We start from the raw sequence: 57112 nt of genomic DNA on the forward strand, positions 1-57112 counted from the left end.
GTCCATCGGTATTGGCTCCGCCTTTGCCGTGATCTTGCTTGTCATCTCCCTCGTACCGATCACCATCTACCTGTCCCGGACGTTCCGGAAGGAGAAGTTCTGATGTCTACCTCCACCCGCACACGCACCGGAAAGTCCCAACAAGCAGTGGGCCACGGCCTCAGCCGTCCGCACTACGGCACCCACATCTTTTTGATCGTCATGTCCATCATGTGGCTCATACCGCTTGGTTGGGCACTGTTCACGGCGCTGCGGCCCAAAGCCGATACCGACAAGTACGGCTACTTCAGCCTCGGCGGAGCGTTTAACTTTGACAACTTCGTCACCGCCTGGACCCAAGGCGGCTTCCCCCAGTACTTTATGAACTCGCTCATCATCACGGTCCCCACCATTATTTTGGTGCTGTGGATGAGCTCCATGATGGCGTTCGCCGTCAGCCGGGTCAGCTGGAAATTCAACATCAGCATGTTGATTCTTTTCACTGCCGGGAATCTGCTGCCCCCGCAGGTCCTTGCCACGCCGCTGTTTGAAATGTTCAAGCTCACCCAACTGCCCTACTGGTTCAGCGATTCCGGCTCCTTGCTGAACACTTACATTTCAGTCATCATTGCCAACACCGCATTCCAGATCGGCTTCTGCACCTTTGTGCTCTCCAACTACATGAAAGCACTCTCAGCCGATCTGACGGAGGCAGCTCTGGTGGACGGTGCCGGGCTGTGGCGCCAGTACGCTTCGATCATCATGCCGCTGTGCAAGCCGGCTGTCGCCGCGCTGGCAACACTGGAACTGATCTTCATCTACAACGACTATTTCTGGCCTCTGCTGTTTATCCAAAGTGGCGACAGGCTCCCTGTCACCACCGCCATCAACAACCTGCAGGGAACCTTCCTCTCCAACTACAACTTGTTGGCCGCTGGCGCCATGATCACCGTCATTCCCACCCTGATCATCTATTTGGTGCTGCAAAAGCAGTTTGTTGCCGGCCTAACACTGGGCTCCAGCAAGGGATGATCATGTGCCCTGCCCGGAGCATCTGGGCCAGCCACTATTCAACGAGTCATGAACGAACAGGGAGGGACACATGCTGGCAGATGCGAGGCGCACGGAGATTGTGAGCGCAGTGACCCGCGAGCGCGTGGTGCGGGTCTCGGACCTGGCCGATCTGCTGGGAGTGTCCCTGGTGACGGTGCGCCGGGACATAGAGGCCCTGAACGACGCCGGATTGGTTCAGAAAATCCATGGCGGCGCCAAGGTTCCCGGAGCCGCGGGGACGCATGAGCCCGGATTTGAGCTCAAATCCACGCAGGGCACGGCAGAGAAGCAAGCCATTGCCCGCGAGGCGGTGAAATTGGTCAGTGACGGCATGGCGATTGGCCTCAGCGCGGGCACCACCACCTGGGCGTTGGCCAAGGAACTGGTGGGTAAGAAGAACCTCACAGTAGTGACTAACTCCATGCGGATTGCCGATGTCTTTGCGAGCCCCCGCTCCCAGGTGGCCGTGATCCTTACAGGTGGCGAGCGCACACCCTCGGATGCTTTGGTGGGGCCCATCGCCACGGCGTCCATGCGCCAGCTGCACCTGGACGTACTCTTCCTTGGTGTGCACGGCGTGGACGGGGTGGCCGGCTTTACCACCCCCAACCTGCTGGAATCGGAGATGAATAGGGCCCTCATTGGGGCCGCCCGCACCGTAGTTGTGCTGGCCGATCACAGCAAATGGGGCACGGTGGGCATCAGTACCATTGCCGCCCTTGAGGAAGTTGACGAGGTTATCAGCGACGAACTGCTCGGCACCGAGGCCCGGCGCACCCTCCGGGAACGCGTAGGCACGCTGCGTCTTGTGTCCGTCCCCGGCCAGTAAAAACCAAATTCCCTAGGAGATCCCATGCCCGTTATTCACCTGCGCCGGGACGGCGTGTCACTACTTCTCGGAGCAGGCCCGGAAGCTGCGGAACTTCTGCATTTCGGCCCGGACCTCGGCCCCACTGTGCCGGACCCCACCAGCTTTCTCGACGCCGTCCCGCACTCTGCGCTGGATTCCCCCGTTCCGCTGGGTTTGCTCCCGCAAGCATCGGACGGTTGGCGAGGGAGGCCCGGGCTGCGTGGTTACCGCAAAAATACAGGTGAAGAACCCCGCATAGGCACCCCCGTGGCCGGCTTCTCACCTCAAATGCGCGTGAGTGGCTGGTTCCAGTACGAGCACAGCGCCCGCATCGAGCAAATTGACACGGATCTGGGCCTGACCGTAGCCACCACACTTGAATTGCATGGCGGCGGTCTGCTGGAGATCCGGCATGAACTGCGGAACAGCGGAACCGGTGGCTTCGCACTCGAGGCACTGGCCGCCGTGGTACCTGTGGGTGCTGCGGGCACCGAGGTGTTGGATCTGACGGGGCGCTGGTGCCGCGAGCGCCACCCGCAACGCAGCCCCCTGCGGCAGGGCACGTGGGTTCGTAGCGGGCGCCACGGGCGCACTGGGCACGATTCCCCGCTGCTGATGGCTGTTGGCACCGAAGGGTTCGGCAACCGCCATGGGCAGGTATGGGCAGGGCATTTCGCGTGGAGCGGGGATCAGGAGAGCTTTGTGGATACGGTGGCGGACGGGCGCACCGTTTTGGGTGCGCAGGAGTTGCTAGGGGCTGGTGAGCTGGTGCTGGCACCGGGAGAATCGTACGCAACGCCCGCCTATTACGCGGCGTACTCGGATCACGGCCTGGACGGAATATCGGAGGCATTTTACGCCTGGTTCCGGGCCCGCGGAAACCACCCGGCAACCCCGCGCCCCGTGGTGCTGAACGTGTGGGAGGCCGTGTATTTCAACCACGATCTGGGGGTACTGACCGAACTGGCGCAGCAGGCGGCGGAGCTAGGTGTGGAGCGTTTTGTGCTTGATGACGGCTGGTTCCGGCACCGCCGCAGCGATAACGCCGGGCTCGGGGACTGGTACGTTGATCAGGATATCTGGCCGCAGGGCCTGCATCCGCTGATCGAGGCTGTGGCCTCCCGCGGCATGCAGTTTGGGCTCTGGGTGGAGCCGGAGATGCTCAACGTCGATTCCGATGTGGCGCGGGCACACCCCGAGTGGATCTCCGGTCCGGTAGTTAGGACGGAGATCCACGGGACGGGTAGCACCCCACCGGGCGCTGAAACCCGGCTACCGCGTGAGTGGCGCCAGCAGCAGGTCCTGGACCTGGTTAATCCGCAGGCATGGCAGTACGTGTTCGACCGTCTGGATGCGCTCCTGAGCGAGTACCCCATCGGCTATTTGAAATGGGATCAAAACCGGGACTTGGCCGAGATGGGCCACCATGGCGCGCCCAGCGTGCACCAGCAGACACTCGCCGCCTACAGGCTGTTCGATGCGCTCAAACAGGCGCACCCAAGGCTGGAAATTGAAAGCTGCTCCTCTGGCGGCGCGCGTGTGGATCTGGGGATTTTGGCCCACACGGACAGGGTGTGGGCCTCTGACTGCAATGACGCTCTGGAACGCCAAACCATTCAGCGCTGGACATCCATGGTGCTTCCGCCGGAACTCATGGGATCCCACATTGGCCCCGGCACCTCACACACCACGGCCCGTACACATGACCTCTCTTTCCGCGCCATCACAGCACTGTTTGGCCACTTCGGCATGGAGTGGGACATCAGGGAGGTAGTTGGTGCCCAGCGTGAAGAACTGCGCCAGGCCATTGCCCTGTACAAAAAACACCGGGAACTCATCCACACCGGCACCATGGTCCGCGCAGACGTCCCTGACCCAGCCCTCTGGCTGCACGGGGTGGTGTCCCAGGACCGCTCGCACGCGCTGTTCGCGCTCGTAGCCCTGAGAACCTCGTATCAGGAACAGCCGGGGCGGGTAGCGGTCCCCGGGCTGGATCCGGACACCAGCTACCAGGTTCGCGTGGTTTATCCCGGCCCGGAATCCTCCGGCGACACCAACATTCAGCGGGCCGCGCCACCTTGGGTTGCGGACGGGGTGGTGGCCACGGGACGGTTCCTTGCCGCCGCCGGGCTGCCCATGCCCATCCTGAATCCGGAGCACGCCATAGTGTTGGAGTTTGTGGCGCAATGACCTGCGGATGGGAACCTCGGCAGCGCCTGCGCCTCCGTGGGGCATTATTAAGTCATGACTTCTACAACTGCTGATTCGAGCGCTGCCAGCCGTGGCACCCTGCTGATCCTCAACGGACCCAACCTAAACCTGTTGGGTACCCGGGAACCGGAGATTTACGGCTCGGCTACCCTGGCCGACGTCGAACAACTCACCACGGCTGCTGCCGAGGCTGCGGGTTTCACCGCCACGTGCCTGCAGTCCAACCATGAGGGTGCCCTGGTGGACGCCATCCATGATGCCCGCGGCACGGCGGTGGGGATCATCATCAACGCGGGGGCCTACACCCACACCTCGGTGGCGCTGCGGGATGCCATTGCCGGAGTGCAACTTCCCACGGTGGAGGTGCACATTTCAAATGTTCACCAGCGCGAGGAATTCCGGCACCATTCCTACTTGTCATCGGTGTGCTCCACCATCATTATTGGCGCGGGGATTCACGGCTACGAACTCGGTGTGAATTACCTCGATAAAACACTGGCGTAAATGAGGCGTGCCAGCAATCGCGCTGGCGCTGAGGCGCCCCGGCGAGTGGGGAGGCGATCAGCCAACCTTGCAGGCGCCTGCTCCCACAGCGTTGCTAAGTGATGGCGCCGCCGCAATGACAGGGGCAGCTTCAGCCATTGTCAGGGCGAAACCCACCTGCTCGTTGGAGGTGGCCTTGGCGAACACCACACCCACCACGTGCCCGTCCTTGTCCAAGAGCGGTCCGCCGGAGTTCCCTGACTGGACGTTGCCGGCGAGTTGATACACGTCAAGGAGTGATTTTGCTCCGCCCGTGATGTCAGGAACCAGCATGGGCCCGGAGGAAAGAACTGTGGCCGGTCGCACTTGCAAGGGCCCTCCCAGCGGATAGCCGGCAAAGGCTGCCGCAGTATTTCCGGGGACCGTGGCCGCTGTTGGCAGAGGTGTCGCATCAAGTGAGTCCACGGCCAGCACAGCCAGATCCTTAACGGCGTCAAAATAAACCACCTTGGCAGGGAGTGCACCTTGAGTTTGTGTCTGCACTATGGGCATCGAAACGCCCGCTACCACGTGGGCGTTGGTGAGGACGCGGCCGGGGGAAACCACAAACCCGGTACCCGTCTGGTTTTGCCCGCATTGGAAGGCGGTTCCGGAAATTTTCATGACGGACTTAGCCGCTGCATTCCAGGCAGGGGTGTTGGTGTCAGTGGTGGGAGCGGCCACCTCAACATTGGGTCCGGTGGGGTTCAGTAACGCCGGAATACCTTCTTCAAGCACCAAGGAACGTACTTGGGCCACGGCAGCCTTGACCGGGTCCGGGGTCCACGCCTCAATGCGGGAGATCACTTGGGATTTACCCAGCTGCGCAGAGACTAAGGGGATACCTAGGTTTCCTACTCCGAAGGCGAGGATGGAGATGACCAGGGAGCCCACCACCACGTTGAGGGCTCCGCCTAGGAGTCGATTCACGGCACGGATAGAGTCAGATTTCACACCGCGTCCTATGGCTCTACCGAGCTTCATGCCCAAGGCGTGGCCTATGGCCATAAGGAGAATGGTGGAGCCAATAACCATGGCGGTGCGCCAGCCTGGGCTTGGCGCAAATTGGCTGATGAAAGGGGCAGCAAAAAAGGCGCCGAGCGCCCCGGCAACAAATCCGGCAATTCCGCCCAGACCCACCACCAGCCCTGCTTTGAGACCGTAAATGAGCTGCCACAACAACCACAACACCAGCACCGCATCCAGCCAGGAAAAACCAAACACGTTCTTGTGTGCTCCCATCAGTGGCTGCTCCGGCCTGCCCGGTTAACCGTTGAGACGGCGAATCTGGAACCGGTGGTTCCTGAACGCTAGATAGTCCCAGAGGTCATTTTACCGACCGCACCAGAAAATCTGCTGATCATTGACTGTTATCAATCTGTCAATATGCTGACAAAGACGCCTTACAATGCCAAATTGGTCACAAAAGGTGAAAATATCTGAAAGAATCAGTATCAGGTCATAACTTTATCGTTACTTATTCTTAGGAGATTTCATGGACATCGAGGTATTGCGCCGGGCACCACTTTTTGCCACGCTCGACGATGAGGCATTCCGCCTTTTGACTGACGAACTGGCAGAGGTTGACCTTTCCCGCGGCGCTTCGGTATTCCGTGAAGGCGACCAGGGCGACCAGCTGTACTTCATTGTTTCCGGCAAGGTGAAGTTGGGACGCACCTCATCTGATGGCCGTGAGTCACTCGTTGCCATCCTCGGCCCGGGCGAGCTTTTCGGTGAAATGGCACTCTTCGATCCGGCTCCTCGCAGCACCACTGCCACCGCCGTGTCCGAGACCCGCCTGGCCGGTTTGAAGAACGAATCTCTCAACGCCTTGCTGCGCAACCGCCCCGAGGTGTCCATGCAGTTGCTGCAGGCACTGGCCCGCCGCCTGCGCCGCACCAATGACAACCTCTCCGACCTCGTCTTCTCCGACGTTCCCGGCCGTGTTGCCAAGGCCATCCTGGACCTGGCAGACCGCTTCGGCCGTCCCGCCACCGACGGCATTTTGGTTGCCCATGAGCTCACACAGGAAGAGCTGGCCCAGTTAGTGGGCGCTTCACGTGAGACCGTGAACAAGGCCCTGGCTGAGTTCGTCCAGCGCGGCTGGCTGCGCCTAGAAGCCCGCGCCGTTGTCATCTTGGACGTCAACCGTCTGCGCCAGCGTTCACGCTAACCTTTTCTCTGCCGAAGGACCCGCTGCGAGCTTGCGAGTAGTGGAAGGCAGCGCACGGAAGCGGCCCGGTCACCAAAAGGTGACCGGGCCGCTTCCGTTTTTAAAACAACCCCCAAACGCTATCCCACCAATGGTCAATTTTTACCGAACGCTGTCCCACCAATGGGCGTGCGCGGAACCCTAAGTGAGATACCGTCCGTGAAAAACGCACCATTGCTGCGATAGCGTCGGAAGAAGAGGAAAAGGAGGAGGCGGAAGGGGGGCGGGTTAGCGTTCCCGGCAGGGCCCGCCCTCGGATGCCGGGGCCGTGGCCACTTCCAGGTTGAGCGCGCCGTCCGCACCCACCACAAGGGCAGGCTGATATTCGTTGATGGGGCGTTTGTGGTTCAAATACGCGATGCACCCGCGCGCCGCGGCAATCTTCTCCAGAATGATCTCCACCCCGGGAACAACCAGTTCATCGAGGCAATGCCCCGTGGTGGCAGGTGTGCCAATCTCGTTGCCTAACAAGGTGGTGTTGCGAGCTGTCAGAATTTCGCCGGGATTGACCCACCGGCCCCAGATACCCTTGCTCGCAAGCAGCGTGGGCTCTTGTGTAACGGGCAAGGCCGCAGCAAAGTACCTGGTGTCAAAACGCCTATGAGCAAAATCTGGGCTAAGCCAGTGGCTCAGCGGCTTGAGCAGATCGGTGCGCAGGGCTAAACCGTACCGTTCCAGTACAGAGGCAAAGGTGATCTCCTGCGTGGCGATCAACTCGCGGGCCCGCATCCATTCGGGCCCATTGATGTCTTCCACAAGAGATGACGCATCGGCCCCCGCCAGCAGAACACCCGTCTCTTCAAAGGTTTCCCGGATGGCTGCCACCACGTGGCGCTTGGCCAAGCCAATGTCCAAGGTGCCCAGGCTCTTGGCCCAAACAACAGGTGAGGGACCCACCCAGTCGGTGACGTCGTCGTCCGCGGCTTCAATGGTGCCACCGGGAAACGCCACGGCCCCCAAGGGGGAGCCGCCCGGACGGTACGTCAAAAACGTCTTGGGGCCGGCGGGGCTGTCCTTCAACAGCACCACCGACGACGCCGGACGCGGTTTGCCAGGGGTGCGTGCACCAAAATCAAGCCACGCCTGCGCGGCTTCGCGCTGATCCATGTTCAGCGGGAAGCTCCGCTTGCCTGCGGGCCTAAAACCCGCCGGGTCGCTACTGGAATTCGGCAATCAGCTCAACCTCGACGGGTGAATCCAACGGCAAAACCGACACGCCGACGGCGGAGCGGGCGTGGACGCCTGCCTCACCAAATATTTCACCCAAAAGCTCGGAAGCTCCGTTGATGACGCCCGGCTGGCCGGTAAAGGACGGATCGGAGGCCACAAAACCAACAACCTTTACGATCCTTGTCACGCGGTCAAGATCTCCCAGGACGCTTTTCAGAGCCGCAATGGCGTTGATTGCGGAGGTTGCTGCCATGGATTTTGCGTCCTCAGCGGAAACCTCGGCACCAACTTTGCCGGTCCCTGTGAGTTTGCCGTCAATAAAAGGCAGCTGTCCCGAGGTGTAAACATGGTGACCCGAGATGATGGCCGGCACGTAGGCAGCTACGGGCGGGGCCACTGGGGGAAGGCTGTATCCGAGCTCAGCCAGCCGCGCTTCAATGCGCGAATTTCCTTGAGTTGGCGCTGTATTCACGGCTATGCCTTCTCTCGTTTAAGGTAAGCCACCAGGCCGCGTCCGTCAGGTCCGGGGACAACCTGAACCAGCTCCCAACCTTCGTCACCCCAGCTGTCGAGGATCGCCTTGGTGTTGTGGATAATCAGCGGAATCGTAGAGTACTCCCATTTGGTCATACTTCAAAGCGTAGCCCCTGCCGGTAAACTGGAAAAATGGCAGCAAAAAAACACCCTATTTTCGATACCGCCACAACGCTGGGTAAATTAGTTCTCTTCCTGGGCGTCAGCACTATTTGTGGTGTCCTGGTAGCAGGACTCATGGTTCCGGCAGCGGCTCTGGCCAGCACCACAACCACCTCCTCCATCACTCTCTTTGATGAGCTCCCGGATGAGATGAATGTTGGTACTCCGGCCCAGTCCTCAAAGATTTTGGCCTCTGACGGTTCTCTTCTGGCGACGTTCTATGACCAGAACCGTACCGAGGTCCCTCTTGAGGAGATCTCGCCGTTCATGAAGGACGCCATCGTTGCGGTGGAGGATGCGCGCTATTACGAGCACGGTGGCATTGACACCCGTGGCCTGATGCGTGCGGTGAGCTCCATGGTCCAAGGCGGCGGCCGCCAGGGTGCTTCCACCATCACGCAGCAGTTCGTGAACAACGTCATCATCCAGACGTATGCTGCCGATGGCGAATATGACAAAATTAAGCTGGGCGCCGACAAGGGTGTCGGTGAGAAGGTTCGCGAGATCAAGCTGGCCATCGCCATCGAGAAGAAGTACTCCAAGGACGAGATTCTGCAGGGGTACTTGAACTGGGTGCTGTACGCCAACGGCAACTTCGGCATTGAATCGGCTGCCTATAACTACTTCGGCATTCATGCCAAGGACCTGAACCTGCAGCAGTCTGCCCTGCTGGCCGGTGTGGTCAACAGCCCCCAAATCTATGATCCCATTGCCAATCCGGAGAATTCGCTGACACGTCGGAACTTGGTTCTGGACCACATGCTGGATCAGGGCATGATCGATGCCAAACAACACAAGGACGCGGTTGCCGCCAAGATTGATTTGAAGCTCCAGCCCCAGCGCAACGGCTGCACCAGCGCCGTGCGGGCAGAGTACTTCTGCGAGTACGTCAGCAATCTCTTTGTCAATGACGTGGCCTACGGCAAAACTGAGGAGGACCGCCTCAAGCTGCTGCTTCAGGGCGGTTTGACCATCAAGACCACGCTGGATCCGAAATTGCAGGACGCGGCCCAGTCCCAGATGGCGAACTTTACTCCCATGGATAACAACCCGGACAAAGTTGGCCAGGCCATTGTTTCCGTTCAGCCCAAGACTGGCAAGATCCTCGCCATGGCACAAAACACGAAGATGGCACCCCCAGAGGGGCAATGGAAAACTGATTACAACTTTGCTGTTGACCGTCTTGATGCCAAGGGCAACTCCTTGGGCGGCTCCGGCGGCTTCGATGTGGGTTCAACCATCAAGCCCTTCACCTTTGCCGAATGGCTCAATTCTGGTCACAGGACTGATGACACGGTCAACGCCTCGGTGCGCCGCTACCCCCAGTCGCGTCCGTGGACCAACAGCTGCGGCTCTACCGGCGGTTTCTATGACAGCTCCGACCCCCAAGTAGCCGAGGATCTGCAAAATGCCGACGGCCCGGACGGTATTTACTACCGGACGTACACGGCCCGGCAGGGACTCGCCCTATCTCTGAACACTGCAACCATGGCAACTGCCGCGCAGCTGGATATTTGCAACATCCAGAAGATGATGACGGCCACCGGTATCCACATGGGCAGTGACGTCACCAAGCCCTACAACGTCTCCAGCATCAGCGCACTGCTCGGCAGTGGCGAGGTTGCACCTCTGACCATGGCCAATGCCTTCGCAACGTTCGCTTCCGGTGGCATTTACTGTGCACCCATTGCTTTGCTTTCAGTCACCAACGCCAAGGGCGATAAGCTCCCAGTTCCGGGTGCAAACTGCAAGCAGACAGTGAAGCCTGAAGTGGCTGCAGGCGTGAACATGGCTCTCCAACAGGTACTGGCGCCCGGTGGTTCCGGCTACGGGATCCCGCTGCAGTACCCGGCTGGAGCCAAGACCGGTACCACCAACGATTCTCAACACACCTGGACCACCGGCTTCACCCGCGGTGTGGCTACGTCCTCGTGGGTAGGCTCGCCCGAACTAAAGGATCAGTCAATCAACGGCAAGCTCATCGCCGGCCAGCGTATCCCCTACGTTGACGGCTCCACCTATGCAGGCAAGGCCTGGCAGGGGTACATGAACCAGATTGCAGGTAACTACGATGTAGGCGCCTTCGATCCCCCGCCGGCCAGCATTGTCTACCCGCCCGCACCCCCGCCGGTGGTTGAAAAGCCCAAGCCCGGTCAGAGCCAGAATGATTCAGACCAAAAATCTGATGACAAGGGCCAGCAGAACAACGGCAACAATAAAGACAATAACAAAGACAAGAAAGACTAGAGCGCAGCTCACATGCCTAGTAAGCAAAAAGCCCCGTCCCGCTTCTCCTCTGTGAAAGCGGCGGCGGGGCTTGCCGTTGCCGCTGGTGTGGGCGCCGTGGCATACGGTTCACTAATTGAGCGAAACTGGTTTGCCCTCCGTGAGGAACAGCTGGCCATCCTGCCGCCGGGCTCCGCCCCGTTCACGGTCCTGCATATCTCCGACATCCACTTCTCCCCCGGCCAGCAGAAGAAGACCCGCTGGTTGCGGGAGCTGGCCCAGCTACAGCCCGATCTGGTGGTCAACACCGGCGATAACCTCAGTCACCCCAACGCCATTGCCCCACTTTTGGACGCACTGGGCCCGCTCATGAATTTTCCGGGCGTCTTTGTCCCGGGGTCTAATGACTATTTTGCGCCCCGCTTCAGGAATCCGTTCTCCTACTTCGCCGGCCCGTCCAAGGCCCCCCCAGTGGGTAAACACCAGCCCATTGCCCTGGACACGGAGGCTTTGCACACTGGTTTTGGCATGGGCGGCTGGGTCAACCTGACCAACCGCGCCCAGTCCCTGGCGCTGAACGGCATACGCTTTGATTTCAGTGGCGTTGACGATCCCCACCTCTCCCGGGAGCGCTATGCCGGCTGGCCGCGTGGTGCGGCCGGGCAGGAGCGCGCACCCCATGTAAAGGTGGCTGTGGCGCACGCCCCGTACCAGCGGGTATTGGACCACTTTACGGCCGACGGCGCTGACCTCATCTTGGCAGGGCACACCCACGGAGGGCAGGTTTGCATACCCGGTTATGGCGCGCTTGTCAGTAATTGTGATCTGCCCACCTGGCGTGCCAGGGGCCTCAATGATTGGGAATCCCAGGGACGTACTGCGCCGGTGAACGTCTCTGCGGGCATCGGCACCTCCCGCACGGCCCCCTTCCGTTTCGCCTGCCGCCCTGAAGCGGTTATCCTCACCCTGAGCGCCAAATCCTGAATACCAAATCCTGAGCGCCAAGTACGGAGCGCCGTTCGGCAGCCAAACATGTAAGGAACTATTGTGAAAAAATTCTTGCTTCTCATGGGAGCAGCGGTGGCCTTGGTGCTGACAAGCGCCTGTGGTTCACCGGCGTCAGGCCCGGCAGGGGAACCCGCCGCACCCGCCTCATCCTCCGGACCGGCCTCAGGAGACACCATTTCTTCCGAGGAAGATCCGTCAGCCGATGCCATGGCACCAGCATGCACCCCTGTGGCCGGCGGCATCCCAGCCACAGCCAAGGATTTTGCTTGCCTGAACCTGATCTCAGTCAGCGGCAGTGACGCCACCGGCGCACTCCCCTGGTTGGGCACCGATCCATTCACCCTGGTCACCTCGGAGCAGGACGGCGGTATCCATTTCTCGTCCAAGACCCCCTGCAACACGGTTATGAGTTCAGCCACGGTCACTGACACCACGTTCACTGTGGCCCCCAATATGGCCATGACCATGATGGGTTGCCAGAGCCCACAGAACGATTACGAAGGCTGGGTGGTGAAGTTCTTCTCGGCGCCTCTGGACTACACCGTGGCCAAGGATTCGCTGGAGCTGAGCAACAGCCACGGCACCGTCACCTTCAAACCAGCAACGCCCTGATTGCTCTGCGCAACGCAACCCTTATGTGAGAACGCTTTACCTACGAGCCCCCTCGATTTCGTGTTCAGGGCCGTTGTCCGCTATTCTTGAGAGGTTGCTTTTCCAGACCGTCACTGGTTGCGGAAAACAGCGGATCGGGGTGTGGCGCAGCTTGGTAGCGCGCGTCGTTCGGGACGACGAGGCCGCAGGTTCAAATCCTGTCACCCCGACCACATAAAAACAGCGGCATCCAACGGATGTCGCTGTTTTTTATTTGGTGGCCCCACTCGGCACCCACTTTTCACCCACCGTCTAAGATGGGAACCATGAGCGACACACTTTCACCGTGCCCCGTATGCAATTGCGAGTACACCTATGAGCTGGGTGAACTTTTGGTGTGCCCGGAATGTGCGCACGAATGGTCCCCCACCGAAGATGAGGGATCTGCCGCCGAGGCCCAGAGCGTCATTAAGGACGCCGTAGGCAATATCCTCTCCGATGGAGACACTGTCAGCATTGTCAAAACCATGAAGGTCAAGGGCAGCCCGCAGGACTTAAAGATCGGCACCAAGGTCCGCAACATCCGTTTGATCTCCCCCGTCAACGGCCATGACATCGATGCCAAAGTTGACGGGTTCGGGCCCATGAAGCTCAAGTCCAGCATTGTTAAAAAAGTTTGATCTCCGCTCTATCAGCTGAGCTGGTACTACGTGCTAAGGATCTTGGGTGAGCTCTTGGCTTGAGGCGGTGCCAGCCTTTGCCCTCGCATTGCTGATTCTGGCCCTGCCCGGAGCCGCCGTCCTGATGGCCCTGCGCATCCGCGGACTCATGGCACTGTTCCTGGCCCCAGCCGTTTCCGTCTCTGTGCTGGCCGTAAGCGCCGTGGTGGCTCCCCTGATCCATCTGCCGTGGGGCCTCCCGGTGGTGCTTTTGGGAACAGCCGTTGCTACCGTGGCAGCGTGGGCGGCACGGCGCCTCATTCCGGCGCTGAACAATATCTTGCTCATAGCGGGCCCGCGCTCACGGGTAGGGCTAGGAGCAGCACTCGCCGGCGCTGGCGTGTCCCTGGCCATCACCACGTTGTTACTGCTGTTGGTGGCCCCCACACCTGAACAGTTCACGCAGGGCTACGATTCCGTCTTCCACCTCAACGCGGTCACCCATGCGGTGGATACCAAAAACGCGTCATCCTTTGCGATTTCCAGCTTTATCCTGCCCACCATCAAGTCTTCGTTTTACCCCGGGGCGTGGCACGGGCTGGTGAGCCTGTTGATCCTAGTGAGCGGCATCAGCGTACCGGCGGCCACCAATTTGATCTGGCTGGCCGTGGCAGGGTTGGTGTGGCCGCTCAGCGCAATGTTTTTGACCCGCACACTCTTTGGCCCCCGCCCGCTTCTGCTAATCAGCGCAGGGGTGCTAGCCGCAGCGTTCCCCGCCTTTCCCTGGCTGTTGCTGCAATACGGCTCCGCCTACCCCAATTTCCTCTCCAACGCACTGGTTCCCGTAGGCATTGCACTAGTACTGCTCATTCTCCGCCCCTCCGTTCACCGCGGGCTAGAACCGGCTCAGGCCCTGACCCTGGTGGCCTTGTTCCTGCCCGGTGCCATCACGGCCCAACCCAACGGAGTTTTTAGTATTCTCCTGGTGCTGACCCCGCTGTTGGCCTATCTGATCTTTTCCTGGCTACGCACCGGGTACCGCCGTGGCCACCGCCATGGCTGGATGCGTGTGGCGCTAGTGCTGCTTGTCATAGCGGTTGCCGCCGCGGGGCTGTCAGTGCTGCCACAAATCCGCAGCCTCTTTACCTACACGAGCCCGGCATTCCTGTTCTTCCCGCTGGCACTGCTGCGCAACTTCACCCACGCACCCGCCCCCATCTGGTTCCCGGCGTTGGCGTTGACCGTCCTAATGCTCGTGGGTGTCCGGGCCGGATTCCGCCGGCCAGGTCTGCGCTGGCTGCCGGCCGCTCTGGTGCTGCTTGCCTTCACTTATCCTTTGACTGCTGGCACCAACCTCCCCTTGGCCAACATTGTGATGGCTCCCTGGTGGGACAACCCCGAGCGCATTGCCGCGCTCATGCCGCTGCTGGCAGTGCCCCTGGCCGCTCTGGGGCTGGTCCAGCTGGTCGATTTCCTGAGCACCAAGCTGCGCACCCGGAATCTTTCTCCTGCCGTGTGGCGGCGCAAGGGGAAACTTTCGACGGCGGCCGGGCTCGCCGTCGTGCTTGCCTTCAGCAACCCAGGATTGTGGCAGATGCAGGGCCAGGTGGGAATCATGTTTGAGGTGCCGGCGGAGCCTAATGGGCTGGCCCAAATTGATGCGCAGGAATTGGCGCTCATCCACAGGCTGCCCAATTACACCACCACCGAGGATGTCATCGCCAATAACCCGTACAACGGATCGGCGCTGGCCATGGCACTGGCTGATAGGCACATGCTGTTCCCGTACAGCTCACAGGGCGATCTGAGTCCGGATCTTTACACACTGCGGTTCTGGCTCAACCGGGTGGGTAGTGATCAAGAGGTGTGTGCAGCCGCCAAACGCCAGGGGGTCACTTTCCTACTGGATTTCGGCACGGACTATATCCCTGCCTTCAATGATCCGCGCTCGCTCTATCCTGGCATCACCCTGGCGGCGGATTCAGATGCCTTCACGCTCGTGGCTAGCGAAGGCCACGCCAAGCTTTATAAGCTCACTACCTGTGCTGGAGTACAGCTCTGATGAGAGCATTAGTTGGCCAATCCGCTCATTTACGCCGCATTTGACAGCTTTTGTCATGTTTTCCACAATTAGTACTGGTCGAGGCAATAGAGTTGAGCCAATAGTCGGCAACAGGTGAGTTAAAGGAATCCCCCATGGGCAGTAGTTTTGGTGATCGGCTGAAACAAGAACGGTTGGCGAGGCACCTGACCCAGGGCGAATTGGGTGGGGAATTATACTCTGCCAGCTACATTTCTCTTTTGGAAAACGCACACCGCGAACCTACGGTTGACATCATCTTGCAGCTTGCCCGGCAGCTCGATCTTGCCCCGTCGTCGATCACCGTCTGGGCCGAGGGAGCAGCCACATCGAAGGAGAGCGGCTCGCTGCGGCTTTCCCTCTACGCCCAGCAATGCTGGGATACGCGTGATTATCTAGGTGCCGCCACCAATGCGCAGGCCGCCGCCGAGCTGGCCCAGTCCAACAAGGACCTGGTCACCTGGTGGAACATGACCTTTCTGGCCGCCAATTCACTCTTGCGCCACGGCGAGGAATGCCAGGCTGTGCAGCTCTTGCAAACCTTGCTCGAACACCCCATCACCGCCGATAGTGATGCCTTGTCACTGCGCGCCCACCAGGTCATGTCTGCGGCGTCGCTGGCCCAAGGCCGCCTGCAGGAATCGATCGAGCATGGCACCTTGGCCGTCAGTATTGGCTCCGGCGACAGTGAGGAAGAGTTCGGCGCTTATTTGATGGCGTTGCAAACCCTCATTGGCGGCCTGACGGAATCTGGCAGGCTGGATGAGGCCTGGATGCATACCCAGACCCTGGCCGATGCCGTCACCGACTCCACACCTGCCCAGATGGCCGGCGAAATTCACTGGGTGATTGGCAATGTAGCGTTCATCCGGGCGGACATCCGCACGGGACTCGAACACCACGCAAAGGCCAGCAGGTTGCTCTCGCCAGCCTCAGATCTCTCACGCTGGGCCCAGTTCAACAAGGCCACTGCGTGGGTTCGGCTCATGGCAGGCGTGGTGGAGCCTGCCACCTTGCAAGCCATTGAACGCAGCGAACTAGCCCACTCTGTTGTAGGCGCCACCCTTGCGGAAACTCTTGAAGTTTCCATGCTTCGAGCCCGCTGGCACTACCTCAACAATGAACTGCCCGCGGCGTTGGAGCTGTTGGAGCGCATTGAGAAGCAGAAGGGTGAGCTGGCACCTCACATTGCAGGAGATTCAGCGTTGCTTTTGGGTAACGCTCTGCAGGCAGCCCACCGCTGCCCAGAAGCTATGGCCGCCTACACCGATGCCAGGGAGCGTTACACGCTGGCCGGTGCGCTGGACAGGGCCGCTGTAGCGCAGGATTTTATGACGGAGCTGGAGCCGGCTCACAGCTAACACTTTAAAATCAGCTGGCCTGGCGAAAGTAGTGAAATCACTCTTTTCGCCAGGACCGTTGCTGGGTTGGGTCTAGATGCTGTGTTGAGTCTAGATGAAGGTGGCGCCCGTCAGGCGTTCAAAGGCCTCCACGTAGCGGGCACGGGTGCGCTCAATGACATCGGCTGGTAGCTCCGGTGGCGGAGTATCAGAGGCGCGGTCCCAACCCGACTCCGGGCTGATCAGCCAATCCCGCACAAACTGCTTATCAAAGCTGGGCTGGGCCTGACCCGGAGCCCACAGCTCGGCATCCCAGAAACGGGAGGAATCCGGGGTCAGCACCTCGTCCCCTAATGTGATGACGCCGGTAGCCGGATCCGTGCCGAACTCCACCTTGGTGTCTGCCAAGATGATGCCGCGTTCACGGGCAATTTCCTCGGCGCGGGAGTAAATTTCCAAGGTCATGGCACGCAACGCCTCGGAGGAGTGTTCGCCCACCGTCTGAACCATTTGCGCGAAGCTGATGTTTTCATCGTGTTCGCCAACTTCCGCCTTGGCTGAGGGTGTAAAGATGGGCTCCACTAGGCGTGAACCGTCCTCCAAACCGGCCGGCAGCGGCAGGCTGCACACCGTCTGTGAGGCACGGTATTCAATCAGCCCGGAACCGGTCAGGTAACCGCGAGCGATGCATTCAATGGGGAACATCTGAAGCTTTTTGCACACCATGGCCCGGCCGGCAACAGCCGCGGGAACACCATCTTCAACAGTGGTGGCAACCAGATGGTTGGGCACGTTGAGCTGTTCAAACCACCACAGGCTCAACCCCGTTAAGATGGCGCCCTTGTCCGGAATTTCGCTGACCAGGATGTGATCGAAAGCGCTGATCCTGTCACTGGCTACCACAAGAACCACATCATCGCGGCCGGCAAACGGGGTCCGGACCGCGCCGGGGGAACCGGCAGGGTCCCCCGGCAAGGCGGAGGGGTTGGGGATATAGAGGTCACGGACCTTGCCTGAATAGACGTGGGTCCAGCCGGGCAGGGCGGGGGCAGCGGGAATAGAATAACTCATGAGGTGGCTCCTAGGCCTGTTCAAGGATGGTGGCCACGGTGATTTCCCCGCGGGCAGCCTTGGCCGCAATGTCCGTGCGGTACTGGCCACCTTCCAAGGAGATCAGCTCAATGCCGGCGTACGCCTTTTCGCGGGCGTCTTCGAGGTCCTCACCCAAACCAACCACGGCGAGCACCCGGCCTCCGGCACTGACAGTATTTCCGAAGGCGTCCGTGCCGGTGCCCGCATGGAGCACGTGCACGCCGCCGAGCCGGTTCGCCTTTTTCAAACCGCGAATCCGGTCCCCGGTGCGTGGCGCCTCAGGGTAGTTGCCGCTGGCCAGCACCACGGCGACAGCCGTCTCAGGTGCCCAGCGCAACTCGTCAATCTCATCAAGCTGGCCCTTAGCTGCGGCAAGGAGCACGCCGCCAAGGGGGGTCTTCAACCGGGCCAAGACAGCCTGTGTTTCGGGGTCCCCGAAGCGGGCGTTGAACTCAATGACACGGGTGCCGCGGCTGGTCAGAGCCAATCCGCAGTACAGCACACCGGTGAAGGGGGTGCCGCGGCGGGCCATGGCGTCAATGGTGGGTTGGGCAACGCGGTCAATGACTTCTTGCACCAGCCCTGCCGGGGCCCATTCCAGCGGGGAGTAGGCTCCCATGCCGCCAGTGTTGGGACCTTCGTCGCCGTCAAAAATGCGCTTGAAATCTTGCGCGGGGGCCAGTGGTACACAAGTCCGCCCGTCGGCTAGAACAAAGAGGGAGACCTCGGGGCCGTCAAGGAACTCCTCAATGACCACCGTGCCGCCCACGTCAAAGCAGGACTGGGCGTGTGCCAGGGCTTCGTCGCGGTCATTTGTAACCACTACACCCTTACCCGCTGCAAGGCCGTCATCCTTGACCACATAGGGGGCGCCGAACGTGTCTAGGGCGTCTGCAGCTTCGCCACTATTGACGGCAACCTTGGCCATGGCCGTGGGAACCTGGGCTTCTGCCATGACGGTCTTGGCGAACGCCTTGGACGCCTCAAGCTGCGCGGCTTCCTTGCTGGGTCCAAATACCGCAATACCTGCGGCACGGACAGCGTCGGATACGCCAGCTGCCAGCGGGGCTTCGGGGCCCACCACAACGAGGTCGCTGTCAAGCTTCACTGCCAGGGCTGCCACGGCTGCTGGATCACTGGCGTTCACGGCGTGTGTGGGTACTATGGCGCCGATCCCGGCATTACCGGGTGCGGCGTGCACTTCACTGACGTTAGGGTCGCTGAGCAACGAGCGGATAATGGCGTGTTCGCGGCCTCCGGGGCCAATGACTAAAACCTTCACCCCTCTAGGGTACTTGGCCAGGTAGATCATCCGCTCCTCGGGGCAGATGATGACTTCAAAGTTCTCCCATCACAACGCTTCACTCGGGGCCGCCACGCAATGACGTTCCACTGGAGGTTCTTTGCAAAGTCACCGCGCAGTGTTCACCGCCGATTTACCTGAAAACTAGCTGGGCGCATGCTGGAGGCAACCATGGCTCAATAGGTTCAAGATTCATGCGCGTCACCCGCATTCTCCAACCTCCACAGGTTGTGAAGGCGCAAGCAAGGCACCAGGCCCCTGCTGACCGCACATGCTTTTTGAATCCCTAGTGAAGGAATACATGACATTGACCAAGTCCCCGGACCGAAGGCATCACCGAGGGTTAGCTTCGGCCGTGCTGCTCGCTGTGCTCGGCGGCGCCCTTGCCTTCCCTGCAGCGGCCCTTGCCGTTGCTCCGATTACCGATGCTCCTGCTCCTGCTCCTGCTCGCAATGCTGCGGTCATCACCACGGCAATGACCACCTGGCAGTATCTAGACGACGGATCCGACCCCGCAGGTGGCTCAGCCGATGTGCGCTCATGGACCGCTTCCGGCTTTGACGATTCAACGTGGAAGAGCGCCAAGGGATCATTCGGAGCCAAGAAGGGCCAACTCGCTGCAGTTGGTCAGCACACTCCCACCACGCTGCTGAACCATTACCTGGACGGCAAAAGTTCGCCGGCCGTCCCCACATACTTCTTCCGCAGCACCTTCGAACTTGGCCAAGGCGCCAAGGCCGGAATTGATTCCATTGTTGGCGATCTGGTCCACGACGATGCCGCAGCCGTGTGGATCAACGGCATCAAGGTTGCTGGTTTCTTGGACGAAAGGGCTACTGGAAGCGAGAATCAGCAATACGCTGGCACCGGCAACGGCGACCCCGTCTCCAACACCTTCTCTGCGAGCTCCTCTGTGCTGACCGAGGGCACCAACACGGTTGCTATTGCCCTCTACCAAGACCGAGAAACCAGCTCCGATATCTACCTGGATGTCCCCTCCGTCCGCTTGACGAAGGCTGGCGAAACCTTGAGCGCACCGCCGTCGCGAGTAATTTTGACCCCCACTACTACCCCGGAAACCTCCCAGTCATTTTCTTGGCTGGCCGGCGATGCCACTCATACCAGTGGCCAAGTCCAGATCAAGCGCACATCAGGCGGCAGTGAGCGCACCATTGACGCCTATATGGCCGGCAAGGTGAACGGCAACCCGAAGCCGCACTATTCAGCAACCATTTCCGGTTTGGTCCCCGCCAGTAAGTACACGTACCGGGTGGGCTTGGAAGGGAGCTGGAGTGAGTGGAACACGTTCACCACAGCTGACCCCAATACCAAGGACTTCCAGTTCATTTACTACGGTGACGCACAGATCGGCCTCGATTCCACCTGGCCCGAGGTGGTGCGCCAAGCAGAAGCCAAGGCCCCTGACTCCATAGGATCCGTTCACGCAGGAGATTTGATTGACTCCGGCAATAACGAAACCCAGTGGCTCAACTGGTTCGCTGGCATGGAAAAGTCTGCGGCAACAACCAATGTCATGGCGGCCCCCGGCAACCATGAATACTCCGGTGACAAGAAGCTCCAGGCATGGAAGGCCAACTTCGAATACCCGCACAACAACCCCAGCGCCGAAACCATCGGTGACATGTCCAAGCTCGCCGTTGGAGATACGGATGTTTCCCGCCAGTACGCCGCGTACTTCACGCACTGGGCTGATTTCGCCGCGGAAACCGTTTACTTCACCGATTATCAGGACACCAGGTTCATCACCATCAACGCCACTCGAGACACCGCGTTCCTGACCCCGGAGAACTTGCCGGCATGTACTGAAGCGGCATGCCCCTCCACCAAAGTTGCCCGGCTCTGGACCGAGTTCCAGGGCGCCTGGCTTGATCAGGTGCTTGAAACCAGCCCGTCCAAGTGGAATGTGGTGACGTTCCACCAGCCGGTTTTCTCCACCTCAAGTGGCCGAGATGAGCCAGTCCTGCGCGAGATCTGGGTTCCGATCTTCCAGAAGCACAACATCGATTTGGTGCTCATGGGACACGACCATACCTATGGCCGCGGGATCCTGAACACGGACAAGACTGACACTCCGGGGCTGACGACCGGCCCGGTCTACGCAGTCTCCAACTCCGGAGCTAAGCACTACAACCTCGAAACTGATGCCAAGAACGTGTGGACCAACAATGGCGCCACTCAGGTGCTCCGAGGTGCAGGCGTGACTACGTACCAGGTAGTGGACGTTTCCAGCGACAAGCTGCGATACCGTTCCTACCTCGCCGAAAAGACCGCCAACGCAACCACCGATCTGCCGGTAGGGGCCCTCTACGACGAGTTCACCATCAACAAGTCTGATGCCGGGAAAAAGTGGGTGACTGAGGCAGGTGTCACTGCTCCGGCGGAGCCGATGGCGACCCCGGAACCCACGGTGACAGCCGAACCGAGTGTCACTTCTGAACCCAGCGCGACCCCGGCGGCCCTTGATCCGCAGACTCTTAACGAAGCGAATCGCGGGGGTGTTCTGGCCCCTGCATCTGCCACCGCCGGGCAAAATATTGAAGTTTCACTCGGGAGTGAAGCTGCTGGCTCCAAGGTTTGGGCTTGGCTCTACTCAACTCCAACACTCATGGGAAATTTCACGGCTAATGAGGCGGGCACCTTCACCGCAAGGGTGCCCGTTGATGCCTCGCTCGGCCAACACCGCATTGTTGTCCAAGACTCAGACGGCTCCCTTCTTGGCTGGGCCTCATTGCAGGTAGTGGCTGCTGAGAATAATATTCCCAGCGCCAGCCCCAACAACAGCAACAGCAACAGCAACAGCAACAGCTCCAGTACAAGCGGCAGCAGCGCTACGCCAGGCCCGCAATCTAGCCAGGGTGAACTGGCCAACACCGGCGCAAACACGGCCCTCGTGAGCAGCGTGGCCTTGGCCTTGTTGCTACTCGGTGCCACCTTCGCAGCAGTTGGTATTCGTCGCCGTCGTGCATCCCAGCATGCGGCCTCGCATCGCTAGCGATCGCTGAATTATTCAAGGTTGGGTGCCCACCCCCGGGTTAAGCGCCCAACCCTGGGTGAACGGTTACAGAGCCTCTTCCTGGCACGGTTTGGTGTGATGCAGACACCGGTTCGAAACCCAGGCGGAGGCTCTCTGCTTTAAGCCTTGCCGCATGTGGGCGTGAGTGCCGGGCTTGGACATTCCTGCGAAACTAGCGAGTACCGTAACAATTTGAATTTCATATTCAGAAGATGTGCCGCGAAGGTGCCCGGAATCATCAGTCATGATCATTCAAAGGTAACAATGGGCGGAGCTATTTCCCTGCCATTGCAGTGATGTAGGCCCTCTTGTGAAGCAGATCGGCAATCTATAGTGCAAGCAATTACTCCACTTAATATCTTTATGCCCGGATTGCTCCGTTGCCCCGCAGGAGATAATGGTGCTTTCGCGTACCTTTCAATCCATCAGGACTTTTCACTCTCATCAGGGGGAACCACCTACATGCAAGCATCCACGCGCGCATTCGTTAAACGCGGAGGTGCGGCCTGCGCCGCAGCTGCCGTCTTGTTGGGTGGCAGCTTCAGTGTCGCCACAGCAGCGCCCACGGCTGAACCGACCTCTGCCTCAACCATCGCTGCCGAGGCCAGCTACTCTGCTACGCCTTCAGCAACAGGCTCTGACACAGCGGCCCTGCCCAGCGGCCTGGCCGAGGCGCTCGACCGCGACTTGAACATGAGTGTTGATGAGTTCAACGCCCAGGGGGAACTGGCCGCCAAGGCCAGCGACGTGCAGGCCGCGGTTGCCAAAACTGACCCGGCGGCAGTTATCTCCATCACTGGGGACACAATCAACGTCCACGCCACTCCCGCTGGCGCCGCTGCAGCCAAAGCTGCCGTCGACCCCTCCAAGATCACCCTCAGCTCGGTTCCGGCGGCTCCACTGTCCTCAAGAACTGATGCCACCAACATCGATGCTCTTTTGGCCGCCTACATCAGCGAATTTGGTGTAGCAAACCTGCAATCCATCATGACCAACGAAAAGGGCGGGTTCGTCATCCGCACCGGCGAACCAGCAAGCAGCGGAACCGCTGCCAAGGCTCGTTCGTTCTCTGCAGCGGCTAAGCCCTCGGTGACTGACTTCGCCGCCACGTTTAGTAATGTCACAGTGGAGACCGCAGCAGGTCCCGCCACTGCCTTGGCAACCGAGGTTACCAACGGACAAGGCTATGCCGCCTTCTCGGAAAAGGGTGGCGCTGCCTGCTCCATTGGCTGGAACGGCTTCAACGCCACAGGCAAAGCAGCCATCATCACAGCCGGTCACTGCGCCAGGGATGGCGCAGCTAAGCTAACGCTCCTGACAAACCCTGAGACCGAGCCCGCAGTAGGTGGGCCCGGCGGCAATCTAATTGCATCCCTCGGACTTTTCGGAGCGTCACAGTTCGGCGGCCCCGGCAACAGCCGTGCCACGGCCCCAACCGACTGGGACGAAGACCCCAACAAAGTCAACAACATTGGTACCGACGTGGCAGTCATTGACGTTGGCCCGCTAGATATAGAAGGGTTACCTGACGTAGCGCTGAACCAGCTACCGAAGGTCACCAAGTGGACCACGCCGGCCAACCCCAAGGACGCCGGCCCTGCGGTGACCAGTACTTCCGACGCCATTGTGGGTGCTGCCATCTGTAAATCGGGGCGTACTACAGGTTGGCGCTGCGGGACTGTTTCCGGCGTTGGCGCTTTCCTTGTGCAGGGCATCAATTTTGCTGCCGATAAGACCGATGTCCGTGCCGTGCGCGGCTTCGGTTCTACCAACCTGACGTCCGATCAAGGTGACTCCGGAGGATCAATCATTTCCGGCGGCACCGCAGTGGGTATGATCAGCGCAGGGGACCCAGGCAAGGTCACCTACGGCGTCAGCCTGACGGACGCCTTGAAGCACACTGACGGTTACACCGTGAAGATCTTCTTGGAGACCCCCAAGGTCACCACCACCGCTCCGGTATACCGCGAAGGCGCCGTCACCGGCACCGTAACTGGCGCCCCCGCAGGCACCAAGGTCACCGTCACCATTGACGGCGTCGAGACCAAAGCAACAGTCGGCACCGAAGGCAAATGGAGTGTCAAGGCCCCGAACAAGTTCGGCACCTTCTCCGTCACCGCGCAGACCACGAACGGCTACAGCACCTCGGAAACTACCGAGGCTTCCATTGAGGTCATCAAGGAGACACTGGCCGCACCGGCCATCACCTCCCCCGCCGCTGACAGCAAGGTTCTCACCCCGGCCACCACCCTTGCCGGCACCGGCAAGGCTGGTGCCACGGTTGAACTGAGCGGCGATGCTAAAGGTACCGCAGTGGTTGGCGCTGATGGCAAGTGGTCCTTCACCCTCACCCCCGGCTTGGACGTCGGCAACTACACTGTTACCGCCAAACAGACGCTAGAGGATTGGAATGACTCCACATCTACCAGCAGCAGCTTCTCCGTTGTACTAGCCGCCCCGGCCATCACCTCCCCGAGCAATGGCCAGAAGTTCGCCTTCAACGAGGGTCCCAACGAAATCACGGGCACCAACATTGAAGGTGCCACCGTCAAGGTCACCGTAAACGGCAAGGCCTACGACGCCACCGTTGTCAACGGCGCAGGGAGCGTTGCCTTAGGCGCCAGACTGGCCATGGGCACGTACGCGGTCACAGCAGCACAGGAAGTTGGCGGCACATGGAGCGTTGACTTGGGGTCCCAGCTGGCCAGCGGCACGTACACCGTCACAGTGGTACAGCGCGTGGATGACCTCGATTCCCTGACGGCCACCTCCACCTTTACGGTGCTCGCTGAGCCGAAGCCGGAACCGACCACTCCCCCGGCAACACAGGCGCCCACGGCGCCCACCACAGCTCCGACAGCAGCACCGACCACCGCGCCGAACAATAACGACCTGGCCAACACGGGCGCATCCAGCTCCCTGCTGGTACTGGGTGGAGCCGGCGGACTGCTGCTGCTGGCAGGTTCAGTATTCCTGCTGATTCGCCGCCGCAACAACGCAGGCTAATAACCACCTAGGCAATAGGCTGTCCATGCACTACAAATACTGCCGGACCCACACGGGTACGAATGTAGGCTGTGGGTCCCGTTCACTGTGTACGGGACCCACAGCCGTTAACCGGAGGAACAATGAACAGCAAGAAGATCTCCTCAATAGTCCTCGCAGCCACCATGGCAGGAGCCCTCGGCATGAGTGCATGCAAACCCACCCAAGGACAAGAATCCCCCGCGGCAAGCCAGCAGGCCAGCCCCGAAGAAAGCAGCACTTTATTGGCGCTCAATGAATCACTGCGCAGCGAACTCGGCGACGCCTACTCGGATTCCTGGATTGAAGGGAACCAACTCCATGTTGCCGTGACCACGGAAGCCGCCGCAGCGATCGTGAAGGCCGCTGGCGCCATCCCCAAACTCGTCACCATTGATGCGGCACAACTTGAAACGGCACTGCAAGCGGTCCTGGCCTGGCGAAACACGCTGCCCACGGAACAAGGCGCCGCCATCCACAAGGTCATCCCCGACGGGCGCACGGGAACCGTCACCGTCTTTGTTGCCCCCGACCAGCTCAGCTCCGTCGAGGCTGCTGCCGCCGCCGCGAAACCTGCCGGGGATGTACCACTGGTCTTTAAAGAATCCGCCGGACTGGCGTCACCGCTTTAGGCCGTGCAATGGGAGCCGTCACGGATTCGCTCGCTAAGATGACACCATGATCCATACATTCCGGGCGGATGACGCCGTTGAACTTGCCGTCCTTGAACGCAGCGGCTTTGTAGAATCCAGGCACATCGGCTCGGCCGTGGTGTTGGCCGGTGACGGATCAATAGTGACCTCTTTGGGAGACGTCAGCGCCCCCATCTACCCGCGTTCGGCCGCGAAACCACTCCAAGCCCTCGCCGCCATGCAGGCCGGGGTTCCGCTACGCGGGGCACAAGTGGCTGTGGCTGCCGGCAGCCACAGCGGTTCCCTCCAGCACATGGACCTTGTCGAAGGAATGCTCAAGACGGCTGGACTGACAGAAGCTCATCTTGGCTGCCCCGCTGATTGGCCCGGCGATCCGGATGCCCGCGCTTGGCTTGTCCGCACCGAACGGGGCAAATCAAAGCTTGCCATGAACTGCTCAGGGAAACATGCGGCGTTTCTCTGGGCGTGTGTGGAAAACGGCTGGGACCTGGACGGTTATCTGGAGCCTAACCACCCCATGCAGCGGGGCGTGCGCACCGTGATGGAAGAGTACACCGGCGAAACGGTCCGCCACACAGGAACCGACGGCTGCGGCGCTCCCGTCATGGCAGTCTCCCTGACAGGTCTCGCCCGGGCCTTCACCACCTTGGCCAAGGCTCCCTCAGATAAAAATGCGAACGCCCGGGCCGCCACCATTGCAACTTCCATGCTGGATTATCCGTGGGCTGTTCAAGGCCATGGCCGGCCCAACACCGTGGTCATGGAGGAACTCGGTGTCCTTGCCAAGCTGGGTGCCGAAGGAGTTCTGGCTTTGGCTGCCCCCAACGGGGCCAGTGTTGCCGTGAAGATGCTCGACGGCAACGGCAGGGCTGCAACTCTTGTGGGCCTGACACTATTGGCGGCAAGCGGCGCCCTGGACATTCCCGCCGTAGCGCAGGTGCTCGGCAAAGTGGTTCCTCCGGTTTTGGGTGGAAGCCACCACGCCGGCAGCCTCCGCTTGGGCCAGGCCGTCAGCGCCCTCCTGGACTAACGCCCCGGGCCCGCTCGGGCACAACCCAGCCACCCAATCTGGCCCGCCCAACCCAGCCCACCCGGCGTCGAACATCACCATCAAAAACCGTAGGAGAGACCATGGCAGCCCGGCGCCGCATCGATATTGCCGAGGGAAGCGCCGCCCTGAGCGCGTGGCGCGGCGGCGAGCACAGCCGCCCCGTCACAGCCATGGCCGTGCGGTACGCCTTGGAAGAATTGGCCGCGCGCGCCCCAGGGAACTCCGTGGAGGTGCGCGTGCCGCCCTTCGGGGTGACCCAGTGCATCGCCGGACCGCGCCACACCCGAGGCACCCCGCCCAACGTGGTGGAGTGCGACGCCGCAACCTGGCTCGGGCTGGTGAGCGGCACCCTCAGCTGGGCGGATGCCGTGGAACGAGGCCAGGTGGCGGCCTCCGGATTGCGGGCCGATCTCTCCGGCGAACTGCCCCTGTAGCGAACTTTCCGCCCTCGCAGGGCATTCCAAGCTGCGCCGGGTACCCTTAAGGCATGACTTCCCAGCCTGAAACCACCTCCGGAGAGCCCCGCAAACTGACAGTGCGCCGCGCCCCGAAGTATGTCCCGTTCATGATTGCCGGCGCCTTGGCAGGCGTTGTTACAGCGGCCATTTTTACATTCATGGCACCGCCCAGTGAAGAATTTGAAACCTCCAGCATCTTCGGCTTCTTCACCGTCCTGCTGCTGATCCCCGGCGCCACCCTTGGCGCCGTCATGGCCCTGATCTTGGACCGTCAGGGCCGGCGCCGCAGCAAAACTCTCCTAGCAGCTCCGCTACCCGATGACCACAGCAACGCGGAGGCCGAGACCGCCTAGGCCCGTTTGGCGCCCGCATGCCCGTGCGCGCGTACGCCCCGCGTGCCCGTAAGCGCCGGGACCTAGCACGCATTGCGCGCACTTGAGACCCGGTTAGAGCGAGCCGAATTTACATGAGATAATTTTCTCGTGGCACGCGGAGACGGAAAACTATCCCATGATCTTTTACCCGGCGAAAAGGGACCTCAGGACGCTTGTGGCGTTCTGGGCATCTGGGCACCCGGTGAAGAGGTTGCAAAACTAACCTATTACGGGCTGTATTCATTACAGCACCGTGGGCAGGAATCGGCTGGCATCGCAACGAGCGACGGCAAGCGGATCAGTGTGTACAAGGACATGGGGCTCGTATCCCAGGTCTTTGACGAACCCACACTGAACACCCTGACCGGACACATGGCTGTGGGCCATTGTCGATACTCCACTACGGGTGCGGCCAATTGGGCCAACGCTCAGCCCACCTTGGGGGCAACCGGTAGCGGCACCGTAGCACTGGCGCACAACGGCAACCTGACCAACTCTGCTGAACTGCATGAGATGGTCATTGCCCAGTACGGTGTTCCCACTGCGGGTGAAATGGCTCAGGGAAACACCACCGATACTGCGCTGGTCACCACCTTGCTGCGTGGCAAAGAGGGCTCCTCTCTTGAAGAGACTGCCATGGAATTGCTGCCCAAGATCCACGGCGCGTTTAGCTTTGTCTTCATGGACGAGCACACCCTGTACGCCGCACGTGACCCGCACGGCGTTCGCCCGCTGGTTCTGGGCCGCCTGGAAAGTGGTTGGGTAGTGGCCTCCGAGGACGCCGCCCTGAACACCATTGGTGCCTCGCTGATCCGTGAAATCGAACCCGGTGAATTCATCGCGATCGATGAAGACGGCGTCCGCACCCAGCGCTTCGCCCCGGCAACCCCTGCCGGCTGCGTTTTCGAGTACGTATACCTGGCCCGCCCGGATGCCACCATTGCCGGCCGCTCCGTTTACGAGTCTCGTGTGGAAATGGGCCGCCAGCTGGCCCGCGAAAGCCACTACAACGCCGATCTGGTCATTCCCGTCCCGGAATCCGGGACACCGGCGGCCATCGGCTATGCCGAACAATCAGGCATCCCCTTCGCCCACGGCTTCGTGAAGAACGCCTACGTTGGCCGTACCTTCATCCAGCCCAGCGATACCTTGCGCAAGCTCGGCATCAAGCTCAAGCTCAGCGCCCTTGAATCCGTCATTCGCGGCAAACGCATTGTGGTTGTGGATGATTCAATCGTCCGCGGCAACACTCAGCGCGCCGTGGTGCGCATGCTCAAGGAAGCCGGCGCCGCCGAGGTCCACGTGAAGATCTCTTCACCGCCCGTACGCTGGCCATGCTTCTACGGCATCGACTTCGCCTCCCGTGCGGAGCTGATTGCCAACGGTGCAGCCGTGGATGAGATTGCCAAGTCCATTGGCGCCGATTCCTTGGAGTACATCTCCGAAGACGGCATGATCAATGCAACCAATCAGCCACGCGAACGCCTGTGCACGGCCTGCTTCACGGGCACGTACCCCATTGAACTTCCCTCCAGCGACCGTTTGGGCAAGAACTTGCTCGAGCGCACCAAGGCTGGCAACGCCACACCCTCCACCGGTTGCGATCCGGGCCCTGACTCGGAGCTGGAAAACATCCTCACCGAGCAAGACCGCACCGCATCCAACGGTTCTTAGAGCATTCCCTAGAAAAGAGACGCCATGAACAACGCCTCCCATGATTCGGCTGCCCCGGCAATCACCTATGCCAGCGCCGGTGTTGATACCGAAGCAGGCGACCTCGCCGTAGAACTAATGAAAGAAGCCGTCAAGGCCACCCACGGTCCATCCGTTGTAGGTGGTTTCGGCGGGTTCGCCGGCCTCTACGACGTCTCCAAGCTACTGACGTACAAGAGGCCACTGCTGGCCACCTCCACCGATGGTGTGGGGACCAAGGTTGCCATTGCGCAAGCCATGGACATCCACGACACCATCGGTTATGACCTTGTGGGCATGGTTGTCGATGACATTGTGGTGGTTGGTGCCGAACCGCTGTTCATGACCGACTACATTGCCACCGGCAAGGTTGTTCCGCAGCGCGTGGCTGACATTGTGCGCGGCATTGCCGGGGCCTGCAAGGTTGCCGGAACTGCGTTGGTTGGTGGCGAGACTGCCGAGCATCCCGGCCTGCTGGCCCCGGATGAGTACGACGTCGCAGGTGCTTGCACGGGTGTCGTCGAGGCTGATTTGCTGCTTGGTCCGGAACGGGTGCGTGCCGGCGATGTCATCATCGGCATGGCGTCCTCAGGTTTGCACTCCAACGGTTACTCACTGGTTCGCCGCGTCATCAACCACGCAGGCTGGGCCCTGGAACGTCAAGTTTCGGAGCTGGGCCGCACCCTGGGTGAGGAACTACTGGAGCCCACCCGCGTCTACGCAGCCGACTGCCTGGATCTGACCCGCTACCTGCCGGTCACGCAGGAAAAGGCTGTTCACGGTTTCAGCCACATTACCGGTGGCGGCCTGGCTGCCAACCTGGCGCGCGTGCTGCCGCAGGGCCTCATCGGCACGGTTGACCGTTCCACCTGGAGCCTTCCTGCCATCTTCAACCTGGTTTCGCAGCTGGGCAACGTGCCGTTGGCCGATCTTGAGCGCACGTTGAACCTGGGTGTGGGCATGGTTGCTGTTGTTTCCGCCGATGCAGCGGACGCCGCTGTGGAGCGCCTGAACTCACGTGGCCTGCCCGCGTGGGTTATGGGCACCGTGACGGCTGAGTCCTCCGACTCGGATAAGTCAGGTCCGGATTACACGCAGGGCGCCAAGGGTGTTGATGGCGGCGCCGTTCGCCTGGTTGGCAACTACGCCCTGTAAGTTTTTTCGGGAAATGATCCCGATCCCGCTTTCTGACACCGGAATTCCGGTGTCAGAAAGCGGGATCGGGATCATTTTTTTACTGGAGCGATTGGGAACAACAAAATCCCCGCACGTCACACCAGCAAATTTGCGGTGTGTCATGCAGGGCTTGTTGCGGATGGTACTTTAGACGGTCCTAGCCAATGCGGCGGGTGTCTACCTCATCGTCATCAAACGGATCCGCATACTTGTCTTCATATGCCGAATAGTCCGGCTCTGCAGGAATCTCAGTGTGATGGCTCGGGGCTCGCCGAGTAGTCGCACCAAGCTCTTTTTGCAGAGCAGAATAATCAGTGTTCGGGGAGTAATACTTAATGTCCCGAGCCTGCTTGGTTGCCTTCGCCTTTTGACGGCCGCGCCCCATGGCGTGACCCCCTTTTACACTTGGACCGGAGGTAGTCGCTCGGGCTAAGAGCGAGGCTCCGGAATATTCGGTCAATTTGTCGTACTTCTAGATTACATTAGTTCTGCGCCCTCCGTGTCCGCACATGGGCTGTTCTGCCCATAGCCAAACAGTGCATTAGCCTTAAAGCGCAGTCATTATTCGGTAGAGTCACGTATAGACCGTACTTTTTGCCAGGTCAGGGTGCCTGAATGCTCGCGAAAGCGATTGCTCTACGTGGCACACTCCCACTTCAATCCATAGTTTTTGTGCCACTTTTGGACGCAGCACGGAAGGTTAGCCCCATGAACGAGAGCAGTAACGCCAACGAAGAAGGCGCTCCACAAGGCCCTCCCCCTGAGCATGGTCAGCCATCCGCCGCGTCCGCTTCTGAAGAAGTCTCCGGTTCCGACTACGAGTTCGCGGAACCGCAGCTAGATGCCGCCATCATCAGCGAAGACGTTGTTGAGAGCGCGGATCTCGAAGCTGCGGAAAAAGAAGCCGCCCGCGTTGAGCATGAGGCACAGCTGGCAGCCCAAGGTGTTGCTACCGGTCTCGGGGAGAACGCCCCGCCCATCCCGGACTTCCGTAACGCACCCACTCACAACCCCTTCACTGAGCCCACTGCCGCTCATAGGCCCGAGATGGCCGAGTCACCCGCTTCCACCCTGAGCCCAGAGGTGGCCGCTACCTCTGGGAGCAACGAGGTGGCTGAGCCGATTGAAGGAGCTGAGCCGGCCGAGGTGGCTGAGCCGATTGACTGGGACAGCGCCACCACTGTGCTGCGCACAGACTTCAGCCAACCTCCGGTCTCGAACAATCCTTGGTCGCAAGCAGCAGAATCCAAGAACGAGCCTCTGCTTTCCCTGGATAAGCCGGACGTACCCGCCAGCTTCGAGCCACCTGCTCCAACCCAGCCTCCGGCTTCAGCGGAGCAGGGTCATGCCCCTGCATCCCCCGGCGAACCGCTCGGCGAACAGCTACCAGCCACGCCGGAACATGTGCAGGGCGAGGCCCAGCCGGCTGCCGAGTCCGCAACAGTTGCGGCCCCGCCAACCCCACCACACGTTGGTCCAGGCATTGCCGATGGCCACGGCTGGCGCCGCCCGGAAACCCCGTGGCAGCAGTCGGCGACGCCATGGCAGCCCAAGGCTGGCGCCTGGCAGTCTCCTGCCCAGATGGCGCGCGGCGAAGCCGATGCAGCAGCGGCAGCTGCTGCTGCTGGTGCTGGTGCTGGTGCTGGTGCGACTTCAGTCCCGTCCATCCCCGATGTACCCTTAGCCGCTCCCCCGGCCTTTGGCCAGCAAAACTCGTATGGGCAGCCCGGCGCTCCGGCGCAGGATCAGCCCAACGGCGCTGCGGCCAACCCTTACGGCCAAGCTGGCACTCCGGGGCAGCAGCCTTATGGGGCACCATCCCAGCACGGTGTACCCGCTTTCGGTGGTGCCCCGCAGGCTGGACAGCAAGCCGGGCCAGGCTTACCACCCGCACCAGGTCAGTTTGGCGGTCCCCAGGGCCCCCAGGGACCAGGCCAGTTCGGCGGCCCTAACGGACCCGGTGACGGAGGCAACAAGAAGCTCTTCATCATTTTGGGCATTGTCCTGCTTGGCCTAGCCTTACTGGGCTTGCTGGGTTGGCTGCTAGTTAGTTTTCTGGGCACTATCTCCAAATCGGACCCCGGCAGCGCTCCAACCACAGCCCAGTCGCAGGAACAAAAAGTTAATCCCGGGGCTTCTGGTGACCCCGCACCCGGAGCTGACCCCGGAACGGATGCGGACGTGATCTTGTCTCAGGTTTCACCGCTGAAGTGGCTTGAAGGCGACTGCCTCCGTGGCTTCACGAATGCTTCCTCTCCCGCTGATGTGGTTTACTGCGACAGCCCTCACGGCGCCCAGCTGGTAGGGGCCTACTACTACGGCGACGGTGACGAGTTCCCTGGTGTAGATGCGCTCAAGGCCAAGGCTGGGGAAGTCTGCTCCGACGTCCAGCTGACCACGGAGGCAGCCACCATCAAGACGCTCAAGCAGATGTCGGCCTACCCAACGGAAACCACCTGGAAAGACTCGGGCGATCGCCGAGTGGACTGCCTGGTTCTCGACACACGTGGCGGCAACCCACTGAAAATCTCACTCACCGAGTAAAACAGCGAAACCCCGCTGGTCGAGATTGACGAAACCTGGTTTCGTCAATCTCAACCAGCGGGTCACAGACTCAACCAGCGGGACGGCTCTGGCTATTTCCGGCGCAGCGTCAGGCCAGCTCCCGCAGACGAGCCCATGCCCAGTTCGTCGAAGTCAGCAGCAGTATCCACCAGGACGGTGTCGCCGTCGACGATGGTGCCAGCCAGGATCTCCTTCGCCAACCGGTCCCCGATCTGGCGCTGCACAAGACGGCGCAGCGGCCTGGCACCATAGGCGGGGTCGTAGCCTGTCAGCGCCAGCCATGCCTTCGCGGCATCCGTAACCTCCAGGCTCAGACGCCGTTCGGACAGGCGAGCGGACAACGCCTGCACCTGCAACTCAACAATTCGCGAGAGCTCCTCCACAGTGAGCGCATCAAACATCACAATCTCATCGAGGCGGTTTAGGAACTCGGGCTTGAATGAGGCCTCCACAATGCTCATCACCGCCCTGTGCTTCTCGTCATCGCTCAGAGTCTGATCCACCAGGAACTGCGAGCCAAGGTTGGACGTCAGCACAATGATGACATTGCGGAAGTCCACCGTGCGGCCCTGACCGTCGGTGAGCCGGCCGTCGTCGAACACCTGTAGCAGGATGTCAAAGACTTCCGGGTGAGCCTTCTCCACCTCATCCAACAACACCACTGAGTACGGGCGACGGCGCACGGCCTCCGTCAGCTGCCCGCCCTCGTCGTATCCCACGTATCCGGGAGGGGCACCCACCAGACGTGAGACGGAGTGCTTCTCCGAGTACTCAGACATGTCGATGCGGATCATGGCGCGCTCGTCGTCAAAGAGGAAGTCGGCCAGCGACTTCGCCAGCTCCGTCTTACCCACGCCCGTGGGGCCCAGGAACAAGAAGGAACCAGTGGGCCGGTCGGGGTCGTTGATGCCGGCACGGGCGCGGCGGACGGCGTCGGACACGGCGGTCACGGCAGCGCTCTGGCCGATCAGGCGTGAGCCCAGGACCTGTTCCATCTGCAGCAGCTTCTGGCTTTCGCCCTGCAACATGCGCCCGGCGGGGATACCTGTCCAGGCGGAAATGACCTCGGCAATATCGTCTGCCGTAACCTCCTCGGCCACCATCAACTCTGCCTTGTCAGCGGACTCCTCTTCAGCGGCGGCCGCCTCCAACTCACGCTGCAGCGCCGGAATTTCACCGTACAGAATGCGTGATGCCTGCTCGAGGTCGCCATCGCGCTGGGCCTTGTCCGCCACGGAACGCAGCTCATCAAGCTTCGCCTTCAAATCACCCACGCGGTTCAGACCAGCTTTTTCAGCCTCCCACCGCGCGTTCAAACCGCTGAGCTCCTCCTTCTTATCCGCCATGTCAGCCCGCAGGGCTTCCAGGCGCTCAATGGAAGCCGGGTCAGTCTCCCCGGACAACGCGAGCTCTTCCATGGTCAGCCGGTCCACGGCGCGGCGCAGCTGGTCAATCTCTTCCGGCGCCGAATCAATCTCCATGCGCAGCCGGGACGCAGCCTCATCCATGAGATCAATGGCTTTATCAGGCAGTTGGCGGCCACTGATGTAGCGGTTGGACAGGTTTGCCGCTGCCACGAGGGCGGAGTCGGCGATGGCCACCTTATGGTGTGCCTCATAGCGTTCCTTGAGTCCGCGCAGGATGCCGATGGTGTCCTCAACGCTGGGCTCGCCAACGTACACCTGTGCAAAGCGGCGTTCCAGAGCCGGATCCTTCTCAATGTTTTGGCGGTATTCATCCAGTGTGGTGGCGCCGATCAGACGCAATTCCCCGCGGGCCAGCATGGGCTTGAGCATATTGCCAGCATCCATGGCGCCTTCAGAGGCACCTGCACCGACCACGGTATGAATCTCATCGATGAACGTCACAATCTGACCGTCGGAGGCCTTAATTTCCTCCAGAACTGCTTTCAGACGCTCCTCGAACTCGCCGCGATATTTGGCTCCGGCCACCATGGCGGACAAATCAAGGCTAATCAGTGTCTTCCCGCGCAGCGATTCCGGCACATCTCCTGCCACCATGCGCTGGGCCAGGCCCTCCACTACCGCGGTCTTGCCCACGCCGGGTTCGCCAATGAGCACGGGGTTGTTCTTGGTGCGCCGGCTCAGCACCTGAATGACTCGGCGGATCTCAGCATCACGGCCAATCACCGGGTCAAGCTTGCCGGTCCGGGCAATGGCTGTCATGTCAACGCCGAACTTCGCCAGCGCCTCGAAGGTGTTCTCCGGATCAGGCGTGGTGACCTTACCGTCGCCGCGCACGGAAGGCAGTGCGGCGTCGAGCGCGGCCCGGGTGGCACCGGCTTGGCGCAGGGCACTTCCCGTCGCTCCGGCGTCGTCCGCCAAACCCAACAGCAGGTGCTCGGTGGAGACGTAGCTGTCCCCCATGCGTTCGGCGGCCTGCTGTGCGCCCTGGACTGCGATCAAGGTGTTTCGGCTGAGCTGAGCCTGCGCCACGGAGGTCCCGGACGACGACGGGAGGGTGCGAATGGCGGCGCTGGCACCGACACTGACCTCATCCGGGTCTACCCCGGCGGCTTTCAGGAGCGCAACGGCAACGCCTTGGCGCTGGTCCATGAGGGCCTTCAGTAGGTGAGCGGGCTCTACCGCCGGGTTCCCGGCAGTAGAGGCGTTCATGGCGGCGGAGGAAAGAGCCTCCTGGCTCTTTGTGGTGAATTTGGCGTCCAAGAGGGGTCCTTTCATCGGTTGGTAACTCACTGCTCGTAAAGTTGAGTCTACTACGCTCAACTTGGTTCTTGTGGAAGTTATTCCACTGGTTTTCCCGTGGGCGAAATTGCTCTTGACCTTGACGCTGCGTCAACCTCTACGGTGGATTCTATGGAACTTTCAATTCAGGAACTGGCCGTCCTAACAGGTGTCACGAGCCGCACGCTGCGCCACTACGATGCCATTGGACTGCTGCCGCCGAGCCGGATTGCTGCCAACGGGTACCGGCACTACGACCAGGGCGCCCTGGGGCGGCTCCAGCGCATCTTGCTGCTGCGCGAACTGGGACTGGGTCTGCCGGCAATTGCCGCGGTGCTCGAGCAGGAAACCTCGCCCGCTGCAGCGTTGCGCTCCCATGTGGCGTGGCTGCGCACCGAGCAGAAACGGATGGCACGGTTGATAGTTTCCGTCGAAAAAACCATTACAGCAGAGGAACAAGGAGAGGCGATCATGGCACAGGACATGTTTGACGGCTTTGACCACACCCAGTACAGGGAAGAGGTGGAGCAGCGCTGGGGCAAGGAGGCGTACGCCAGCTCCGACGCGTGGTGGCGGGCGCAGTATGCCGCAGGTCAGGTGGGATGGAAGGAGCAGGTGGCGGCGTTGAACCACGACTGGATTACTGCTTTCTCCAGCGGCGTTTCGCCGGAATCTGACGCGGCGCAGGAGCTGGCACGGCGCCACGTTGAGTGGTTGAGTTCAGTTCCCGGCACGCCGGCGGCGGCCACCACCTCTGCCAGCCCGGGAGGCACGGGTGGCTCGGCTGCCGATGTTCGCGGATATGTGCTGGGGTTGGCGGAGATGTACGTTGCCGATGAACGGTTCGTAGCAAACTACGGCGGGGCAGAAGGGGCGGCATTTGTGCGGGATGCCCTGACGGCGTATGTGGAGCGGGAGTTTCAGGGCTGAACGCCAGGCGCTAGGCTCGGACCATGCCCATCGAGTTCACCGCAATGACACCCTCCGACACCGACGTGGTGGTCCGTTTCCTGGCGGGCAATCACTTCCCTTTCCATGTTCAAGCCACACCGGAAGCTGCTTCCATTCGCGCCAGCATTGAAAAGGGCCGATTTTGGAACCCCGACATCCAAGGGTATTAGGTTACGAATAACGGCGAGCAAGTCGGCATGGTTGCACTGGAAGATCTTAAAGAGGGAGCTGCACCCCTCTTTGATCTCCGCCTTGACGAATCGCAACGAGGCAAGGGCCTTGGGCTGGCAGTCCTTCGCGCACTGTGCAAACTTGTTTTCACGTCCATGCCGGAGACAGTGCGATTCGAGGGACAAACCCGCGAAGACAACATCGCAATGCGGAAAACCTTCATCAGGGCAGGCTTCCTCAAGGAAGCGCACTACAGACTGGCGTGGCCCACCAACAGCGGCGGCCACGTTGCCGCCATCGCCTACGCGATCCTGCGACAAGACTGGGAGAGCGGCACCGTGACCGAATTTGACTGGGAAGACATCCACATTTAGCCGGTTGCCACGCCACCCAACAGGGCCCCGCTTACCAGGGGTCCAACTGCGCCTGCGGATCCATAGGGCCGCGCCCGGCCAGCCACGCCATGAATGCACGACGGTTGCGGGCTGCGCTGAGCCGTTCGGGGACGGTGTCAAGTAAAACCTGCAGGTCCCAGTCCACGTATTCATCAGGCCAGTCCGCCGGCGTATACCCCCGCCCAAGATCGACGTGGTGAACCTCCACTTCACGGAGACGGTGCGCGGGACAGGCCGCGGCCCCGTAGGCGCCCCCACCGCGCAGGTGTCCGTTGGGCCAGCCCGCAGCGGAACACCGGGAAAAGACGTCCTCCAAGTTCGCCATGCTGGTTTTGAGGTCCGCAAGCATCTCCACCGCCGGGCGCTCGGCGCCGGCTGCAATCTCGCTGCTGCGCTGCTCGGGTCCGTTTTCATACTTCGGCACGTCCAGTCCAGCCAGTGAACCGGTCAGGCGCCGCGCGTGGGCGTCTGCGTTGCGGGCCAGATGGGTCAGTACGTGGCCCACGGTCCAGCCGGGTAGCTGGCTCGGGGCCCGTACGTCCCCGTCACCTAGCCCTGACACTCGAAGCATCAGGCGCTGTTGCGCCTCACGGCACAACTGGGCGGCGCGTTCCGGATTTTCCTCAAGATTCATACTGGCGCAACCTTTCGCGGGTTCTCAGTTCCGGACCCAGGGCAGCTCCATGCCGCGGGAGGGATTGATTTCGGTGAAGCCTACCTGCTCATACAGGCGCCTGCCCGGCGGGTCCGCAATCAACGTGATGTACGGGTCTTCCGGAGCGTGCTCCCGAATATGTGCCACCAGCGCATCGATGACTTGGCGCCCCAAGCCCTGCCCCTGAAATTTAGGCAGCGTTGCCATGTCAGCGATATGGAAGTACCAGCCGCCGTCGCCAATGACGCGGCCCATGGCCACGGCCCGGCTGGTGGCCCTTTCCCGAATATGGCAGAAGAACCAGCTGCCGGTCAGTGCAGCGGCACCTTGCTCGGGCGTCTTTTGTGAGAGTCCGGCATCCTTGCGCAGGGCCAGGTATTCTCCAAGGGCAGGCGGCCCTGCCACCAATTCAAAGGTGCTCATCGGGTCCATGGTCTTGGCTCCCATTCTTTAAGACGTTTTCGCCATAAGCGCTCACGCGCTATGGCGGGACCGGGCGGCGCTCAGCCGGGCTTGCGCGCCGTCCAAATCATGTTGGTGCCCATAAATTTCGGTTTCACGCCAACATCGGTGAAGCCGGCCTGCTCGAAGCGCAGTTTCAGCGCCTCGGGAGTCAAAAAACCCAAGGTTGAGTCAACAAGATATTGGTAGGCGTCACGGTCGCGCCCAATGACCGTCCCGAGCGTGGGGATGACAACGCGCATGCCGGTGCGAATGAACGGGGCAAGAATGCCGGCAGGAGGCGAGGACTCCAGCGCGACGACGACGCCGCCAGGCTTCAGAACACGGAACTGCTCGTTCAGGACCCGGTCCAGATCGCTCACGTTCCGGAGCAGGTAACCGTGGGTGACGCCGTCGAACTCGGCATCCTCAAAGGGGAGCTCATGGGCGTCAGCAAACTGCCATTCGATGCCTTCATTGCCCTCCCCTGCACGGGCAACATTGAGCATGGATTCGGAAAAATCAGCACCCACAACGGTGCTATCAGGACTCTGCGCGAGCACGGCCCGGGCAATGACGCCTGTTCCCGTGGCCAGGTCCAGGAATCTTTGCCCGCCGCGCCCGGTGGCGTAGATTGCAACTTCCCGGCACCAGCGCCGGTGCGAACCCAGTGTCATGAGCTTGTTCATGAGGTCATAACGCCGCGCGATGTTATTGAATGTCGCCTGGACGCTGGAGTCTTCGTTTCGCATAGCCGCCGGTCTTCACTTGAATTATTGGACTAAAGGAAAGTCTATGTGGGGCGGCTGCAGTTCACGTCACCGGCATAAGCTGAGTCCATGATCTTCATCGATCCGCCCTACTGGCCGGCACACGGAACAGTGTTCTCTCACCTGATCTCAGACACGTCCGTGGCGGAGCTCCACACCTTTGCCGCCGCCAACGGCGTGAGCGAGCGAGCCTTTGACCTGGACCATTACGATGTCCCGGAGCGGCTTTACAACGCTCTCGTGGAGGCTGGGGCCACACCGCTCTCCGGAAAAGAACTGGCACGGACCCTGGCCGCGTCCGGTCTGCGCATCAAGGCGAAATACCGGGTCAAGTCCGTCGCTTCTGTGCTCGAACGCCGCTGGCAAGCGCTCATGCCGGGGCAGGCGAACTTGGGTGTTGAGCTGCTGGGCCGCTGGAATGAACCCCACCGCAGCTACCATTCCGCCACCCACCTGCTGGCGGTTTTGGAGGCCTTGGAGCTGCTGACCGAACGCCGCGTCCTCCAAACGGTGGCCCTTGCGGCCTGGTTCCACGACGCCGTCTACAACGGCAGCGCCACCGATGAGGAAGACTCTGCTATTTTGGCACAGGCGTGCCTTGAAGGCGTTTTGCCGGACACCGACGTGGCTGAGGTAGCTCGACTCGTGCGACTGACCGCCACGCACTCCCCCGCACCCGGAGACGACGCCGGCGCACTCCTGTGCGATGCCGACCTGTCCATTTTGGGCGCAGCCTCCGAGCACTACAACCGCTACGTTGCGGGCGTTCGCAGGGATTATACCCACGTCCCGGACGAAGAATTCACAAAGGGGAGGGCCGCCGTCGTGCTCCAACTGCTAACCCTTGACCCGCTGTTCAGAACGGCAAAGGGCAGGGAATTATGGGCAGAACAGGCCCAGGGGAATCTCTCCATGGAATTAGCGCACCTGAATCAAATAATATCCGAGAAGAAGGAATCCAGTACCCCATGACAGATTTCAGTTCCCTGCCCATCTGCGAATTCGCATTCCCGGGCCCGCTGCGGGACCAGCTTGTGGCAGCCGTTCTTGACGGATCCAAGACATCCACCACGGCCACACTCATTGAGTATGAAATTGAGCAGGAGGAACTGCCGTCCGTGGGGCTGCAGGAGGTGGTGGTTGATTCGGCAGGGAAGGGTGTTGCCATCATTGAAATGACGGAAGTCCGCCAGGCCCGGCTGGCCGAAGTGGACCTGGCGCACGCCGTAGATGAGGGCGAAGGTTTCACCACGGTGGCCCAGTGATGCCGGCCATGAGGAGTTTTGGCATTCCGCGGACATGCGTCAGGCCATGCAGGACCCAGAATTCACGGTGAATGATGACACCATGCTGGTACTCCAACGCTTCACGGTCATTTCGCGGCTACCCTGACGCCATGGTAACCACAGGCACAGTCCGCAGCTGGAATGACGAGGAGGGGTGGGGAGTCATTGACTCGCCCGTTACCCCCGGCGGTTGCTGGGTCAGCTTCGCCGACGTCAGGCTTCAGGCGCCGGGCTTTCTCTCGCTGAGTCCCGGACAGGAGGTCCTCTTTGAGTGGGAGGCCGCGGACCAGGACGGCTTCTGCTTCAGAGCAAGGGCGGCCACCCCTGCCGGGGACGGTATCCGTGCCGTGATCCCGCCACCGGCGAACCCCATGAACAACCCTGGCGGCACCTACCGGTCCAGGCTGTCCATCCGCTTCGACGAGTGAGGCAGTAGCGGAATTCGAAGACCGCCGCAGCCGGATAGCCTAAGAGCATGGCATCGAAGAACACACCTCAGGCACCCCGGCTCACTTCCCTTGACCTGCACGATCTCGTGGAGAATGAGGATGCCTTCTTTGGCCCTGGAGAGAGCTATGACGGAGAACGTTTTGACCATCCCGGCTTTGACGAGGCAAACCTGACGTCCACAGATTTCATTGACTGTGAGCTCAACGGCCCCACCATGAACAACACCGAGATGCGCGGTGTACGCTTCCGTGGCACAGCACTCAATGACAGCTTTGCCCCGGTCATGAAGGGCCCGCGCACCAGCTGGCGGGACACCAATGTCACCTCGCCGCGGTGGGGTTCGGCCGAGCTCTATGACAGCAGCTGGCAGTCAGTGCGGATCGACGGAGGAAAGATCGACTTCCTGAACCTGCGCGCATCGAAGATCGTTGACCTGCAGATCAGCGATGCCATCATCGGTGAACTGGATTTAGGTGGCGCCACGGTGACCCGCATGTCCCTGAAGAACTGCCGGATCGGTACCTTGGATCTCCAACAGGCCACGCTGAAGGATCTTGATCTACGCAGCACGGAGTTCCGTACCCTCCACGGCATTGGTTCCATGGCCGGCGTGGTGATAGACGACTACCAGCTGGGGCTGCTGGCTCCCCTCTTCGCAGCGCATCTGGGCATCACACTCGCCTAAGTGGTCATCATCTTCAGGTCATTGCGCTGAAGTCCGAGCTGGCCTAACGCCTCCTCGCCCCGGTACCGCGAAACGTCCCTGGCAACGAGCTGAAAAATGCCAGGAAGATCCTCTTGGCGGCACAGTGATGCACGCCGCAATACCATCAAGCACTCCCAAACCGGCGGTGGGGTCACGCTGACTATCGTCAACAACGGAACTGTTGGGTACGCCGTCGGATCTTCACACACCCGGCAACGGGATCACCGGATCCGGCCGCTCGTTGGCGCCGCTGAGAAGGCATGGCAGCAGGGCTGGATCTAGGCCATTGAACCCCTGAGCGCAACTTCCGGTGATGGCTCACAAAACTGCCGGTTCACGGCGGAAAACGCTAGACTGACTTCATGATGCCACGTCCTACCTCAGCAGCGGAGCTGACGGAACATGACCTACGAGAAACCGTCACAGCCGAGGTTGTCTTGGCCCGCCGGGGCGTTTGTGGCCACCGCCAGTACCGCATTCCGGCCCTGGCTCTCTCCCCCCGCGGCACCCTCCTCGCCGCCTATGACGGCCGGCCCAATCTGGATGATCTACCCAACCCAATAGACCTGTTGATCCGGCGCAGCACAGACGACGGCGCCACATGGGGACCACAGCAAACCATTCGCACCGGAACCGGACTTGATGGCTACGGCGATCCGAGCCTGCTCGTGGACGTGGAAACCGGCCGCATTTTCTGCTTCCATGCAGCCGGCACGCACGCTGGCTTTTTCGAGGCCGCGCCGGGGCTGGATAACCCGGACGCCATTCAACACGCAGATCTCAGTTTTTCCGACGACGACGGCGCCACCTGGCAACACCGCCGCCTCACCGCCATGCTCAAGGGCAGCGGCGTCACTGGACTCTTTGCCGCAGCAGGTGCCGGGATTCAAATCCACACAGGCCCCTTCGCCGGCCGCCTGATTCAGCAGTTCGTACTCCTACACGAGGGCAGCATCAAGGCCGCCAGCGCCTACAGTGACGATCATGGCGAGAGCTGGTCGCTGGGCGAATACATTACTGGCGGCAATGAGAACAAGGCCGTGTGCCTGGCCGACGGCACCTTGTTGATGCATTCGCGCGCCACCCCGCACCGGCTCACCGCATCCTCCTCCGATGGCGGCCAAAGCTGGACGCCGGCACGTCCCCACCCGGAACTACCTGACCCCAGCGACAACGGTTCCGTGGCCCGTTTTGACGGCCTGCCCAACGTCTCACAGTTGGCCTGCGCTGAGACCAGTAACTGGCTAATTGCCACCCACAACCATGACCCGCTCCTGCGCCGCAATACCCTCCTGAAACTTTCGCAAGACAACGGCGCAAGCTGGCCATTCGCTCTCGAACTCTGCGGTGGAAGCTCGCAATACTCCACGGCTGCGCGGCTGCCCGATGGCCGGATTGGGGTCCTGTATGAACGGCAGGGCTACCAGGAAATTGTGTTCACCAGCATCGATCCCCAGGACTTGCTCGCCTCCCCCGCCGCTACCCTGACGCACACCACTGGCACCGCCGTCTCGCGCGGCATTGCCCTTGATGTGGTGTTGCGCTCCATCACGCCCGCCCGCCCAGCCCGGTGGGAAAGTGTTGGTGAGAGCTTTGTACTGACCCAGACCGACGGGGACTGGGATCCGGCCGCCTGGAAGGAAGTGGGCCAGGGTTATTCCGAGGACGCCCCTCAGGTCCTCTCCAATCGGGAATCCCAGGACCTCAATTATGGTGCAGTGGTGCCCGGATACAAGGCTGGAGATGTGCTGGCCTTTGCCGGCCGAATTCATAATACGGGCACCGTGGCTGCCCCCGCAGTGGCCGTATTCCTTGACGGCGGGCCTTCTGGCAACGCCCCGATTATGGGGTGGCAGCCTCTGGAACCCGGAGTCACGCTCGGGTTCAGCAGTAACTACACGGTAAGCGATGCGGACATTGCCACCGGTTCGTTGACGCTGGTGTTCAGCATGGGTGTCGATGCGGGTGTGGCCACGTCCGGGGCACTGCACAGCTTCACCTTTGACATGGTGTCAGGAGATGTCACCGAGCACTAAGACGCAGCTTCTGCACACCGTTTGGGCCCAAATGACGCGCAGCACTTGAAGTGGCACGCCATTCGCAGCAAACCGTGTGCATGAGCAACATGCAGTCTGGTTGCAGGTTAGTTCTCGTCAAAGTCCCGCAACGCTTTGGCGATGGACTGGTGGGCGTCTGCGGAGGTGTGGGCTGCTTTGAGTGTTTCCGCCGTGACGTTGAAGCCGGAAACCCGGGCCTGCAACTGGGTGAGTGCCGCTATCAGCATGGTCTCTTGTTCCGCGAGAGCATCCCGTTGAGAGATGAGATCAGCCATCTGCTCACCCATGATGTGGTGCCTGCCCAGTGCGGTTTGCACCGCTCCTTCATCTCCGGCGAGCCTGGATCTCTCTGCCTGGGCGGTGAGTGCGTCCAGAGCCTTTTGAAGATCCGCCCGCTGGAGATCCAGCCGCTGTCTGCTGACGGAAACATCTGCGACGCCGCGACGCATCTTTTGCACGGCGGCCTGCTGTTTGAGTTGGGCCTCCGTCACGCTGAGCTGTGCACCGGATGAGTCACGAGCGCGGTCACTGGCAGAGGCACCGGGCCAGAGCTTCTGGGGGGAACTCTTGTGGCCAAAGAGTGCCCTGATCCGGGAAACAATATTCATGAATTGTTACTGCTCCGGGCCAAGATCGGTGTACGTTTTGGACCAGTTTGCCAGCATGGTGGCTTCAATTTCCAGGGTTCGGGTGAGGTCGCCCAAGTCCGCGCTTCCGGCTGGGGCGGCGGCACTGGCCAGAGCGTTCCGGACACCCTTGGCCGTCAGCGTAATCTGTTCAACCTGGCCCGCCAGCGTTTTCGCATACAACGCTTGAACTGCGGGATCGGGCTCGCGCTGGGCTACAAGAAGCTGATGCTCCATGACGGTGCCGGTCTGCTGGAGTGTGTTGAAAATGGACTCAAGATTGCCCGTGTACTGCCCTGTCGACTGCGCCACGGCGAGGGAACGCTGGGTGGCATCAAGTGATTCCGCGAGGGCCACCCGCTGTTTCAGGATGGCTGCAACGGGTCCAGTGCTGGATTCGGCCCGGGCCTTTAATGCGCCGCGTTTTGCCGACTCATATTTTGGCTTGCCAATTTTGACCAAGCCCACCACGCCGCGAGAGATCAACACCCCTATAGTGATGGCCACACCTAGGACAATGGCGATGATCACCAGCATGAGGATCAAAAAAACTGTGCCGAGGTCCATGAACTGTCCGTTTTCCTGACGCTTGAAGGGTGAGTGCTCCTAGAAATCAGCGTAGCACCGGCCGCGGTGTCTATCCCGGCTTCCATCCGGGTGCTTTCCATCTTTCCAACCGTCTGCTCCAGCAGCGAAAATTTTGCCCCAACTACCCCACAACCAGGCTGCGAACCCGGACACCAGCAGCCAGATTCAGGTGGAAGCACAGGGACATCCCTGATGTGTTTGTCAGTGGCTCAGTGCACAATGGTGTGATGAAGACAATCTTGAATGTCATTTGGCTAGTATGTGGCGGTTTCTTCCTAGCACTGAGCTATTTTTTGGCAGGCATTGTGTGCTGCATCCTCATTATCACCATCCCCTGGGGCATTGCCTCGTTCCGCATTGCCGGGTACGCACTGTGGCCCTTTGGCCGCATGGTGGTGGACAAACCAGGCGGGCCCGGCGTGGCAAGCACTCTGGGCAATGTCATCTGGATTGTTGTTGCCGGCATCTGGATTGTGATCGGCCACGTCACCACGGCGTTCACCATGGCCATCACCATCATCGGCATCCCTCTGGCCATCGCGAACCTGAAAATGATCCCGGTGTCCCTCATGCCGTTGGGGAAGGAGATTGTTCCCACCAATCGCCCCTTTGTTAGCACCTACCGGTAGCGGGTTACGAGCCTTGCACACTGGGATAACGTACAGCCGCGTAAGCTGGTGCCATGAGCACTAAGAAAAGCGACTGGCTAGATATTCTGGTCAATTTCGCCAGTTTTGCGGCCATGATCCTGGTCCTCACCTTTGCCCGTTTTGGGCTGCCCCTGAAGATCGTGCTGGCGTTCGCCGTGTCCTTGGCCATTACGGGCGGCTGGTCGTACTACAAACGCAAGCTCCGCCGCCGCCCGTCAAACCTCAAACGCTTGCACGTGTACAGCGAGAAAAGCGTGGACGAAAAATAGTGGAGATCATTCGCTACGCCTCCCTCAAGGCTGCCCCGTGGGCCAATGGCGGCGGAATCACCCGGCAAATCGCGGCAGGCGCCGGCACCGGCACCGGCGCAGAGTGGGATTGGCGCCTGAGTTTGGCCGAGGTATCCAAGGCTGGCCCGTTTTCGCCGCTGCCCGGCATTGACCGGATCATCACCGTTGTGGAAGGTGAGCTCATCGCGCTAAGCGTGGACGGCGTTGAGCAGGCTCTGGAAAAATTCCGCCCCTTCCGCTTTTCCGGCGACGCTGACACGTCCGCCACACTGCCCACGGGCGCGCTGAAGGATCTGAACCTCATGACCCGCCGCGGCGCGTTCAAGGGCTATGCGGCCATCATCGAGTTGTCCAAGAAGCGCCCGCATCCCGTCTTCGCAGACCAGTTTGCGGTGCTGTTGCAGGGTTCGGCCACGGTTTCCCCCGGTTCCACAAATTCCCAGCCTGCCTCGGACGACACCGAAGCCTCCACCCCTGCGCCCGTCACCGAGGCGCTGGGCAAGTTCGACACCGTGGTTGGCTCCGAGGATGCCCCGGAGATTTCCGGCCGCGGCTTCCTGGCCGTGCTGAGCATCGACCCGGCAAGCTAGCACCAGCCGCTAAAACTGTTCGGGTTCATTGCCCCACTCAACCCTGACACCTCCGGTCTCGGTATGATCAATGCTTGTCCTGATCTCGGCCGGGGCGGCCCATGGGCAAAAACCCGCCTGCCGTGCACAATAAGCACATGAACCCGCGATTTTTGCGCGCCACCTGCCAGGCCCTGCCATGACATTGCCCCTTCTGGCCATGATCTGTGCGGTGGCCTTGCTGGGACCACTGTTGGCCTTGCCGCGAAAATGGCACATCCCTGTGGTCATTGGTGAGCTGCTTGCCGGCATTCTTATAGGCCGAACGGGCCTGAACCTTGTGGTTCCGAGCGATTCCACCTTCACCTTCCTTGCCGACATAGGATTTGCGTTGATCATGTTTGTGGCCGGTTCCCACGTGCCCATCCGAGACAAACAAATTCGGTCGGCGCTTGGCAGCGGCGCCGTGGCTCTCGTGGTGGTGGCGGTGGCCGCGGCCGCCGTGGGCATCGGGCTTGCAGCCGTCTTCGGCAACGGCCATGCCCCGCTTTATGCCGTGCTGCTGACCTCGTCCTCCGCAGCCCTAGTGCTGCCAATCATCGGTTCGCTGGGGTTGTCCGGTCCCTCCGTGCTGGCCATGACGGCGCAGGTGGCCTTAGCCGACACCCTTGCGATTGTGGCCCTGCCTCTCGCACTGAACCCGTCCACCGCGGGGCGGGCCGCGCTCGGTTCGCTGGCGGTGTTGGCGGGTGCCGCCGTCGTATTTCTCATTCTCCGCCAAGCTGACCAAAAGGGTCTCCGCCTGCGCTTCCACAAGGTGTCCGAGCGCCGCAAGTTCGCGTTGGAGCTGCGCATCCAGCTCATCATTCTGTTCGCGCTGGCGGGGCTGGCAGTGTGGGGACACGTCTCCATCATGCTCGCGGGGTTCGCGTTTGGCCTTGCCGTTGCGGGGGTGGGAGAGCCCCGGAGGCTGGCGCGGCAGCTTTTTGCCCTCACCGAGGGGTTCCTGGGGCCGGTGTTTTTCCTGTGGCTGGGCGCATCGTTGAACCTTAACGAGCTCGCCGCCCATCCACCCATGGTGCTGCTTGGGCTGGCACTGGGGCTTGGCGCCATCGCTGTCCACGCACTGACCCGCCTCCTGGGTCAGCCGCTGCCGTTGGCGGTTTTGTCGGCATCGCAGTTGGGCGTGCCCGTTGCGGCCGCCACGATTGGCATCCAGCAGAACCTGTTGTCCCCTGGTGAACCCGCGGCGCTTGTCCTAGGCGCCCTCGTCACCATGGCCGCGGCGACAGTGGCGGGGAGCCGCTTTGTTTCCCGAAAACCGACGGCTTGAATTCCAGCGGCCCAAAGCTCGCCGCCGTTAAATAAAACCGACCCGCAGTAGTGGTCGAAAAACCCCCAGAATTTCCGGGATTCTTCGACCACTACTGCGGGTCGGTTTCGTGTAAAGGCTAGTGGCCGCGACGCTGGTTTGAGGCAGGTGCCGAGGCACGGCGGGCTCCGCCAGCGGAGCGTGCCGGGCGGGACTTGTCGCCGCCGTTGGCGTTGTAGCTGCCACCGGAGGTGCCACCCGTGTTGGAGGACCAGGCAACGCTGGATCCGCTGCGTGCACCGGCGCCTTCGCGTGAGCCAGCGCCTTCACGTGAGCCGCCCTGAGGTGCGCGGCGTCCGCGTGCCACGTCGCCGTCGCGGGCCGGGCGGCCCTCGCCGGAACGTACGGGGCGGCCCTCGCCGGAGCGTGCCGGGCGGCCTGAACCGGCCGGGCGTGCGCCCTGCTGAACACCTTCGCGGCGTTCACCGCGGTTGCCCGCAGCAGCGCCGCGCTCGTTGGAGTCGGCGGAAACGCGTCCACGGCCGCCTCGGCCGCCACGTCCACCAGCGGTGGGGGCAGCTCCGGTACGGGCGCGCTTACGCTGAGCGTTTGCACCGGTTGAGGTGCCGCCGCCCTGGGCAGGCTGCTTCGAGGCTAGGAGAGTCGCACGGGTGCGGGGATCGATCTTGTCCGCAACGTCGCCTACCAAAGTGGCAATGACGGGAGATGAAGTGGTGACGCGCTCAAAGTTCACGTCAACGCCTGCTGCACGCATGAGCTTCTTGACGTCGCCCTGCTGCTCGGGAAGCGTCAAGGTGACAACAACGCCGTCGGACCCGGCACGGGCGGTACGGCCTGAACGGTGCAGGTATGCCTTGTGCTCTGTGGGCGGGTCAACGTGGATGACCAATTCAATGTCATCAACGTGCACGCCGCGGGCGGCAACGTCGGTGGCAACCAGGACGCGAACGTCTCCAGTGGAGAATTCGGCAAGGTTCCTATCGCGAGCATTCTGCGAAAGGTTTCCGTGCAGGTCAACGGCGGGGATACCGGCGTCGGTCAGCGTCTTGGCAAGCTTGCGGGCGTGGTGCTTGGTGCGCATGAAGAGAATACGGCGGCCGGCGCCGGATGCCAATTCAACAATGACCTGCTTCTTGACGGTCTGATCGTTGACCACCAGGACGTGGTGTTCCATGGTGGAGACGGCGGCCTTGGCCTCGTCCACCGAGTGGGTGAGCTGGTTGGAGAGGTAGCGCTGAACAATCTTGTCCACACCGTTATCCAAGGTGGCGGAGAACAGCATGCGCTGGCCCTGCGTGGGAGTGGTGTCCAGAAGGCGCTTGACAACAGGCAAGAAGCCGAGGTCAGCCATGTGATCGGCCTCGTCCAGGACGGTGATCTCAACGCTTTCCAGCGAAACGATGCGCTGCTTCATGAGGTCTTCAAGGCGGCCCGGGCAGGCGATGACAATGTCAACACCGGCGCGCAGCGCCTTTTCCTGGCGAGCCTGTGAGACGCCGCCGTAAATGACAGTGGTGTTCAGGCCCATGGCCTTGGCGAGGGGCTCGATGGTGTTGTTCAGCTGGGTGGCCAACTCGCGTGTGGGTGCCAAAACCAGGCCCATGGGACGGCCCGGCTTGCGGAAGTAAGGGGCTTCACGCTCGGCCAAACGGGCAACGAGCGGGATAGCGAAGGCAATGGTCTTGCCGGAGCCGGTGCGGCCGCGGCCCAGCACGTCACGTCCTGCCAGAGTATCTGGGAGAGTCTTGACCTGAATGGGGAATGCTTCTTCAATGCCCTGAGCGGCGAGTGAAGCAACGATTTCCTTGGGCGCACCAAGGGCAGCAAAAGTTGTCATGTAAAGAGAGAATCTTTCGTAAGGCGGTTCAACGTCCCACAATCAGTTTTGACCGCGGGTTCGCCGATTCAATGCCAGAGCGAGTCAACCGCGGCTGCCTCAAGGCAACCCCATTGCGGGACTAGATGCATGCGTTCATCGACGCAGAATGCGCTTGAAGCACATTAAGTATGTTCATACTATCAGCGGCACGACGCCGGGCACCCCCAAAGTGCCGCATCTCACCCTCGGCGAGCCTGCCCCATGCACAGAACACCGCCCCGTCAACCCCTGGATACGGCCCATTTCACGAAGTCGCCACAAAAAATCCCGGTACCCTTAATGGTGATGAGTGAAATCCCAGCTTCCAGCCCCGAACTGCCCGCATCCGCCCCCGATGCCTCTCTCACCGGCCACTGCGCCAGTGACCAGCAGCGGGCCCCGCGTACCGAAGACGGTTCGGCACGGCCAATTACCCCGGGCAGCCAAGCCGCAGAAGGCACCTACCGCTCCCAGCCCGTCTCTTTTGTGCGCCGCGGTACGCGTTTGCAGGGACGCCGCCAGCAGGCCTGGGATGACCACTCCGATACCTTGGCCGTGGACGTTCCCCGCCACATCTCTGACACATCGGTGCATCCCGATTACGTTTTTGACGCCCAGGCGGAGTTTGGCCGCATAGCCCCTCTTGTTGTTGAAATTGGCTCCGGCCTAGGCGATGCCGTGATCCACGCCGCCAAGGAAAACCCTGACAAGGATTTTTTGGCGGTGGAGGTCTACACGCCCGGGCTGGCTCAGACCATCCAAAAGATTGTTGCCAACGGGCTGGAAAACGTCCGTGTGGTCCAGGCGAATGCGCCGGAAGTTCTCAGCTCCATGCTCCCGGCGGGTTCCGTCAGCGAAGTATGGGTGTTCTTCCCAGACCCCTGGCACAAGACCAAGCACAACAAGCGCCGCATGGTCAAGGACACCTTCGCCCCGCTCGTGGCTCGAGTCCTGACGGAAGGTGGCTTCTGGCGCCTGGCCACAGACTGGTCGGCCTATGCAGAGCAGATGCTTCAGGTGGGCATTGCCTCCCCTGACTTCAGCAACCTGCACGACGGCGAGCGCACCGGTGCGCACAGCCCCCTCACCGAGGCGCGGCGCAGCGGAGTTGATTGCGAGCAAAGCCAGGACCTGGACCTAGTGGGCGGTTGGGCCCCCCGCTTTGACGGGCGCATCCTGACCAGCTTTGAGAGCAAGGCGCATAAGGCTGGGCGAGTCATCTTCGATCTCACCTTCCGCCGGAACTAACACCACCGGCACCGTCCTGGCCACTGCGCCATGCGGGCTAAGGGGTGGTCCACTGCTTCATGCAGCGGACCACCCCGCTTTTTTTGTTTAACGTATGCGCCCGCCGGGCTTCTATAACGGCGCAGCTGGCACAGTGGCGCCCCTTAGCACCCCACCCGGGCACATACAGAACGGGCGTCATAATTACACAAGTGGGCGTCATTTTTAATGACCCAAAGGGGCCAGATTCCTCTTCCGCAAGTTAAAGTCGCATGAATTAGGCAAGAATTAGATCAGAATTAGCACACCCTAACGTTGACTATTCCAAGGGCTGTAGAAAACCTCTTCTAAGCCACATATGGTGAGCTCATGACTGCTGAACCAATTGTCGCTGGGGTCGATGGACCGGCGTCGGACGCGATGTTAAAACTGGGCCGCTTTTTCACCAAGTGGGACGAGAGCGCTGATTCCCGCGCCGTGTTCCGGGAGGGCGGCCGGGCCGGTGACATCTTCTACCGGGACCGGTGGAGCCATGACAAGGTGGTGCGCTCCACGCACGGCGTGAACTGCACGGGCTCCTGCTCATGGAAGGTTTACGTCAAGGACGGCATCATCACATGGGAGTCCCAGCAGACCGATTACCCCAGCGTGGGCCCGGACAGCCCCGAGTATGAGCCCCGCGGTTGCCCCCGCGGCGCAGCGTTCTCCTGGTACACCTATTCCCCCACCCGGGTCCGCTTCCCGTATGCCCGCGGCGTGCTGGTAGATATGTACCGTGAGGCCAAGTCCCGTTTGAAGGACCCCGTCCTGGCCTTCGCGGAGGTTGCCGGGGACCCGGAAAAACGCAAAAAGTACCAAAACGCCCGTGGCAAGGGCGGTCTGGTTCGCACCTCGTGGGCTGAGGCCCTGGAAATTGCCGCCGCCGCACACGTGAACACCATCAAGAACTACGGTCCGGACCGTTGCTCCGGCTTCTCCCCAATCCCGGCCATGTCCATGGTCAGCCACACCATCGGCACCCGTTTTGTCCAGCTCGTGGGCGGGGTCATGACGTCCTTCTACGACTGGTACGCCGATCTTCCCGTCGCCAGCCCGCAGGTCTTTGGCGATCAGACGGACGTCCCGGAGTCCGGGGACTGGTGGGATGCCACGTACTTGATGATGTGGGGCTCCAACGTCCCCGTCACCCGCACCCCTGATGCGCACTGGATGACTGAGGTCCGCTACCGCGGCACGAAGGTCATCGCCATCAGCCCCGATTACGCGGACAACACCAAGTTCGCCGACGAATGGCTCCCGGCCCAGGCGGGCACCGACGCCGCCCTCGCCATGGGCATGGGCCACGTGACGCTCAAGGAGTTCTTCGTGGACCGTCAGGTCCCGTTCTTCCAGGACTACGTGCGCCAGTTCACCGACCTTCCCTTCCTGGTGCGCTTGGAGAAGAACCACGACGGGACGTACAACGCCGGGAAGTTCCTCACCGCCGCCTTCGTCCCCGGCAATGAGCTCGAAGAGGACGCCGCGTTCAAGACGATGCTCTTTGACAAGGTCTCCGGCACGGCCATCATCCCCAACGGAACCCTGGGCCACCGCTATTCCAAGACCGGTGAGGGCAAGTGGAACCTTGACTTGACCGGCATCGAACCGGCCTTGAGCCTGGAGGAAGTCTCCACGGAGTCCGCAGAAGTCCTTCTGCCGTGCTTTGAGGATCCGGGCGGGGCAGGTTCCGTGTTGCGGCGCGGCGTCCCCACCACTGTGGTGGGCGGGCACCTTGTCACCACCGTCTATGACCTCATGCTGGCGCAGTACGGTGTGGGCCGCCCAGGCCTTCCCGGCGACTGGGCCAAGGACTACAACGACACATCCACCCCCTACACCCCGGCGTGGCAGGAGGAGATCACCTCGGTCCCCGCCCAGGCCTGTATCCGCATAGCCCGCGAATTTGCCCGCAACGCCGAGCAATCCAAGGGCCGCTCCATGATCATAATGGGCGCCGGCATCTGCCAGTGGTTCCACGGCGACACCACGTACCGTGCCATTTTGGCCCTTGTCATGTTGACCGGCTGCATGGGCCGCAATGGCGGCGGCTGGGCCCATTATGTGGGCCAGGAAAAGACGCGTCCGCTCACCGGGTGGGTGTCTCTTGCCAACGCTCTTGACTGGTCGCGCCCGCCGCGGACAATGATCGGCACCGGCTATTGGTACATGCACACCGACCAGTGGCGCCAGGACGGGTACTCGGCCGATGCGCTGAAATCGCCCCTGTCCACGGGCAGCCTGGACGGCATGCACACGGCTGACGCCCTGGCACAGTCCGCCCGGCTTGGCTGGATGCCGTTCTACCCGTTCTTTGACAAAAACCCGCTGGATATCGCCGATCAAGCCATCGCGGCGGTCGCCGCCGGTGAGGCACCCGATGAAAAGACGTGGGTGGCGCAGTCGCTCAAGAGCCGGGCACTGGATCTGGCCATCGAGGACATCGACGCCCCCGAAAACTGGCCCCGCACGCTGATCCTGTGGCGCTCAAACCTGTTTGGCTCCTCCGCCAAGGGCAACGAGTACTTCCTGCGCAATTTGCTCGGCACGCACAATAACGTGATGGGTCAGGACAGTGAGGCCTCGCTGAAGCCAAAAACTGTCAAGTGGCATGAGAAGGGTCCTGAAGGAAAGCTGGACTTCTTGATGTCCGCGGACTTCCGCATGACAAGCACCACGCTGCTTTCCGACGTCGTTTTCCCGGCGGCCACCTGGTACGAGAAGCACGATCTCTCCTCCACTGACATGCACCCGTTTGTGCACGCATTCACCCCGGCCATCGATCCGCCGTGGGAAACCAAAACCGACTTTGAGATGTTCCACCTCCTCGCCGAGGAATTCTCCCGGCAGGCGGCAAAGCACTTGGGCACCCGCAAGGACCTGGTGACCGTGCCCATGATCCACGACACCGTGGGCCAGATCGCCCAGCCAGGCGGGGTGGTCAGCGACTGGCGCGAAGACGGTATCGACGGCGTACCGGGGGCGAACATGCCCAACTTCACTATTGTGGAGCGCGACTACACGGCCATCGCCCACAAGCTGGCCGCCGTTGGACCTCTGGCAGACAAGCTCGGCTTCACGGTCAAGGACGTCAACTACAAGCTGGACAAAGCCCTGGATCACCTGGCCAAAGCCAACGGGGTCATGATGGGCGGCTACGCACACGGGCGCCCGGCCATTGATACGGACGCGAAAATGGCTGAGGCCATCCTGACGTTCTCCGGCACCTGCAACGGCCAACTCGCCGTTGCGGGCTTCAAGGAGTTGGAGAAGCGCACGGGTGTGAAGCTGGCGGATCTGGCCGAGGGCAGCGAAGAAAAACACATTTCCTTCGCCATGACCCAGGCCGGGCCGGTTCCTGTCATCACGTCCCCGGAATGGTCGGGTTCGGAGACGGGCGGGCGGCGCTACTCACCGTTCACCCAAAACATCGAACGGCTCAAGCCCTTCCATACGCTCACCGGGCGCATGCACTTCTTCCTGGATCACGACTGGATGATCGATATTGGCGAGGCCTTGCCGATCTACCGCCCACCGCTGGATATGCAGCGTTTGTTTGGGGAGCCGAAGTTCGGCCCCAACGGGGAGAAGGAGGTGGTGGTGCGCTACCTCACCCCGCACTCCAAGTGGTCCATTCACTCCGAGTACCAGGACAACCTGCTCATGCTCTCGCTTTCCCGTGGCGGTCCCACGGTGTGGATGAGTCCGCAGGATGCCAAGTCCATCAAGGTCATGGACAACGACTGGGTGGAGGCGGTGAACATGAACGGTGTGTTCGTGGCCCGCGCCGTGGTTAGCCACCGCATGCCAGAGGGTGTGGTGTACGTCTACCATGCCCAGGAACGCACTATCGATGTGCCCAAGTCCGAGGCCACCGGCCGGCGCGGCGGCATCCACAACTCTCTGACCCGGCTGTTGGTCAAGCCGTCTCACCTGATTGGCGCCTACGGGCAACAGACCTACGCGTTCAACTATCTTGGCCCAACAGGTAACCAGCGAGACAACGTTTCCACTATTCGTCGCCGTTCCCAGGAGGTGCAGTACTAATGCGTGTAATGGCTCAAATGGGCATGGTCATGAACTTGGACAAGTGCATTGGCTGCCACACGTGCTCCGTCACGTGCAAGCAGGCATGGACCAACCGGGCAGGGGTGGAATACGTCTGGTTCAACAACGTAGAAACCCGCCCCGGACAAGGCTACCCACGCCGCTACGAGGATCAGGAAAAGTGGAAGGGCGGCTGGGAGCTGAACAAGCGCGGCCGCCTCAAGCTCAAGGCCGGTGGGCGTGTAAAGAAGCTGTTTGGCCTCTTCGCCAACCCCATCCAGCCCGAGCTCAAGGACTACTACGAGCCCTGGACGTACGACTACAAAACCCTCGTTGACGCCCCCTTGGGCGATGACTTCCCCGTGGCACGGCCCAAGTCCCTGATCACCGGCAAGGACACCAAGATCACATGGAGCGCCAACTGGGATGACGATCTGGGCGGCACCGAGGAAATGGGTCACCTGGACCCGATCGTGGAGAAGGTGCGCCGCGAGTCCGAGGACAAGATCAAGTTCGAGTTCGAGCAGACGTTCATGTTCTACCTGCCCCGCATTTGCGAGCACTGCCTGAACCCCTCCTGCATGGCTTCATGCCCGTCCGGCGCCATTTACAAGCGCGTGGAGGACGGCATTGTTCTGGTTGATCAGGACCAGTGCCGCGGCTGGCGCCAGTGCATGACAGGCTGCCCGTACAAGAAGATCTACTTCAACCACAAGACCGGCAAGGCCGAGAAGTGTACGTTTTGCTACCCGCGCATCGAGGTGGGCCTGCCCACCGTCTGCTCTGAAACCTGCGTTGGCCGGCTGCGGTACTTGGGACTGTTCCTGTACGACGCCGATGCCGTCACCGCTGCTGCCTCGGTCACCGACCCGCAGGATTTGTACCAGGCGCAGATGGATGTGCTGCTGGATCCCAACGATCCCGCCGTCATCAAGGCCGCCCGGGAGCAGGGCATCGCCGAGGACTGGATCGATGCTGCCCAGAAGTCTCCCGTGTATGCGCTGACCAAGGTATACAAGCTGGCTCTTCCATTGCACCCGGAATACCGCACCATGCCCATGGTTTGGTACATCCCGCCGCTCTCCCCCGTGGTTGACCTGCTCCGCGATCAGGGCCACGACGCGGAGGATTCGGGTGTGTTGTTCGGCGCCATTGACGCCTTGCGTATCCCGGTGGAGTACCTGGCGGAGCTGTTCACCGCCGGGGACACGGAGCTTGTCACGGGTGTGCTGCGCAAGCTGGCCGCCATGCGAGCCTACATGCGCGGTATTTCTCTGGGTAACGATCCCGATGAATCCATTCCTGCCTCGGTGGGCATGGACGGGGAAACAATGTATGAGATGTACCGGCTGATGGCGATCGCCAAGTATGAGGAACGCTATGTGATCCCGAAGGCACACGCCGAGCAGGCACATGACCTGGAGGAAATGGGGTGCTCCCTGGACTTCGACGGCGGACCCGGCATGGGCGCCATGGGAGACTCCCCGTTCGGCGAAGCAAGCGGACGCCCCACCCCGGTTGCCGTGGAAACGTTCAATGCGTTGCGAGACCGCCAAACCTCCGACTCCGTCGCGGGGGCAGACACCCTCCGTGGGCGTGTGAACCTGCTCAACTGGGATGGCAACGGTGCACCTGCCGGACTGTTCCCCCAGCATCACCCCACCGAGCCGGACCGCGATGAGCGTGAGGGCGACCTCGAGAGCGCAATCGAAGGCGGTGGCGGTTCATGAGCCGCAAAGATCAGGTGACGTTCCTGGCTGCGGCGTGGTGCCTGTCCTACCCGGATGAGCTGTTGCTGGAACGGGTTCCGCTCATGCGGGCCGCACTCGGCGAGTTCCCCGGAGCCCTGGCCCCGTTCGCCGTGGTGCTTGATTCCTTCCAAGACAATGATTTGATGGCGCTGCAGAGCCAGTACGTCGCAGAGTTCGATCTCGGCAAGCGCCACGCCCTGCACCTCTCCTACTGGACCGACGGCGATACCCGCCGCCGCGGCGAGGTCCTCGGGGCGTTCAAGAAGGTGTACCGCGGTTCCGACACCCTGGTGAACACGCGCGGAGAATTGCCCGACTTTTTGCCCATGGTGCTTGAATTCGCGGCAACCGTTGACATGGCCACAGGTAAAGAATTGTTGCAGCAGTACCGGCCCAGCCTTGAGCTGATCAAATTTGGGCTGCTACGTGATGACTTGGCGCACACCGAGATTGTGCAAGCCGTTTGCAACACGCTGCCCGGGGCCTCCCCGGCAGATGAACAAGCCGTCATGCGGATGGCAGGCTTCGGCC

Annotated in this window: 51 protein-coding genes, 1 tRNA gene and 1 pseudogene (2 of these 53 only partly in view); 38 read left to right on the forward strand and 15 right to left on the reverse strand. The window is 61.3% G+C overall.

Annotation, left to right across the window (positions count from 1 at the left end):
* The 5 genes from ABIB48_RS04610 to aroQ all read left to right on the forward strand — a co-directional run.
* Positions 1-103, forward strand: partial view of a carbohydrate ABC transporter permease gene (locus ABIB48_RS04610; RefSeq protein ID WP_110105158.1) — the final stretch only. It extends 872 nt beyond the left edge of the window; 103 of the gene's 975 nt are visible here — the last part of the coding sequence; its start codon lies beyond the left edge, outside the window; its stop codon occupies positions 101-103.
* Positions 103-1011 carry a carbohydrate ABC transporter permease gene (locus ABIB48_RS04615; protein ID WP_110105159.1) on the forward strand — a complete coding sequence of 303 codons (909 nt, stop codon included), beginning with the start codon at positions 103-105 and terminating at the stop codon, positions 1009-1011. The genes ABIB48_RS04610 and ABIB48_RS04615 overlap by 1 nt, the downstream gene beginning before the upstream one ends.
* A 70-nt stretch (positions 1012-1081) precedes the next feature.
* Entirely contained in the window at positions 1082-1861 is a 780-nt protein-coding gene (locus tag ABIB48_RS04620) for a DeoR/GlpR family DNA-binding transcription regulator (RefSeq protein WP_110105160.1), read from the forward strand.
* Between the two features lie 24 nt (positions 1862-1885).
* Positions 1886-4072, forward strand: coding sequence for an alpha-galactosidase (locus tag ABIB48_RS04625; protein ID WP_110105161.1), 2187 nt, complete (start codon positions 1886-1888; stop codon positions 4070-4072).
* 54 nt (positions 4073-4126) lie between these two features.
* Entirely contained in the window at positions 4127-4597 is a 471-nt protein-coding gene (gene aroQ, locus ABIB48_RS04630) for a type II 3-dehydroquinate dehydratase (protein WP_354212278.1), read from the forward strand.
* A 57-nt stretch (positions 4598-4654) separates the two neighbouring features.
* Here the strand turns inward: aroQ and ABIB48_RS04635 are convergent, their stop codons facing one another.
* The gene (locus tag ABIB48_RS04635; RefSeq protein WP_218867972.1) at positions 4655-5857 is read right to left on the reverse strand and encodes a MarP family serine protease; all 1203 of its coding nucleotides are present in this window, start codon (positions 5855-5857) and stop codon (positions 4655-4657) included.
* Positions 5858-6110: 253 nt separating this feature from the next.
* Here ABIB48_RS04635 and ABIB48_RS04640 point away from each other — a divergent pair, with 253 nt between their 5' ends.
* Positions 6111-6788, forward strand: coding sequence for a Crp/Fnr family transcriptional regulator (locus ABIB48_RS04640; RefSeq protein ID WP_038465875.1), 678 nt, complete (start codon positions 6111-6113; stop codon positions 6786-6788).
* Positions 6789-7055: 267 nt separating this feature from the next.
* Here the strand turns inward: ABIB48_RS04640 and ABIB48_RS04645 are convergent, their stop codons facing one another.
* The 3 genes from ABIB48_RS04645 to sp36 are packed head-to-tail and all read right to left on the reverse strand — an operon-like array spanning position 7056 to position 8627.
* Entirely contained in the window at positions 7056-7934 is an 879-nt protein-coding gene (locus tag ABIB48_RS04645; RefSeq protein ID WP_110105163.1) for an NUDIX hydrolase, read from the reverse strand.
* A 49-nt stretch (positions 7935-7983) separates the two neighbouring features.
* On the reverse strand, positions 7984-8475 hold the full coding sequence (locus tag ABIB48_RS04650; RefSeq protein WP_110105164.1) for a RidA family protein: 492 nt from the start codon (positions 8473-8475) through the stop codon (positions 7984-7986).
* Positions 8472-8627: a Sp36 family protein gene (sp36, locus tag ABIB48_RS04655; protein ID WP_170120892.1), complete on the reverse strand. Its 156-nt coding sequence runs from the start codon at positions 8625-8627 to the stop codon at positions 8472-8474. The genes ABIB48_RS04650 and sp36 overlap by 4 nt, the downstream gene beginning before the upstream one ends.
* A gap of 36 nt (positions 8628-8663) precedes the next feature.
* On the opposite strand from sp36, the gene ABIB48_RS04660 reads away from it, so the two are divergent.
* The 7 genes from ABIB48_RS04660 to ABIB48_RS04690 all read left to right on the forward strand — a co-directional run bounded on the left by ABIB48_RS04660 (position 8664) and on the right by ABIB48_RS04690 (position 16618).
* On the forward strand, positions 8664-10940 hold the full coding sequence (locus tag ABIB48_RS04660) for a transglycosylase domain-containing protein (protein WP_354212279.1): 2277 nt from the start codon (positions 8664-8666) through the stop codon (positions 10938-10940).
* Between the two features lie 12 nt (positions 10941-10952).
* Positions 10953-11903: a metallophosphoesterase gene (locus ABIB48_RS04665; RefSeq protein WP_354212280.1), complete on the forward strand. Its 951-nt coding sequence runs from the start codon at positions 10953-10955 to the stop codon at positions 11901-11903.
* Between the two features lie 63 nt (positions 11904-11966).
* The gene (locus ABIB48_RS04670) at positions 11967-12539 is read left to right on the forward strand and encodes an META domain-containing protein (protein WP_354212281.1); all 573 of its coding nucleotides are present in this window, start codon (positions 11967-11969) and stop codon (positions 12537-12539) included.
* A 135-nt stretch (positions 12540-12674) separates the two neighbouring features.
* A tRNA-Pro gene (locus ABIB48_RS04675) sits at positions 12675-12751 on the forward strand.
* Positions 12752-12844: 93 nt separating this feature from the next.
* Positions 12845-13198 (forward strand): zinc ribbon domain-containing protein YjdM, encoded by a 354-nt coding sequence (locus ABIB48_RS04680; protein WP_110105168.1) that lies wholly within the window; start codon positions 12845-12847, stop codon positions 13196-13198.
* A gap of 46 nt (positions 13199-13244) precedes the next feature.
* Positions 13245-15239 carry a DUF6541 family protein gene (locus ABIB48_RS04685; protein WP_354212282.1) on the forward strand — a complete coding sequence of 665 codons (1995 nt, stop codon included), beginning with the start codon at positions 13245-13247 and terminating at the stop codon, positions 15237-15239.
* A 134-nt stretch (positions 15240-15373) separates the two neighbouring features.
* Entirely contained in the window at positions 15374-16618 is a 1245-nt protein-coding gene (locus ABIB48_RS04690) for a helix-turn-helix domain-containing protein (protein WP_354212283.1), read from the forward strand.
* A 90-nt stretch (positions 16619-16708) separates the two neighbouring features.
* Here the strand turns inward: ABIB48_RS04690 and ABIB48_RS04695 are convergent, their stop codons facing one another.
* A complete protein-coding gene (locus tag ABIB48_RS04695) occupies positions 16709-17668 on the reverse strand; it encodes a phosphoribosylaminoimidazolesuccinocarboxamide synthase (RefSeq protein WP_354212284.1) in 960 nt (319 codons plus the stop codon).
* Between the two features lie 10 nt (positions 17669-17678).
* Positions 17679-18971, reverse strand: a complete 1293-nt coding sequence (gene purD, locus ABIB48_RS04700; RefSeq protein WP_354212285.1) for a phosphoribosylamine--glycine ligase — start codon at positions 18969-18971, stop codon at positions 17679-17681.
* A 322-nt stretch (positions 18972-19293) separates the two neighbouring features.
* Between purD and ABIB48_RS04705 the strand changes: the two genes are divergently transcribed.
* The 8 genes from ABIB48_RS04705 to purM all read left to right on the forward strand — a co-directional run bounded on the left by ABIB48_RS04705 (position 19294) and on the right by purM (position 30433).
* Positions 19294-22005 (forward strand): purple acid phosphatase family protein, encoded by a 2712-nt coding sequence (locus tag ABIB48_RS04705; RefSeq protein ID WP_354212286.1) that lies wholly within the window; start codon positions 19294-19296, stop codon positions 22003-22005.
* Positions 22006-22488: 483 nt separating this feature from the next.
* Positions 22489-25032 (forward strand): S1 family peptidase, encoded by a 2544-nt coding sequence (locus tag ABIB48_RS04710; protein ID WP_354212287.1) that lies wholly within the window; start codon positions 22489-22491, stop codon positions 25030-25032.
* Between the two features lie 122 nt (positions 25033-25154).
* Complete coding sequence (locus ABIB48_RS04715) at positions 25155-25682, forward strand: hypothetical protein (RefSeq protein ID WP_354212288.1); 528 nt, start codon at positions 25155-25157, stop codon at positions 25680-25682.
* 46 nt (positions 25683-25728) lie between these two features.
* The gene (locus tag ABIB48_RS04720; RefSeq protein ID WP_110105174.1) at positions 25729-26733 is read left to right on the forward strand and encodes an asparaginase; all 1005 of its coding nucleotides are present in this window, start codon (positions 25729-25731) and stop codon (positions 26731-26733) included.
* Between the two features lie 101 nt (positions 26734-26834).
* Positions 26835-27188 (forward strand): sterol carrier family protein, encoded by a 354-nt coding sequence (locus ABIB48_RS04725; RefSeq protein WP_110105175.1) that lies wholly within the window; start codon positions 26835-26837, stop codon positions 27186-27188.
* A 53-nt stretch (positions 27189-27241) separates the two neighbouring features.
* Positions 27242-27565, forward strand: a complete 324-nt coding sequence (locus ABIB48_RS04730) for a hypothetical protein (RefSeq protein ID WP_315913926.1) — start codon at positions 27242-27244, stop codon at positions 27563-27565.
* A gap of 129 nt (positions 27566-27694) precedes the next feature.
* Positions 27695-29260 (forward strand): amidophosphoribosyltransferase, encoded by a 1566-nt coding sequence (purF, locus tag ABIB48_RS04735; protein WP_110105177.1) that lies wholly within the window; start codon positions 27695-27697, stop codon positions 29258-29260.
* Between the two features lie 24 nt (positions 29261-29284).
* Positions 29285-30433: a phosphoribosylformylglycinamidine cyclo-ligase gene (gene purM / locus ABIB48_RS04740; RefSeq protein ID WP_110105178.1), complete on the forward strand. Its 1149-nt coding sequence runs from the start codon at positions 29285-29287 to the stop codon at positions 30431-30433.
* Positions 30434-30611: 178 nt separating this feature from the next.
* Here purM and ABIB48_RS04745 read toward each other — a convergent pair whose 3' ends face one another.
* Entirely contained in the window at positions 30612-30839 is a 228-nt protein-coding gene (locus ABIB48_RS04745; protein WP_110105179.1) for a DUF3073 domain-containing protein, read from the reverse strand.
* Between the two features lie 323 nt (positions 30840-31162).
* On the opposite strand from ABIB48_RS04745, the gene ABIB48_RS04750 reads away from it, so the two are divergent.
* Entirely contained in the window at positions 31163-32998 is a 1836-nt protein-coding gene (locus ABIB48_RS04750) for a hypothetical protein (RefSeq protein ID WP_354212289.1), read from the forward strand.
* A gap of 92 nt (positions 32999-33090) precedes the next feature.
* Here the strand turns inward: ABIB48_RS04750 and clpB are convergent, their stop codons facing one another.
* Positions 33091-35706, reverse strand: a complete 2616-nt coding sequence (gene clpB, locus ABIB48_RS04755; RefSeq protein ID WP_354212290.1) for an ATP-dependent chaperone ClpB — start codon at positions 35704-35706, stop codon at positions 33091-33093.
* 150 nt (positions 35707-35856) lie between these two features.
* Here clpB and ABIB48_RS04760 point away from each other — a divergent pair, with 150 nt between their 5' ends.
* From ABIB48_RS04760 to ABIB48_RS04770, 3 genes and pseudogenes are all read left to right on the forward strand, one after another.
* Positions 35857-36654: a MerR family transcriptional regulator gene (locus ABIB48_RS04760; RefSeq protein ID WP_354212291.1), complete on the forward strand. Its 798-nt coding sequence runs from the start codon at positions 35857-35859 to the stop codon at positions 36652-36654.
* A gap of 23 nt (positions 36655-36677) precedes the next feature.
* Entirely contained in the window at positions 36678-36845 is a 168-nt protein-coding gene (locus ABIB48_RS04765; RefSeq protein ID WP_354212292.1) for a hypothetical protein, read from the forward strand.
* 18 nt (positions 36846-36863) lie between these two features.
* A pseudogene (locus ABIB48_RS04770) lies at positions 36864-37220 on the forward strand (GNAT family N-acetyltransferase); the annotation flags it as partial.
* A 31-nt stretch (positions 37221-37251) separates the two neighbouring features.
* On the opposite strand, the gene ABIB48_RS04775 reads toward ABIB48_RS04770, so the two are convergent.
* The 3 genes from ABIB48_RS04775 to ABIB48_RS04785 form a co-directional block, all read right to left on the reverse strand.
* Positions 37252-37875 carry a maleylpyruvate isomerase family mycothiol-dependent enzyme gene (locus ABIB48_RS04775; RefSeq protein ID WP_354212293.1) on the reverse strand — a complete coding sequence of 208 codons (624 nt, stop codon included), beginning with the start codon at positions 37873-37875 and terminating at the stop codon, positions 37252-37254.
* Between the two features lie 24 nt (positions 37876-37899).
* A complete protein-coding gene (locus tag ABIB48_RS04780; RefSeq protein WP_354212294.1) occupies positions 37900-38319 on the reverse strand; it encodes a GNAT family N-acetyltransferase in 420 nt (139 codons plus the stop codon).
* Between the two features lie 80 nt (positions 38320-38399).
* Positions 38400-39089, reverse strand: a complete 690-nt coding sequence (locus tag ABIB48_RS04785) for a ubiquinone/menaquinone biosynthesis methyltransferase (protein WP_354212295.1) — start codon at positions 39087-39089, stop codon at positions 38400-38402.
* 87 nt (positions 39090-39176) lie between these two features.
* Between ABIB48_RS04785 and ABIB48_RS04790 the strand changes: the two genes are divergently transcribed.
* From ABIB48_RS04790 to ABIB48_RS04805, 4 genes are all read left to right on the forward strand, one after another.
* Positions 39177-40079: a DUF4031 domain-containing protein gene (locus ABIB48_RS04790; RefSeq protein ID WP_354212296.1), complete on the forward strand. Its 903-nt coding sequence runs from the start codon at positions 39177-39179 to the stop codon at positions 40077-40079.
* Positions 40076-40372: an ASCH domain-containing protein gene (locus ABIB48_RS04795; protein WP_354212297.1), complete on the forward strand. Its 297-nt coding sequence runs from the start codon at positions 40076-40078 to the stop codon at positions 40370-40372. The genes ABIB48_RS04790 and ABIB48_RS04795 overlap by 4 nt, the downstream gene beginning before the upstream one ends.
* A 131-nt stretch (positions 40373-40503) precedes the next feature.
* Positions 40504-40821 (forward strand): cold-shock protein, encoded by a 318-nt coding sequence (locus ABIB48_RS04800; RefSeq protein WP_315913919.1) that lies wholly within the window; start codon positions 40504-40506, stop codon positions 40819-40821.
* A gap of 47 nt (positions 40822-40868) precedes the next feature.
* Positions 40869-41528 carry a pentapeptide repeat-containing protein gene (locus tag ABIB48_RS04805; RefSeq protein WP_354212298.1) on the forward strand — a complete coding sequence of 220 codons (660 nt, stop codon included), beginning with the start codon at positions 40869-40871 and terminating at the stop codon, positions 41526-41528.
* Here ABIB48_RS04805 and ABIB48_RS04810 read toward each other — a convergent pair.
* Positions 41525-41674: a hypothetical protein gene (locus tag ABIB48_RS04810; protein WP_354212299.1), complete on the reverse strand. Its 150-nt coding sequence runs from the start codon at positions 41672-41674 to the stop codon at positions 41525-41527. The genes ABIB48_RS04805 and ABIB48_RS04810 overlap by 4 nt on opposite strands.
* Before the next feature lie 237 nt (positions 41675-41911).
* On the opposite strand from ABIB48_RS04810, the gene ABIB48_RS04815 reads away from it, so the two are divergent.
* A complete protein-coding gene (locus ABIB48_RS04815; protein WP_354212300.1) occupies positions 41912-43585 on the forward strand; it encodes a sialidase family protein in 1674 nt (557 codons plus the stop codon).
* A gap of 107 nt (positions 43586-43692) precedes the next feature.
* Here the strand turns inward: ABIB48_RS04815 and ABIB48_RS04820 are convergent, their stop codons facing one another.
* Together ABIB48_RS04820 and ABIB48_RS04825 are read right to left on the reverse strand one after the other, a co-directional pair.
* On the reverse strand, positions 43693-44214 hold the full coding sequence (locus tag ABIB48_RS04820; protein WP_354212301.1) for a PspA/IM30 family protein: 522 nt from the start codon (positions 44212-44214) through the stop codon (positions 43693-43695).
* 6 nt (positions 44215-44220) lie between these two features.
* Positions 44221-44799 carry a hypothetical protein gene (locus ABIB48_RS04825; RefSeq protein WP_354212302.1) on the reverse strand — a complete coding sequence of 193 codons (579 nt, stop codon included), beginning with the start codon at positions 44797-44799 and terminating at the stop codon, positions 44221-44223.
* A gap of 248 nt (positions 44800-45047) precedes the next feature.
* Here ABIB48_RS04825 and ABIB48_RS04830 point away from each other — a divergent pair, with 248 nt between their 5' ends.
* The 4 genes from ABIB48_RS04830 to ABIB48_RS04845 all read left to right on the forward strand — a co-directional run bounded on the left by ABIB48_RS04830 (position 45048) and on the right by ABIB48_RS04845 (position 47662).
* Positions 45048-45449, forward strand: a complete 402-nt coding sequence (locus ABIB48_RS04830) for a YccF domain-containing protein (protein ID WP_315913915.1) — start codon at positions 45048-45050, stop codon at positions 45447-45449.
* Positions 45450-45502: 53 nt separating this feature from the next.
* Complete coding sequence (locus ABIB48_RS04835; RefSeq protein WP_110105189.1) at positions 45503-45739, forward strand: hypothetical protein; 237 nt, start codon at positions 45503-45505, stop codon at positions 45737-45739.
* Positions 45739-46350, forward strand: coding sequence for a HutD/Ves family protein (locus tag ABIB48_RS04840; RefSeq protein WP_354212303.1), 612 nt, complete (start codon positions 45739-45741; stop codon positions 46348-46350). Before ABIB48_RS04835 ends, ABIB48_RS04840 begins: the two co-directional genes overlap by 1 nt.
* Positions 46351-46528: 178 nt before the next feature.
* Entirely contained in the window at positions 46529-47662 is a 1134-nt protein-coding gene (locus ABIB48_RS04845) for a cation:proton antiporter (RefSeq protein ID WP_315913913.1), read from the forward strand.
* Between the two features lie 118 nt (positions 47663-47780).
* On the opposite strand, the gene ABIB48_RS04850 is transcribed toward ABIB48_RS04845, so the two are convergent.
* Entirely contained in the window at positions 47781-49499 is a 1719-nt protein-coding gene (locus ABIB48_RS04850) for a DEAD/DEAH box helicase (RefSeq protein ID WP_354212304.1), read from the reverse strand.
* Between the two features lie 327 nt (positions 49500-49826).
* On the opposite strand from ABIB48_RS04850, the gene trmB reads away from it, so the two are divergent.
* The 4 genes from trmB to narJ all read left to right on the forward strand — a co-directional run.
* Positions 49827-50768 (forward strand): tRNA (guanosine(46)-N7)-methyltransferase TrmB, encoded by a 942-nt coding sequence (gene trmB, locus ABIB48_RS04855; protein ID WP_354212305.1) that lies wholly within the window; start codon positions 49827-49829, stop codon positions 50766-50768.
* Between the two features lie 348 nt (positions 50769-51116).
* Positions 51117-54830, forward strand: a complete 3714-nt coding sequence (locus tag ABIB48_RS04860) for a nitrate reductase subunit alpha (RefSeq protein WP_315913910.1) — start codon at positions 51117-51119, stop codon at positions 54828-54830.
* Entirely contained in the window at positions 54830-56560 is a 1731-nt protein-coding gene (gene narH / locus ABIB48_RS04865) for a nitrate reductase subunit beta (protein ID WP_110105194.1), read from the forward strand. Before ABIB48_RS04860 ends, narH begins: the two co-directional genes overlap by 1 nt.
* On the forward strand, positions 56557-57112 hold the 5' portion of the coding sequence (narJ, locus tag ABIB48_RS04870) for a nitrate reductase molybdenum cofactor assembly chaperone (RefSeq protein WP_110105195.1). The gene runs 65 nt beyond the window's last position; 556 of the gene's 621 nt are visible here — the first part of the coding sequence; the start codon lies at positions 56557-56559; its stop codon lies beyond the right edge, outside the window. Before narH ends, narJ begins: the two co-directional genes overlap by 4 nt.

The sequence above is a fragment of the Arthrobacter sp. UYCu511 genome (genome assembly GCF_040547105.1).
Lineage (GTDB): Bacteria > Actinomycetota > Actinomycetes > Actinomycetales > Micrococcaceae > Specibacter > Specibacter psychrochitiniphilus.

Coding starts and splice junctions, on each gene's coding strand:
- ABIB48_RS04825 (WP_354212302.1), bottom strand. CDS start 44,799: ATGGACCTCGGCACAGTTTTTTTGATCCTCATGCTGGTGATCATCGCC.
- ABIB48_RS04845 (WP_315913913.1), top strand. CDS start 46,529: ATGACATTGCCCCTTCTGGCCATGATCTGTGCGGTGGCCTTGCTGGGA.
- ABIB48_RS04715 (WP_354212288.1), top strand. CDS start 25,155: ATGAACAGCAAGAAGATCTCCTCAATAGTCCTCGCAGCCACCATGGCA.
- ABIB48_RS04690 (WP_354212283.1), top strand. CDS start 15,374: ATGGGCAGTAGTTTTGGTGATCGGCTGAAACAAGAACGGTTGGCGAGG.
- ABIB48_RS04730 (WP_315913926.1), top strand. CDS start 27,242: ATGACTTCCCAGCCTGAAACCACCTCCGGAGAGCCCCGCAAACTGACA.
- narH (WP_110105194.1), top strand. CDS start 54,830: ATGCGTGTAATGGCTCAAATGGGCATGGTCATGAACTTGGACAAGTGC.
- ABIB48_RS04635 (WP_218867972.1), bottom strand. CDS start 5,857: ATGGGAGCACACAAGAACGTGTTTGGTTTTTCCTGGCTGGATGCGGTG.
- ABIB48_RS04810 (WP_354212299.1), bottom strand. CDS start 41,674: ATGGTATTGCGGCGTGCATCACTGTGCCGCCAAGAGGATCTTCCTGGC.
- ABIB48_RS04835 (WP_110105189.1), top strand. CDS start 45,503: ATGAGCACTAAGAAAAGCGACTGGCTAGATATTCTGGTCAATTTCGCC.
- ABIB48_RS04645 (WP_110105163.1), bottom strand. CDS start 7,934: ATGGATCAGCGCGAAGCCGCGCAGGCGTGGCTTGATTTTGGTGCACGC.
- ABIB48_RS04815 (WP_354212300.1), top strand. CDS start 41,912: ATGATGCCACGTCCTACCTCAGCAGCGGAGCTGACGGAACATGACCTA.
- ABIB48_RS04665 (WP_354212280.1), top strand. CDS start 10,953: ATGCCTAGTAAGCAAAAAGCCCCGTCCCGCTTCTCCTCTGTGAAAGCG.
- ABIB48_RS04750 (WP_354212289.1), top strand. CDS start 31,163: ATGAACGAGAGCAGTAACGCCAACGAAGAAGGCGCTCCACAAGGCCCT.
- ABIB48_RS04725 (WP_110105175.1), top strand. CDS start 26,835: ATGGCAGCCCGGCGCCGCATCGATATTGCCGAGGGAAGCGCCGCCCTG.
- trmB (WP_354212305.1), top strand. CDS start 49,827: ATGAGTGAAATCCCAGCTTCCAGCCCCGAACTGCCCGCATCCGCCCCC.
- ABIB48_RS04785 (WP_354212295.1), bottom strand. CDS start 39,089: ATGCGAAACGAAGACTCCAGCGTCCAGGCGACATTCAATAACATCGCG.
- ABIB48_RS04710 (WP_354212287.1), top strand. CDS start 22,489: ATGCAAGCATCCACGCGCGCATTCGTTAAACGCGGAGGTGCGGCCTGC.
- ABIB48_RS04790 (WP_354212296.1), top strand. CDS start 39,177: ATGATCTTCATCGATCCGCCCTACTGGCCGGCACACGGAACAGTGTTC.
- ABIB48_RS04830 (WP_315913915.1), top strand. CDS start 45,048: ATGAAGACAATCTTGAATGTCATTTGGCTAGTATGTGGCGGTTTCTTC.
- sp36 (WP_170120892.1), bottom strand. CDS start 8,627: ATGACCAAATGGGAGTACTCTACGATTCCGCTGATTATCCACAACACC.
- ABIB48_RS04795 (WP_354212297.1), top strand. CDS start 40,076: ATGACAGATTTCAGTTCCCTGCCCATCTGCGAATTCGCATTCCCGGGC.
- ABIB48_RS04695 (WP_354212284.1), bottom strand. CDS start 17,668: ATGAGTTATTCTATTCCCGCTGCCCCCGCCCTGCCCGGCTGGACCCAC.
- ABIB48_RS04780 (WP_354212294.1), bottom strand. CDS start 38,319: ATGAGCACCTTTGAATTGGTGGCAGGGCCGCCTGCCCTTGGAGAATAC.
- ABIB48_RS04805 (WP_354212298.1), top strand. CDS start 40,869: ATGGCATCGAAGAACACACCTCAGGCACCCCGGCTCACTTCCCTTGAC.
- ABIB48_RS04680 (WP_110105168.1), top strand. CDS start 12,845: ATGAGCGACACACTTTCACCGTGCCCCGTATGCAATTGCGAGTACACC.
- ABIB48_RS04765 (WP_354212292.1), top strand. CDS start 36,678: ATGCCCATCGAGTTCACCGCAATGACACCCTCCGACACCGACGTGGTG.
- ABIB48_RS04860 (WP_315913910.1), top strand. CDS start 51,117: ATGACTGCTGAACCAATTGTCGCTGGGGTCGATGGACCGGCGTCGGAC.
- purM (WP_110105178.1), top strand. CDS start 29,285: ATGAACAACGCCTCCCATGATTCGGCTGCCCCGGCAATCACCTATGCC.
- ABIB48_RS04820 (WP_354212301.1), bottom strand. CDS start 44,214: ATGAATATTGTTTCCCGGATCAGGGCACTCTTTGGCCACAAGAGTTCC.
- ABIB48_RS04760 (WP_354212291.1), top strand. CDS start 35,857: ATGGAACTTTCAATTCAGGAACTGGCCGTCCTAACAGGTGTCACGAGC.
- ABIB48_RS04850 (WP_354212304.1), bottom strand. CDS start 49,499: ATGACAACTTTTGCTGCCCTTGGTGCGCCCAAGGAAATCGTTGCTTCA.
- aroQ (WP_354212278.1), top strand. CDS start 4,127: ATGACTTCTACAACTGCTGATTCGAGCGCTGCCAGCCGTGGCACCCTG.
- ABIB48_RS04745 (WP_110105179.1), bottom strand. CDS start 30,839: ATGGGGCGCGGCCGTCAAAAGGCGAAGGCAACCAAGCAGGCTCGGGAC.
- ABIB48_RS04620 (WP_110105160.1), top strand. CDS start 1,082: ATGCTGGCAGATGCGAGGCGCACGGAGATTGTGAGCGCAGTGACCCGC.
- ABIB48_RS04775 (WP_354212293.1), bottom strand. CDS start 37,875: ATGAATCTTGAGGAAAATCCGGAACGCGCCGCCCAGTTGTGCCGTGAG.
- ABIB48_RS04615 (WP_110105159.1), top strand. CDS start 103: ATGTCTACCTCCACCCGCACACGCACCGGAAAGTCCCAACAAGCAGTG.
- ABIB48_RS04625 (WP_110105161.1), top strand. CDS start 1,886: ATGCCCGTTATTCACCTGCGCCGGGACGGCGTGTCACTACTTCTCGGA.
- ABIB48_RS04705 (WP_354212286.1), top strand. CDS start 19,294: ATGACATTGACCAAGTCCCCGGACCGAAGGCATCACCGAGGGTTAGCT.
- ABIB48_RS04640 (WP_038465875.1), top strand. CDS start 6,111: ATGGACATCGAGGTATTGCGCCGGGCACCACTTTTTGCCACGCTCGAC.
- ABIB48_RS04660 (WP_354212279.1), top strand. CDS start 8,664: ATGGCAGCAAAAAAACACCCTATTTTCGATACCGCCACAACGCTGGGT.
- ABIB48_RS04800 (WP_315913919.1), top strand. CDS start 40,504: ATGGTAACCACAGGCACAGTCCGCAGCTGGAATGACGAGGAGGGGTGG.
- ABIB48_RS04720 (WP_110105174.1), top strand. CDS start 25,729: ATGATCCATACATTCCGGGCGGATGACGCCGTTGAACTTGCCGTCCTT.